This is a genomic window from Micromonospora sp. NPDC047793 (genome assembly GCF_040642635.1).
Lineage (GTDB): Bacteria > Actinomycetota > Actinomycetes > Mycobacteriales > Micromonosporaceae > Micromonospora.
Genome location: NZ_JBEYSG010000025.1, coordinates 1 through 57,671 on the forward strand (window position 1 = coordinate 1; position 57,671 = coordinate 57,671).

Annotated in this window: 47 protein-coding genes and 1 pseudogene (1 of these 48 running past the window's edge); 28 read left to right on the plus strand and 20 right to left on the minus strand. The window is 68.3% G+C overall.

Annotated elements, in window-relative coordinates; translation table 11 throughout:
• Positions 1–60 precede the first annotated feature (60 nt).
• Positions 61–471, minus strand: coding sequence for a hypothetical protein (locus tag ABZ738_RS30075; RefSeq protein WP_357218719.1), 411 nt, complete (start codon positions 469–471; stop codon positions 61–63).
• A 270-nt stretch (positions 472–741) separates the two neighbouring features.
• Here ABZ738_RS30075 and ABZ738_RS30080 point away from each other — a divergent pair, with 270 nt between their 5' ends.
• From ABZ738_RS30080 to ABZ738_RS30110, 7 genes are all read left to right on the plus strand, one after another.
• Positions 742–1,101, plus strand: coding sequence for a hypothetical protein (locus ABZ738_RS30080; RefSeq protein ID WP_357218722.1), 360 nt, complete (start codon positions 742–744; stop codon positions 1,099–1,101).
• Between the two features lie 3 nt (positions 1,102–1,104).
• A complete protein-coding gene (locus tag ABZ738_RS30085; protein WP_357218725.1) occupies positions 1,105–1,860 on the plus strand; it encodes a hypothetical protein in 756 nt (251 codons plus the stop codon).
• Positions 1,857–3,284 carry a hypothetical protein gene (locus ABZ738_RS30090; protein ID WP_357218728.1) on the plus strand — a complete coding sequence of 476 codons (1,428 nt, stop codon included), beginning with the start codon at positions 1,857–1,859 and terminating at the stop codon, positions 3,282–3,284. Before ABZ738_RS30085 ends, ABZ738_RS30090 begins: the two co-directional genes overlap by 4 nt.
• A 17-nt stretch (positions 3,285–3,301) precedes the next feature.
• A complete protein-coding gene (locus tag ABZ738_RS30095; RefSeq protein WP_357218731.1) occupies positions 3,302–4,771 on the plus strand; it encodes an SCO6880 family protein in 1,470 nt (489 codons plus the stop codon).
• 100 nt (positions 4,772–4,871) lie between these two features.
• Entirely contained in the window at positions 4,872–6,221 is a 1,350-nt protein-coding gene (locus ABZ738_RS30100; protein WP_357218734.1) for a hypothetical protein, read from the plus strand.
• Positions 6,218–8,053 (plus strand): TraM recognition domain-containing protein, encoded by a 1,836-nt coding sequence (locus ABZ738_RS30105; protein ID WP_357218737.1) that lies wholly within the window; start codon positions 6,218–6,220, stop codon positions 8,051–8,053. The genes ABZ738_RS30100 and ABZ738_RS30105 overlap by 4 nt, the downstream gene beginning before the upstream one ends.
• A gap of 117 nt (positions 8,054–8,170) precedes the next feature.
• Complete coding sequence (locus ABZ738_RS30110) at positions 8,171–9,229, plus strand: toprim domain-containing protein (RefSeq protein ID WP_357218740.1); 1,059 nt, start codon at positions 8,171–8,173, stop codon at positions 9,227–9,229.
• On the opposite strand, the gene ABZ738_RS30115 is transcribed toward ABZ738_RS30110, so the two are convergent.
• Positions 9,177–9,440: a hypothetical protein gene (locus tag ABZ738_RS30115; RefSeq protein WP_357218743.1), complete on the minus strand. Its 264-nt coding sequence runs from the start codon at positions 9,438–9,440 to the stop codon at positions 9,177–9,179. The two genes, ABZ738_RS30110 and ABZ738_RS30115, sit on opposite strands and share 53 nt — an antisense overlap.
• Positions 9,441–9,629: 189 nt before the next feature.
• Here ABZ738_RS30115 and ABZ738_RS30120 point away from each other — a divergent pair, with 189 nt between their 5' ends.
• On the plus strand, positions 9,630–10,298 hold the full coding sequence (locus ABZ738_RS30120; RefSeq protein WP_357218746.1) for a DNA-binding response regulator: 669 nt from the start codon (positions 9,630–9,632) through the stop codon (positions 10,296–10,298).
• On the opposite strand, the gene ABZ738_RS30125 is transcribed toward ABZ738_RS30120, so the two are convergent.
• Together ABZ738_RS30125 and ABZ738_RS30130 are read right to left on the minus strand one after the other, a co-directional pair.
• Entirely contained in the window at positions 10,204–13,695 is a 3,492-nt protein-coding gene (locus tag ABZ738_RS30125; protein WP_357218749.1) for an AAA family ATPase, read from the minus strand. The genes ABZ738_RS30120 and ABZ738_RS30125 overlap by 95 nt on opposite strands.
• A 205-nt stretch (positions 13,696–13,900) precedes the next feature.
• Complete coding sequence (locus tag ABZ738_RS30130; RefSeq protein ID WP_357218752.1) at positions 13,901–14,548, minus strand: hypothetical protein; 648 nt, start codon at positions 14,546–14,548, stop codon at positions 13,901–13,903.
• Between ABZ738_RS30130 and ABZ738_RS30135 the strand changes: the two genes are divergently transcribed.
• Positions 14,531–14,839, plus strand: coding sequence for a hypothetical protein (locus ABZ738_RS30135; RefSeq protein WP_357218755.1), 309 nt, complete (start codon positions 14,531–14,533; stop codon positions 14,837–14,839). The two genes, ABZ738_RS30130 and ABZ738_RS30135, sit on opposite strands and share 18 nt — an antisense overlap.
• 69 nt (positions 14,840–14,908) lie before the next feature.
• On the opposite strand, the gene ABZ738_RS30140 is transcribed toward ABZ738_RS30135, so the two are convergent.
• The 4 genes from ABZ738_RS30140 to ABZ738_RS30155 are packed head-to-tail and all read right to left on the minus strand — an operon-like array spanning position 14,909 to position 18,430.
• Positions 14,909–15,418 carry a DUF4913 domain-containing protein gene (locus ABZ738_RS30140; protein WP_357218758.1) on the minus strand — a complete coding sequence of 170 codons (510 nt, stop codon included), beginning with the start codon at positions 15,416–15,418 and terminating at the stop codon, positions 14,909–14,911.
• Entirely contained in the window at positions 15,415–16,527 is a 1,113-nt protein-coding gene (locus tag ABZ738_RS30145) for a hypothetical protein (RefSeq protein WP_357218760.1), read from the minus strand. Before ABZ738_RS30145 ends, ABZ738_RS30140 begins: the two co-directional genes overlap by 4 nt.
• A gap of 50 nt (positions 16,528–16,577) precedes the next feature.
• Positions 16,578–18,017, minus strand: a complete 1,440-nt coding sequence (locus tag ABZ738_RS30150) for a relaxase (protein ID WP_357218763.1) — start codon at positions 18,015–18,017, stop codon at positions 16,578–16,580.
• A complete protein-coding gene (locus tag ABZ738_RS30155; protein WP_357218766.1) occupies positions 18,014–18,430 on the minus strand; it encodes a hypothetical protein in 417 nt (138 codons plus the stop codon). The genes ABZ738_RS30150 and ABZ738_RS30155 overlap by 4 nt, the downstream gene beginning before the upstream one ends.
• A 441-nt stretch (positions 18,431–18,871) precedes the next feature.
• On the opposite strand from ABZ738_RS30155, the gene ABZ738_RS30160 reads away from it, so the two are divergent.
• The 4 genes and pseudogenes from ABZ738_RS30160 to ABZ738_RS30175 all read left to right on the plus strand — a co-directional run bounded on the left by ABZ738_RS30160 (position 18,872) and on the right by ABZ738_RS30175 (position 22,819).
• A complete protein-coding gene (locus tag ABZ738_RS30160; protein ID WP_357218769.1) occupies positions 18,872–19,432 on the plus strand; it encodes an AAA family ATPase in 561 nt (186 codons plus the stop codon).
• A 267-nt stretch (positions 19,433–19,699) separates the two neighbouring features.
• Positions 19,700–20,476, plus strand: a pseudogene (locus tag ABZ738_RS30165) (Tn3 family transposase).
• Positions 20,477–20,639: 163 nt separating this feature from the next.
• The gene (locus tag ABZ738_RS30170) at positions 20,640–22,220 is read left to right on the plus strand and encodes an RNA-directed DNA polymerase (protein ID WP_357218772.1); all 1,581 of its coding nucleotides are present in this window, start codon (positions 20,640–20,642) and stop codon (positions 22,218–22,220) included.
• Between the two features lie 146 nt (positions 22,221–22,366).
• Entirely contained in the window at positions 22,367–22,819 is a 453-nt protein-coding gene (locus ABZ738_RS30175) for a hypothetical protein (protein WP_357218775.1), read from the plus strand.
• Between the two features lie 466 nt (positions 22,820–23,285).
• On the opposite strand, the gene ABZ738_RS30180 is transcribed toward ABZ738_RS30175, so the two are convergent.
• A complete protein-coding gene (locus ABZ738_RS30180; RefSeq protein ID WP_357218778.1) occupies positions 23,286–23,741 on the minus strand; it encodes a GIY-YIG nuclease family protein in 456 nt (151 codons plus the stop codon).
• A 246-nt stretch (positions 23,742–23,987) separates the two neighbouring features.
• On the opposite strand from ABZ738_RS30180, the gene ABZ738_RS30185 reads away from it, so the two are divergent.
• From ABZ738_RS30185 to ABZ738_RS30200, 4 genes are all read left to right on the plus strand, one after another.
• Positions 23,988–24,221: a GNAT family N-acetyltransferase gene (locus tag ABZ738_RS30185; protein WP_357218924.1), complete on the plus strand. Its 234-nt coding sequence runs from the start codon at positions 23,988–23,990 to the stop codon at positions 24,219–24,221.
• 188 nt (positions 24,222–24,409) lie between these two features.
• Positions 24,410–24,556, plus strand: coding sequence for a hypothetical protein (locus ABZ738_RS30190; protein WP_357218781.1), 147 nt, complete (start codon positions 24,410–24,412; stop codon positions 24,554–24,556).
• A gap of 11 nt (positions 24,557–24,567) precedes the next feature.
• Complete coding sequence (locus ABZ738_RS30195; protein ID WP_357218784.1) at positions 24,568–24,777, plus strand: hypothetical protein; 210 nt, start codon at positions 24,568–24,570, stop codon at positions 24,775–24,777.
• An 18-nt stretch (positions 24,778–24,795) separates the two neighbouring features.
• Entirely contained in the window at positions 24,796–25,308 is a 513-nt protein-coding gene (locus ABZ738_RS30200; RefSeq protein ID WP_357218787.1) for a hypothetical protein, read from the plus strand.
• A 210-nt stretch (positions 25,309–25,518) separates the two neighbouring features.
• Here the strand turns inward: ABZ738_RS30200 and ABZ738_RS30205 are convergent, their stop codons facing one another.
• Together ABZ738_RS30205 and ABZ738_RS30210 are read right to left on the minus strand one after the other, a co-directional pair.
• Complete coding sequence (locus ABZ738_RS30205) at positions 25,519–26,538, minus strand: site-specific integrase (protein WP_357218790.1); 1,020 nt, start codon at positions 26,536–26,538, stop codon at positions 25,519–25,521.
• Positions 26,535–26,861 carry an AbrB/MazE/SpoVT family DNA-binding domain-containing protein gene (locus tag ABZ738_RS30210; protein WP_357218793.1) on the minus strand — a complete coding sequence of 109 codons (327 nt, stop codon included), beginning with the start codon at positions 26,859–26,861 and terminating at the stop codon, positions 26,535–26,537. Before ABZ738_RS30210 ends, ABZ738_RS30205 begins: the two co-directional genes overlap by 4 nt.
• Before the next feature lie 486 nt (positions 26,862–27,347).
• Here ABZ738_RS30210 and ABZ738_RS30215 point away from each other — a divergent pair, with 486 nt between their 5' ends.
• On the plus strand, positions 27,348–30,080 hold the full coding sequence (locus tag ABZ738_RS30215; RefSeq protein WP_357218927.1) for a tetratricopeptide repeat protein: 2,733 nt from the start codon (positions 27,348–27,350) through the stop codon (positions 30,078–30,080).
• A 160-nt stretch (positions 30,081–30,240) separates the two neighbouring features.
• On the opposite strand, the gene ABZ738_RS30220 is transcribed toward ABZ738_RS30215, so the two are convergent.
• Positions 30,241–31,347 carry a nitric oxide synthase oxygenase gene (locus tag ABZ738_RS30220; RefSeq protein ID WP_357218796.1) on the minus strand — a complete coding sequence of 369 codons (1,107 nt, stop codon included), beginning with the start codon at positions 31,345–31,347 and terminating at the stop codon, positions 30,241–30,243.
• A 98-nt stretch (positions 31,348–31,445) separates the two neighbouring features.
• Here ABZ738_RS30220 and ABZ738_RS30225 point away from each other — a divergent pair, with 98 nt between their 5' ends.
• Positions 31,446–32,240 (plus strand): alpha/beta hydrolase, encoded by a 795-nt coding sequence (locus ABZ738_RS30225; protein ID WP_357218799.1) that lies wholly within the window; start codon positions 31,446–31,448, stop codon positions 32,238–32,240.
• On the opposite strand, the gene ABZ738_RS30230 is transcribed toward ABZ738_RS30225, so the two are convergent.
• The 6 genes from ABZ738_RS30230 to ABZ738_RS30255 are packed head-to-tail and all read right to left on the minus strand — an operon-like array spanning position 32,206 to position 38,751.
• Positions 32,206–34,011, minus strand: coding sequence for a hypothetical protein (locus ABZ738_RS30230; RefSeq protein WP_357218802.1), 1,806 nt, complete (start codon positions 34,009–34,011; stop codon positions 32,206–32,208). The two genes, ABZ738_RS30225 and ABZ738_RS30230, sit on opposite strands and share 35 nt — an antisense overlap.
• Positions 34,001–34,564, minus strand: coding sequence for an SET domain-containing protein-lysine N-methyltransferase (locus tag ABZ738_RS30235; RefSeq protein WP_357218804.1), 564 nt, complete (start codon positions 34,562–34,564; stop codon positions 34,001–34,003). Before ABZ738_RS30235 ends, ABZ738_RS30230 begins: the two co-directional genes overlap by 11 nt.
• Entirely contained in the window at positions 34,564–35,763 is a 1,200-nt protein-coding gene (locus tag ABZ738_RS30240) for a hypothetical protein (RefSeq protein WP_357218806.1), read from the minus strand. The genes ABZ738_RS30235 and ABZ738_RS30240 overlap by 1 nt, the downstream gene beginning before the upstream one ends.
• Before the next feature lie 50 nt (positions 35,764–35,813).
• Complete coding sequence (locus tag ABZ738_RS30245) at positions 35,814–36,551, minus strand: class I SAM-dependent methyltransferase (protein WP_357218808.1); 738 nt, start codon at positions 36,549–36,551, stop codon at positions 35,814–35,816.
• On the minus strand, positions 36,548–37,690 hold the full coding sequence (locus tag ABZ738_RS30250; protein ID WP_357218811.1) for a hypothetical protein: 1,143 nt from the start codon (positions 37,688–37,690) through the stop codon (positions 36,548–36,550). Before ABZ738_RS30250 ends, ABZ738_RS30245 begins: the two co-directional genes overlap by 4 nt.
• Positions 37,687–38,751: a lysine-2,3-aminomutase-like protein gene (locus ABZ738_RS30255; protein WP_357218814.1), complete on the minus strand. Its 1,065-nt coding sequence runs from the start codon at positions 38,749–38,751 to the stop codon at positions 37,687–37,689. Before ABZ738_RS30255 ends, ABZ738_RS30250 begins: the two co-directional genes overlap by 4 nt.
• Before the next feature lie 155 nt (positions 38,752–38,906).
• On the opposite strand from ABZ738_RS30255, the gene ABZ738_RS30260 reads away from it, so the two are divergent.
• The 3 genes from ABZ738_RS30260 to ABZ738_RS30270 all read left to right on the plus strand — a co-directional run bounded on the left by ABZ738_RS30260 (position 38,907) and on the right by ABZ738_RS30270 (position 44,448).
• Positions 38,907–41,966, plus strand: a complete 3,060-nt coding sequence (locus tag ABZ738_RS30260; RefSeq protein ID WP_357218817.1) for a CHAT domain-containing protein — start codon at positions 38,907–38,909, stop codon at positions 41,964–41,966.
• Positions 41,967–42,059: 93 nt separating this feature from the next.
• The gene (locus ABZ738_RS30265; RefSeq protein ID WP_357218820.1) at positions 42,060–43,670 is read left to right on the plus strand and encodes a hypothetical protein; all 1,611 of its coding nucleotides are present in this window, start codon (positions 42,060–42,062) and stop codon (positions 43,668–43,670) included.
• Between the two features lie 46 nt (positions 43,671–43,716).
• Complete coding sequence (locus ABZ738_RS30270) at positions 43,717–44,448, plus strand: hypothetical protein (protein ID WP_357218823.1); 732 nt, start codon at positions 43,717–43,719, stop codon at positions 44,446–44,448.
• Here the strand turns inward: ABZ738_RS30270 and ABZ738_RS30275 are convergent.
• Positions 44,445–45,359, minus strand: coding sequence for a macrolide 2'-phosphotransferase (locus ABZ738_RS30275; RefSeq protein WP_357218826.1), 915 nt, complete (start codon positions 45,357–45,359; stop codon positions 44,445–44,447). The genes ABZ738_RS30270 and ABZ738_RS30275 overlap by 4 nt on opposite strands.
• Before the next feature lie 292 nt (positions 45,360–45,651).
• Here ABZ738_RS30275 and ABZ738_RS30280 point away from each other — a divergent pair, with 292 nt between their 5' ends.
• The 6 genes from ABZ738_RS30280 to ABZ738_RS30305 all read left to right on the plus strand — a co-directional run bounded on the left by ABZ738_RS30280 (position 45,652) and on the right by ABZ738_RS30305 (position 56,769).
• The gene (locus tag ABZ738_RS30280) at positions 45,652–45,996 is read left to right on the plus strand and encodes a hypothetical protein (RefSeq protein WP_357218829.1); all 345 of its coding nucleotides are present in this window, start codon (positions 45,652–45,654) and stop codon (positions 45,994–45,996) included.
• A 337-nt stretch (positions 45,997–46,333) separates the two neighbouring features.
• A complete protein-coding gene (locus ABZ738_RS30285; RefSeq protein ID WP_357218832.1) occupies positions 46,334–49,273 on the plus strand; it encodes a CHAT domain-containing protein in 2,940 nt (979 codons plus the stop codon).
• Positions 49,274–49,290: 17 nt separating this feature from the next.
• On the plus strand, positions 49,291–50,289 hold the full coding sequence (locus tag ABZ738_RS30290; protein ID WP_357218835.1) for an NUDIX hydrolase: 999 nt from the start codon (positions 49,291–49,293) through the stop codon (positions 50,287–50,289).
• 83 nt (positions 50,290–50,372) lie between these two features.
• Positions 50,373–50,753: a transposase gene (locus tag ABZ738_RS30295; RefSeq protein ID WP_357218838.1), complete on the plus strand. Its 381-nt coding sequence runs from the start codon at positions 50,373–50,375 to the stop codon at positions 50,751–50,753.
• Positions 50,750–51,424: a DDE-type integrase/transposase/recombinase gene (locus tag ABZ738_RS30300; protein ID WP_357218841.1), complete on the plus strand. Its 675-nt coding sequence runs from the start codon at positions 50,750–50,752 to the stop codon at positions 51,422–51,424. Before ABZ738_RS30295 ends, ABZ738_RS30300 begins: the two co-directional genes overlap by 4 nt.
• A complete protein-coding gene (locus ABZ738_RS30305; protein WP_357218844.1) occupies positions 51,340–56,769 on the plus strand; it encodes an N-6 DNA methylase in 5,430 nt (1,809 codons plus the stop codon). Before ABZ738_RS30300 ends, ABZ738_RS30305 begins: the two co-directional genes overlap by 85 nt.
• A 562-nt stretch (positions 56,770–57,331) precedes the next feature.
• Here ABZ738_RS30305 and ABZ738_RS30310 read toward each other — a convergent pair.
• Positions 57,332–57,671: the 3' portion of a DUF6527 family protein gene (locus ABZ738_RS30310; protein WP_357218847.1), read on the minus strand. Its footprint extends 98 nt past the window's final position; only the last 340 of its 438 coding nucleotides appear in the window; its start codon lies beyond the right edge, outside the window; it ends in the stop codon at positions 57,332–57,334.

The window sequence follows — 57,671 nt, forward strand, 5'->3', positions numbered from 1 at the left end:
TCGGGGTACTTCTTCGGTGCTGCCACGGACGACTTCCTCCCCACGGCCATCAGACCATGATCAAGAAGCTCCATGAAAGCGGGGGTGGCTCAGGGCGCAGTCGATGATGCTGTGCTCGGTCCAGCCACGCCAGCCGCCCTCGCCCAAAGGAGTGACCGTCACCCGGATCGCACGCCGGGCGGTGATTCCGTTGTCTGCTGGTTGCGGTAGGTCGGCGAAGGGCTCCACTTCCGCCGTCAGGTGGACGCGGTGGTGAGCCCAGGTCGCCCAGCGGCCGTCGCGGTCGGCGGCGGCGCTCTGCCCGGTCAGGGTACTGCTGGCGAAGCGCATGGCTCGCTGGTAGGCGTCGGCCGGGCCGGCGTCGCGGCGGGTGTCGGCACTGTAGAGGGCCGTCACGAACCGTCGACACACCTGCCCCGGATCGGCGTACGAGAAGCCGGGTTGCGTCGGCGGCGGCACCGGGGCGGCCACCCAGGTAGGGCCGGTGCCGGTCGCAGGTCGGTTGATGCTCGGCGTGGGTGGCGTTGGCGGTGGGCTGGTGGCGCAGCTGGTAACGGCCAACGTGATCGCCACTGCCGTGGTTACTCGGATTCGCGCGTCCATGGCCACGACGGTGTCGGGTCGCTGGGGACGTTACCGCTGCCGGCTGTCGCTGGTAGCGGCGGTAGCGGTGGCAGCCACGCCAGCGTCAACTCTGCCGTCAGCGATGCCTGGTCAAGGTCCCTGGCAGATGCCCCGACCGTGGGCGTCCTGACCTTCGGGAGACCTGCCGTGCTTGTTCACTACCTGACCATCGCCGCCGTCCTCGCGGATGCGCCGATCGCTGCCGTGACGGGCGTTCTGGCCGCCGCACCGAACCCGAGCCCTGCTGCGCCGCCCGGGTTGGAGGCGACCGGGAACCTGTTCATCGGTTGGATGAAGTGGATCCTGATCGTCGCCGGTGTCGGCGGCCTGCTGGTATGCGGGATCATGATGGCCGTCGGTCGTCGCAACCGTTCGGCGTTCGCCGCCGATGGGGCGGCCGGCATCCCCTGGGTGTTGGCCGGGTTGACGTGCGGGGCGGTCGCGGCCGTCGTTGTCGGCGCGATTCTGCCGAGCTGAGCCATGACCTACGACGTTATCGCTCGTGCTCGCCGCACCACCCGCCGCCGCATGCTCACCGCCGTGTGTGCGGCCACCGCAATGCTGGCCGGCGCGGTTGCTATCGCGGTGTTCGGCGTGTCCCCTGATCGCTCTGCCACCTCACCGGCAGATCCGGCACTGACAATCCGCCCTGACGCCAGCCCGACTGCCGGTGACCGGATGGCCCTGCCCAGCGATCTGGACTGGGTCGACCTGGCGGGCGTGTCGGTGCCTGCGTCGGGCCGGTCGGGTCCCTACTTCAGCAGAGGCGGGCTGGCTTACGGCTTCGCGCACGACCGCGCCGGCGCGGTACTCGCCGCGGTCCACATCGTCGTGAGAGTCAATCCCCAGGTCGGCCCGGCTGTGTTCGAACCCACCCTGCGCGACCAGGTGGTCGGGCCCGATGCGGCCTCGATGCGGGTCCAGGTCGCGCAGGCGTACGACGAACTGCGCGGACAAGCGGGCGTCGCGCCCGGGCGACCCCTCGGGCGGTTGTACGCCACCCTGCGGGGTTACCGGATCCTCAGCTACACCGACGACGAGGCGGTCCTGTGGCTGCTGACTGAGGCGCCAGGCGCCACCGGCAGCCCGCTCACGGTCAGCACCGAGGTACGCGTGCGCTGGACCGGGTCGGACTGGGTTCTGGTGGCGCCCGCCGGCGGGACGTTCGACCAGGCGGTGACCACCGCGTCGGATCCCGACATCGCCACGTTCCTTCCCTTCACCACAGGCGGGTGATTCTCGTGCCGTTCTGTAATCCATTCCTTCCTGCCACCTGCGCCGGAGTCGTCGTCGATGGCGCCAACGCCCCTGCAGCCGTACGCGATTCGATGGTCAACTCGATCCTCGACGGGTTGGCCAGTGCGGTCAGGGAAGCGATCCAGTGGGTCGCCGGTCTGCTGACCAGTTGGACGCTCATCCCGTCGAACAGCCTGTGCCCCACCGATGGCTCGGATCCAAGTCAGTGGGCCGCTGACTGGGTGGTCCAGTGCCAGGAGACTGCCGGTCCGGCGCAGCAGCTGCGCGGGTTCATGCTGCCGATCACGATCCTGGTGCTGGTCGGTGGACTGGTCTGGCAGGGCATCACCATCGTCGTCAGTCGAAAGGGCGAGCCGCTGCTGCGGGCCGTACGCGGCGTGTGGAACACCGCGCTGTGGGGCAGCATCGGCGTCGCTGGCACCCACCTGGTCCTCAAGGCCGGGGACAGCTACTCGATGTGGCTGCTCGATGAGGCGATCTTCAAGGATTCCGACAAGCCACCGAACGAGGCGATGAGCGCGGCGCTCGGCGGGTTGTTGCTTCCCGGCACTGCGGTGGCACCGTTCGTGATGATCCTGGTCGGTGTCGTGGTCATCCTCGCCGCCGTGGCGCAGACCATCCTGATGGTGTTCCGCGAGGGCTCGGTGGTCGTCCTGGCCGGAATTCTGCAATTGGCGGCGGCCGGCTCCGTCACCCGAGGCACCAGCCAGTGGCTGCACAAGACTCTCGGCTGGTCGCTGGCGCTCGCGCTGTACAAGCCGGCAGCCGTCTCGGTGTACGCCACCTCGTTCGTGATGATGCGCGGTAACGGTCGGGACTGGCTGATGGGTCTCGGCATGCTGGCCCTGTCGGTGATCGCCCTGCCGGCGCTGATGAAGTTCTTCACCACCTTCACCGGCGGCGTCGCCTCCGCCGGCGCAGGCCTCGGCATGGCCGGCGCCGGAGCAGCGGCCGGCCTGCACGCCGCGTCGTCGCTGCGCGGAGCGGTCGGTGGTCACAGCGCCAGCGACCACGCCCGCTACCTCGACTCGCGGGGACCCGGTAGCGGCGGCGGCAACGGTCCCACCGGAGCCATGCCGACCACCTCGGCCTCCTCTCCTGCGACCGGTAGCGCGCCGAACGTGATGAACGGTAACGCTGGTAGCGGCCCGCCCGGTCCGGTAACGCCCACGCCCACCGTTCCGCCCGGGACCGGCGTTACCGCATCCACCGCCACGGCTGCCGGTGGTAGCGCAGCGACCGGCGGCAGCATGGCCGGAGCCGGGGCGGCGGGAGCTGCGACCGGACCGGCAGCACCCATCGTCATCGGTGGCGCGGTGGTCGCTCAGGCCGGGGTCAGTGCCGCGAGGGCGGGCGCGAACACCGCCAGCTCGGCGATGCGGGACGGGAGTTCGTCGTCGTGAGCAGCGAGCAGGCACAAGTGCGCACCTACGGGGGCTGGCGGCGGGCCCGGGGCATGGGCCTGTTCGGCCTCGGACCGGCGCAGACCTTCACCGTGTTGTTGGCGATCACCGCGCTGATCGTTTCCGGCTCGCTGGGGCTGCGGGCGCTGGCTTTTGCCGCTGGGCCGTGTGTGCTGCTCGTGGCGCTGCTGGTGCTGCGCTGGGACGGCGTGCCGCTGTCGGCCGGGATCACGCAGCGGGTGCGATGGCTGATCGGCACCAGCCGCGGCTACACCTCGTACCGATCCGGGGTGATGGTGACCGGCGAGCATGCCTGGCAGCTGCCGGGTGTGCTCGCCCCCACCACCCTGCTGACCGTCACCGACGACAGCGGCGGCGCGTACGGGGTGGTCTACAACCAGCGGCTCGGCACCATGACGGTCACCTTGCGCTGCGCGGCCACCTCCACCTGGCTGGCCGACCCGGACGCCAGCGCGGCGTGGGTGGCCAACTGGGGCGGCTGGCTGGCCAACCTCGGCTACCTGCCGATCGTCGACCACGTCGCCATCACCGTGGACACCGCGCCGGACCCCGGTTCCCGGCTGGCCGATCACGTCAGCCGGCGGATCGTGCCGCACGGGCCGGCGTCAGCCCGACGGGTACTGCAACGCCTGGTGGAAGTCTCCCCGGCAGCCGCCGCGGACGTGGAAACCCGGGTGTCGGTGACCTTCAGACCTGGCGCTTCACCCGGCAAACTGAAGAACCTCGACGAAGCGCTGGAGGAGATCAGCCGCACCCTGCCGGGCCTGCAGGACTCGTTGAGCAGCTGCGGCCTGACCGTCCTCGGCCGGGCCAGCGCCGACCACATCTCGGCGATCGTCCGTACGGCCTTCGACCCGGCCAGCCGCGGCGACGTGGCCCGGCTCGCCGCGGCTCCCGGGCTCGACCTGAGCCGGTGGGTGGACTGGGACAGCGCCGGGCCCGTGATGGCCGAGGAGCAAATCGACCGGTACGCCCACGACTCCGGCACGTCCGTGTCGTGGGCGTGGCACGAGGCACCGCGTCAGCACGTGCACGCCGACGTCCTCGCACGGCTGCTCGCCCCGGGCCCGTACCCGAAACGGGTGTCCCTGCTATACCGGCCCTTCCCCGCCGGTGAGGCCGCGCGGATCGTGGAGAGCGAGGTCAACGCGGCGGCGTTCCGCGCGGCATACCACCGCGCGCAGAAGCGCGACGAGTCCGCCCGCGACCACGCCGACCGGGAACGAGCCCTACAGACCGCGCGGGAAGAAGCCACCGGCTCCGGGGTGGGCCTGATGTCGCTGTTCGTCACCACCACCGTCATCTGCGCCGACGACCTGGGCCGGGCCATCGCCGACGTCGAGTCCCGCGCCGACGTGGCCAAGATCCGACTACGGCAGCTGCGCACCAGCCAAGCCGCCGGCTTCGCCACCACCCTGCCCTGCGGCGTCTGCCCGCCGCAGCTCGCCCGCCACTGGCCCCACTGACCTGATCGCGAGGAGAAACTCGTTGAAGAGCACCGTTGCTGCCCCTGCCTGGGGAGTGCGAGCGCCCGGCACCGGCCGAGCGAGCCACGTCTCCCCCGGCATGGAGTACCAGGGCACCACCGTCCAACTGTGTGGGCTGTTCCCCTTCGTCGCCGGCTCCGGGGCACCCACCATCGGGGTTCCGATCGGACGGCACATGCTGTGGGGCGAAGTCGTCTGCCTCGACCCCCTCGAATGGCTCCGCGAAGGCCTGATCACCAACCCCGGCGTGTTCGTCCTCGGCCAACCCGGCGTCGGCAAGTCCACCGTGGTCAAACGACTCATCACCGGCATGACCGGCTTCGGCACCAGCGCCCTCATCCTCGGCGACACGAAACCCGACTACACCAGACTCGTCGAACACCTCGGCGGACAGGTCATCCGCATCGGACGCGGGCTAGACCGCCTCAACCCCCTCGACTCCGGCCCTCTCGGCACCGCCCTCGCTCGCATGGGCACCGCCGACGCCCGACAACTACGCCTGGAAATCCGCGGCCGCCGCATGTCCCTGCTACTGGCACTCTGCGCCCTCGTACGCGGACACGCACTCAACAACACCGAAGAGATCATCCTCGGCCGCGCCATCGACGTACTCACCGAACGCCTCGACCACGACCCGACGGTGCCCGACGTGCTCAGCCTCATCGAAACCGGCACCGGCGAGTTGCAGGCCGCGGCCCGGGCACGCACAGACGGCGAGTACCGCCGCCGCGTCGACCAGTTGGTGCCCACCCTCGCGCTGCTGTGCGAAGGCAGCCTGCGCGGGGTCTTCGACGGCCCGACCACCAGACCGCTGGACCTCGACGCCCCCGCCGTCAGCGTCGACATCTCCCAGGTCGCCGCCGCCGGCGACCAACTCGTCGCCGCCGCCATGCTGTGCACCTGGGCGTACGGCTTCGGCATGGTCGATGCCGCGTCCGTGCTAGCCGACCAGGGCCTCGCACCACGCCGCCAATACCTCGGCGTTATGGACGAACTATGGCGAGCCCTACGCGGCGCATCCGGACTGGTTGAACACGCCGACGCGCTCACCCGACTCAACCGGCAGCGAGGCATGGCCAGCATCATGGTCACCCACTCCCTCGCCGACCTCGACGCCCTGCCCACGGCCGAAGACCGGGCCAAAGCACAAGGCTTCATCGAACGCTCCGCCATCAAAATCCTCGCCGGCCTGCCACCTCGCGAGCTGAACCGTGTCAACGAAGTCATCAAGCTCTCCGGCCCCGAGCGGGAGCTGGTGGCGTCCTGGGCCGCCCCGGAAGCTTGGTTCGCCGGCTCCGTGCATCCCGGCCGAGGCAAGTACCTGATCAAGACCGGCGAGCGTAACGGGCTGCCGGTGTCGCTGACCCTGGTCGGCGACGAATGGGACCTCTACGACACCGATTCAGCGATTCGTGAGGTGCGCCCATGAGCACCCGCCCCGTCGAACCGCGCGGCACTGCTGGCGGACCCCTCACCCCGTACCTGGTGCTCGGGCTGGTGTGGGCGGTGTTCGCCCTGATCTGGCTGTCCTGGCTGGCCGGACGAATCGCCGCCGCCGTGACTTCTTCTTCTGCTGCTGGTCCCCGCTTCGGTTCCTTGTACGTGCAACACCTGCTGCGGGCTGACTGGGCCGTGCTGTGGCCCGGGGTCTCCCCCGCCGTGGTCGGCGTCGTCTACGCGGTGCTGCTGCTGGTGCTGGTCGGCCTGGTCACCTTCGCGACTCTGTGGTGGCAGGGCCGCAAGCCGGACGCCGAGGACCCACTACCCTCGCTGGCCAGCCCTTCTCAGGTACGGGCCATGACGTTGCCTGCGGTGGCTACGAAAGCTCGCCGTCTGCGATCAGGTTCGGCGGACGTGCCGGTGAAGGAGATCCCGGCCGAGGCAGCCGGCGTTGTGCTCGGCGCGCACCGGCTGCGGCGCGGCTCCGGCCCCCGCGTCTATGCCTCCTGGGAGGATGTCATCATCGCGGTGATGGCACCCCGTGCGGGAAAGACAACCGCACTGGCCGTCCAGTCCATCCTCAACGCTCCGGGGCCGGCCCTCGCCACCAGCAACAAACCCGACCTGTGGGCCACCACGGCGGCCGCCCGCGCTGCCCACGGCACGGTCTGGGTGTTCGACCCGCAGTCCATCGCCCATGTGCCGCAGGGCTGGTGGTGGAACCCCCTGGCCACCGTGGAGGACGTCGAGGACGCACACCGGCTGGCCAACCACTTCGTCCAACAGGTCCGCAACACCCACAGCAGCGACGACTTCTGGATCCAAGGAGCGTTGGACCTACTCACCTCGCTGATCCTCGCCGCCGCTCTGGAAAACCGCACCCTGACCTCAGTCCAGACGTGGCTGTCGGACTCCACCTCCCGCGAGCCAGCAACCATCCTCAAGAGCCACGGCTTCGGAGCCTCCGCCCGAGCGATGTCCGGCCGCCAAGCCGGCGCCCCCGAAACCCGCGAAGGGCTCTACGAAACCGCCCGCACCGCAGCAGCGTGCCTGGCGAATCCGACGATCATGGCCTGGGTCACCCCACCAGATCAGCCGCTACCAGCGCTGGACGTCGAGACCTTCGCCGAAAGCACCGACACGCTCTACCTGCTGTCCAAGGACGGCGCGGGTGCCGCCGCACCACTCGTCGCCGGCCTCACCGACCAGGTGCTGCGCGCCGCAGTCACCGTCGCAGAAGCGCACGGTGGAAGGCTCGACCCGCCGCTGGTCGCCTGCCTCGACGAGGCCGCGAACGTCTGCAAGATCGCAGACCTACCGGAGCTGTACAGCCACTTCGGCAGCCGCGGAATCATCCCGCTGACCATCCTGCAGTCCTACCGCCAAGGCACCCGGGTCTGGGGCGAGCAGGGCATGGACGCCCTCTGGTCGGCCGCCACGATCAAACTGGTCGGCGCCGGCATCGACGACGCACGCTTCGCCGAAGACCTGTCCCGACTCATCGGCGAACACGACGTCACCGTTGCCTCCCGCACCCGCGACGCCCGAGGCCGCACGTCGTACCAGACCTCCGTGCGCCGACAGCGCATCCTCGACCCCGCGCGGATCCGAGCGCTGCCGAAGGGCTCGGCGCTGCTGTTCGCCACCGGCATCAAGGTCGCCATGCTCAACCTCCTGCCCTGGTACGACGAACCAAACGCCGAGTACCTGACCACAGCCGTCGCCACCTCCACCGCCGAAATGACCCGCCACGCGCGGGGCACCCGCACCGCACGGCGGGATCGCATGCGACAGCGCTCCTGGCGGGGACAGGCCAGCTGAAGCTAGCTTGGATATCGGAGGTCGACTATGGGCGTACCTCGAATCAGTCAACCTGGGCTGCCGATCGGCGGTACCGGGCCTGAGCCCGGGCGGCTGCTGGCGGCCGCCGAGGCCGCAGTGACCTACTACCGCACCCAGCTCACGCGCGCCGACGGCCCCCGCGCCTACCTCACCGAACGCGGCCTCGGTGTCGTCGTGCAGCGCGAGTGGCCGTGGCGGGTCGGGTATGCCCCACCCGGATGGAGTGCGCTCACCGATCACCTGCGTGCGGCTGGCTTCACCACCGAGGACCTGGTTGGCGCTGGCCTATCGACCCGCACCCGGACGGATCCAGACCGACTCATCGACGTATTCAGGGACCGGGTCATGTTCCCGGTGCGCGACGCGGCCGGGCATGCCGTGGCGTTCCTCGGCCGGTCAGGCCCTGGCTCGGGTGAGGGCATACCCAAGTACATCAACAGCCCGGGGACTGCGATCTACGACAAAGGGCAGCTGCTCTTCGGCGTCGCCGAACAGCAGGAACGCATCAACGCACGGTGGACGCCGGTCCTGGTCGAAGGACCTGCCGACGTCCTTGCGGTGTGGCTGTCGTACTCCCGGTCGGGCAAGACCGGAGCGGTGGCACTCGCACCGTGCGGCACCATGCTGACCGGCCGCCAGGCCGCGAGCCTGCGAGAGCTGCCCGGGGCCACGCAGGGCATCGTCGCTGCATTCGATGCCGATCCCGCCGGGCGTGACGCAGTGGACCGAGCCTGGCAACTGCTCCGACAACCGCGCCCACCCGGCCCGCTGCTGACGGCTGAGTTCGTGGCCGGCGCCGACCCAGCAGACCTACTGCGCCGGCCGAACGGCACAGCCCAGCTGCGGACCGCCTTGCAGCAGCGGGCACGACCCATGCTCGGCGCGGTCGTCGACCATCGCCTCACCCAGCTCGTCCGACGTCATCCCCGGCTGCTCGAGGACATCGACGGCAGGTGCACAGCGGTGCGCCTGCTGGTGCCGCTGTTGTTCGAAGCGATGAGTCCAGATGAGGCGGTCCTCGTGGCCCGGCAGGTGGCCACTCAGACCGGGGCTGCGGTCGACACTGTCGCGATGGCCGCACTCGCGCACCTTGAAGAGGCGCTCACAGTTCTGGATGCAGGGAACGTTGGACGTACAAGACCATCCCTTTGGTGATCCCGTACTCGAGTTGGAATTGGCGGACACGTTGACGGCGTTGTGCCTCCGAGCACAGACGCGCCAGCGGTTCGCCCGGAAGATCCTTCACTACCCCGGCGATGAGATCATAGAGTTCGGGGGTGCGCGGACACTCCGGGGCGGGCAAGGGGCGGTCCTTGCTGGAGAACTCGTGGTGGGGCGGATCGCTGGGATCGTCGTCGTAGACCACGGCCACTCCTCGGGAGGCGTCGTGCACTGAGAGTAATGGAATTGCGCCTGCCGGTTACTGCCTGATGTCGAGCGCGAGCCTGCCAGAAGTCAGCAGGAACCTGACTGGCGGGCGTGGGAACGAAAGGCGAGCGAAACAAATGCCTACGCTGTAGCCCCCGCGCAGGTCGAGAAGGGACATCCATAACCGGTGACCGGTCATGTCGCCGTCATTGATCCGCTGCCCATGTACCAGCAGGGGGTTGCCGCAACCTTGTCCGCGCTGGGCCACGTCGTCGAGACACCCGCGGACCCATTGACATGGATACGCCACTCTCCGTGCGCGGTCGTGCTGTTGACGCTGATCTCGCAGACGGACTGGGAGTTGCTCGGTCGACTCCGCGACGCCGATGCACGCCCGCCAGTGATCGCGCTGATTGAGGAGGAGTTTGCGGCGTTGGGCGTCCGCGCGGTCCGGGCCGGAGCTCAATCGATTCTCCCGCGCCAAGCAACGCAGGCAGCGCTGCAGCGTACGGTCGAAGCGACACTTGACGGGCAGGCTGTGCTACCGGCCGAGGTCGCCGCCGCACTCGCGCTCGGTGCGGAGTTGCTCGGTCCAGGGCGACCAACTCCCTCCAAACGTCAACTGGAGTGGCTGCGACAGCTCGCCGCCGGTTCCACGGTGGCGCAGCTCGCTCAACGCACCGGATACTCGGAGCGTGCGATGTTCCGCCTGCTTCAGGCCCTCTACCAGGAGATGGACGTGCGAACACGCATCGAGGCGATCATTCTGGCTCGTGACCTGGGCTGGCTTCCTGGAGCACCGCGATCACGGCCAACAACTGACCCCGAGGGCGACCGCAAAGGTCGAGCTGGTTGACCAAGAATTTGAGGTGCTCGCGCAGACCGGTGCTGTCCGGAGCCATGAGCCGGGCCTCACGGAAGGCGTTCAAGGCATCCTCGATCGGCAACTTGTGATCCAGCACATCAGCACACATCGCGAGCGCCGCGAAGTCCCGCGCGGCGAAGTCGTCGGGGTCGCGAAAGCGCTCCTCCGCCTCGTGGCGCAGCTGGTTGAAGCGCGTCCGAGCAATGGCGATGCGCCGTTGTTTACGAGCCACCACCGCCGCCAAAGCAAGCACGATGAGTGAGCGCCCGGAACGCCGGTACCGGACGATCGTCTGTATCTCCCGAGCCGCGTCGTTGGGCCGGTCGGCGGCAAGATGCGCCATGCAGAGGGTGGTTCGAGCCTGGGTCAGGACCATCGGATCATGCACCTTGATGGCCAAGGCCGCTGCCTTGGTCCCCAAATCGAGCGCAGCGGCCATGTCGCCGTCGCGCAGCAGCAGGTCTGCTCGTCCGTTCAACAACGCGGCTTGGTGCGACCAGTCGGCGTTCTCGTCCACCTCCTGCTGCGCCTTGGCGAGCCATTGGTGAGCCTCGAACAGGCGGCCGGTCTCGGCGTGCCAGCGCGAAAGCTTCAGTGCGAGATTGACCCTGCGGGACGCAGACCGCCGGGCGGCGGACGTTGCGGGGTATCCGGCCTCCTCAGGTACGGCGTACGCCTGCTTACCGCGCTTGATCGCTGCGCCGAACTGCCCCCGGCGCCGGTAGCAATCGGCTAGCCCTTCGAGCGCGCCCATCCGTACCACTGGATCGCCGAGCCGTTCCGCGCCGGCCAGCGCCTCCTCGTACTTCTTGTGCGCCTCGCCGGGGTCGTTGTCCAGCCACGACATCGCCGCCAGGTTGGCGCTCACCTTCAGTCTCGCTACGTCGTTGCCTAGTGTCTCTGCGTGCTCCAACGCCCGCCGGTACGCGGCCCTGGCCATATGGAAGCGCCCTCGTGAACGGTGAATCCAGGCGAGCGCGTTGTCGTTTGCCATCTCGAGGTACTTGTCCTCCATGCGGCCGCACAGCGCCTCGCGGTATTCCAGCAGGAGGTAGCGGCTGTTCCACTCACGCAGACGCTCATCAAGTGCCTCGATCATTTCGTAGGCCGCCTCGAATCGGCGCGCGCCTATCATCGCGTGGACCTCGGCAAAATGAATGTGAAGGTCCCCGACGGTGCGTGGATTCTGTTCACGAAGGACATGCAGGCAGGTCGCAGCATTCTCCTGCAAATCAAACCGGCCCTCGTAGCCGTGTCGGGTCTCCTCGGGCATGCGGTCGAGAACCCATGCGGCGTCGGCCTCGGTCAACTCGTAGCGATCGCCAACCCGCCGCACCAGCATGCTGTCGACCAGCCGCTCGAGTCCATGCAGGGTATCCTCCTCTGGCTGATGCTCCTCGAGCAGGGCCATGATGCTCTCCTCGGGAACCGGAACGCGGAAGGCGGCGAGGCCCTCCAGGACTCGTCGAGTCGGCTCGTCGAGATCGTCGATGAGTCGGCACAGCAAGGCGTCCGGCACTTCTTTCGGCTCCAGGCAGGACAGCTCGTCGACAAGCGCCTGGAGCCGGACGCGATGCGCGGCCAACACGCAGACCGCGTGGAACAGGTTGGTCAGACGCGGATTGCCCTGAAGAGCCCGGTACAGCACGCCGAATGCATCGTCGTCTAGGCGTCGCAGGCGGGAAAATCCGCCGGGACGATCCCTGAGCATCTTCACGAAGTGGTCATATCGTAGCCGGCTGATCGTGATCGGCGGCTCGGCTGCAGGCCAGGTACCGCCAGTGGGCGACTTCGGGACTACGCCGCTGACTAGGATCACCGACACCCGGTGATCGACGCGCGTCGTCAAAGATTCGAACGTCTCGTCTAGCTCCGCGTCTGCCAGCGCCCCGTCGGGCGCCAACAGCCGCTCCGCGTCTTCCACCACTATGATGACCTGTTGGTTAACTGCGGCGTCGAGTGCCGCCTGTAGCCGGGCCGGCGACGACGCCTCGCGCCGCAGGTGAACGGTCGGGACCGCGCCGTCCGCGAGCGCAGGGGCGGCGCCCTCGATGCAGTCGATGAGGGTCTTCGCGTCCAGGCGCAGCCCTTCGACGGTCGGCGTCCAATACACCTGAGGTCGGCCGACGCCCATGTCCGACAAGGACGCCGTTACCAGCGTAGTCTTACCCACTCCGCGCGGTCCGGTTACGACGACCACGCCGGACGGGCCTTCCGTCAGGCGCTTGCGCAGCGCTTCACACGCCGCGTCGTGATAAATCGGTCCGGTGCCCGATCCCTGTCCGGCGGCTAACCTGTCTTCCCTAGCGCCTGGCCTGCCTCCCGTCGCAGTATTCGAGTCGAGGGCGGGATGTCGGATGAGCTCCACACGGAGCGGCAGCGGCTTCTCAACATCGATTCTCAAGGGTCGGAGCATTTCGGTGGCGGCGTGTGCGGCTAGCCAGAAAAACCATTGTCTTTCAGGAGGCTCAAGTAGAGTACGGCCTGAAAGAATCAGGGCGATAGCGGTGAGGCAGACGAGCCGCTGCTGCGGCCATTCCTCGAGCAGGCCCTTCCGCTCAGCGTAGTCCCGCTCGCCCTGAGCGATGCCTGAGATCGTATGGCGGAGGTCCCGGGGAATGGAACCATCAATCTTGTCCGGGTTCGGCGTCAGTAGCACCTCTCGCAATCTTGCCCGGTTGATGCTGTCGCCCTTCTGCAAGCGCATTGCGACGGTGGTGCACATCAGGTAGCAGGGGTCCCATGCCAGCAACCCATCAGTCCGGTAACGAGACAGGTCGATCAGCGCGTAATCGACGGGTTCGGTTGCCGTTTCGGCGACCAGCAGGTTGCCGGGATGGAGATCGCCGTGGGAGTGCCCGCGAAAGGGGGTTAGGAGGAGCGCTCCTCCGATGCGATCATTCTTTGCCAGCGCGAAGGGATTGATCAGCGGGCCATCGCTGCCGTATAGCCAGGGGTGTGGCTCGTCCAGGAGACCGTTGTGCCTGCTGGCCCACTCGTGGAGGGTACCGCCGGGCTCTATGCGGTCGTCGAGCAGCTCTCGCAATAGCTGCCCTGCGGAGGCAGGGCCGGGTTTGACCGTCTTGGCGTTCCACTCGGAGAGCAGCGACGAAACGATCTTCTGGCACGTTGCCGCAGGGTCGTCGTGCCGGCGGAGCATCTCGTCAAAGCTGACGAGCGTGCCGAAGCCGCCACCAGCGACGCTTTGAAACGTGATCCATCCACCGTCCGACATCGGCTGGGCTGAGTAGGCGACTTGGGCCAAGTGCTTCTTCCCAAAATCACCGGACTTCCTCAGAACCTTCTCGTGGGCTTTGGACTCTCTTAGCCCGCGGTGGCCGGAGGTGTCCACCTTGATAATGATTCCTTTGGAATCGTCCTCGTGCACGTATACACCGAAAACCTGCGCGGAGGTGAATCCCGACGCTGACCAGTTCGAGGGAAAGAGCGAAACTTCGTTGTCCTCTGCCCACTGCCTTAGGTCTCGCCGCGCCGATCGCAGTCCGACCCGCGCTAGAACTCGCTCTAGGCCGTCATCATGGTTCATCGGGTCCTCCTAAACGTCTGGGGATAAGAGGGGCGCCGGGCAAAGGTCACGGTGCAGGCGCTGTGATGAGACGCTCGATTGCCGCCATCGCGGCCTGGACGGGACGAATGAATCGAACGCGGAACGCGGAGCCCTCGTACGACCCGATAAAGTCTGCAAGTTGCGGAGGCGTAGGGATTTCCGTAGCACCCTGCGTCACCTCGGGCATAACCGTCTCGTACTCGCTGATCAAATCGCGGACGTATTCCTCGGTCTCCCTTAACGAGGGAAGAAGGTCGGGCTCGGCGTCGAACAGGGTGCCCTCGGCGCGCACGTTGCGTACCACCATCTCAAGGCTCAGCTGAGCGTCCACGAGAAGTTGAAGGTGCTCGTCATACATCGCCACACGCAGGTGACTGTCGCCTGATGCCGTGTAGACCTGGGCGCGGGCGCGTAAAAGCCGCCGTGTCCGCTTCACGGAGTTGTAGAGGCCGATGAGCTCGCCGAGGTACCGCTGCCGCGTCTCCCGTACGACCGTGGCGCGTTCCTCCGCCAGCCTCGCGCGTTCGGCGCGCTGCTCGGCCTGGCGGTTGAACGCTTGGTAGACGAGGGACACACCGCCGCCGAGCACCGCGACCAGAAGGAACTGCAGCAGCGTCTTGTACCCCTCAACGCCCACAGCTTTGGTAGCAGATTCATGTTTGGTGATCAGCACTACGGCACCAGCCATGGCTATCACAGCGCCGGTCGCTATGGCGACAGTCAGCCGGCGATTCGAGTTGTTACCGAGGCCATCAATATGGCCGAGCATAGCTTGGCTGCGGCGCCCGCCACAGACACCAACGCAACGGCGCGCGTTGTTAGCCGGTGGCGCGTGAACAGCCGATCTGCGGCCATCTACTGCACCCAGCGCCCCAAGGATGCCGAGCCCGAGGCCGCAAGTGGTCGCGAAAGCGGCACCGGCGGACAGTGCGGCGTCGGCAGCCGAGGCACGGTGCTTGTCTAAATTTAACATCGCTGCCACGTGCGCTACGGCAAGCGATGAGAGGCCACAAGCTGCCGGCCCGAAGCGGTGTCAGTCCCACCACAGCCACCAGTCCTCTGGCGCGGGCTCGGCTGGCATCTCCGCCAACAACTGGTGTCGTGTCTCTCCGAGGTCGCCGCCTGCAGCGCAGTTGCGGAATGGTCCGTCGTCGCCGTACAGGATGGGTAGTTGGTGGTCGAGTTCTCGCAGCCAGGGCAGCATGCCGGTCATCTGTAGGCGGGCTTGTTCCCAGCCGTACCACAAGGCTGTAAGCCGGGTTACCGTTTCGTCGTGGCGCCACCACTGCTCGCACCAGCGCCACCTTGTCATGCCGACTTCACCGACGGGCCGCGGGAAGGTCGGCAGCAGGTACATAGTCACCCACTCCTCGACCGTCGAGTACAGCGGCGGCTGATCATCCCCATCGCCGGCCTGGGTGCGTTCGGCGTGGGTCTGCTGCAGGTCGGCGACCTGCGCCGCTAGTCTCGCTACCTCAGCGGCGAGCTCATCGAGTCGAGTAGCTGCGTCAGTGCCGGGCTGCTGTGACGCGGTGGCCGTCATCGGGCCCTGCCCCGCATCGGCACCGCAGTAACCGTTACCGCAGGCTGCTTCCCGGCGACCACCGGGGTGACCTGGGCTACGCGAAGCTTTGGGAAGGCCTGTGCCCAGGCCGGCGTCGTGACTGTCTCGGCGTGATGGACGGCAGCCGCCGTTGCGGCGGTGTGATCGGCGCTGTTGTCGTGGAACACGCTCGCCGACTGCCCGGCAGCGTGCTCATCGACCGGGGTACGGGGATCGTCCACCGTTCCGCCGGCACGGACTCCTTCGCCGCGCTCTGCGGCCGCCCGGCTGTACAGATCGCGGGCCAGGGCTTCTTCCACGTGGTTCTGTGCGAGGCGGATCGCCTCGACCGGCTGCCCGTCGGCTTCGCCGGCCCTGATGGCCTGGTTCATCTGCGCGGCGAGGTCGCGAAGGAGTTGCACGGGTTCGCCTGCGGGGAGTCTGCCGGTGGCGCGCCACTGGCGTTGGAGTTCGTCGAGGGCTTCGGGCCGTACGTGCTCCGCCAGTTTCATGGCCTCATGGCGGACAGCGGCGTCGAAGTCGTCGACCACCCCACAACCACCCGGCGGCAACGCGACCGGCCCCTCCGGGGTGATTCCCGGCCGGTCGGGGGTGCCGCCGTGCGGACGCGCGCCGTGCTGGCGGTAGCCGGACCGGGCGTCGTGTTCCCATATTTCGCGGGCGGCGGCGCGCATGGCCTCGGAGATCGGGGTTCCGGTTTGCCGGTGGCGTTGGTAGGCGGCCATCAAATCCGGGCGGAACTGACGGAGTCGCTGCTCGGCGAACTCGGCGGCCCGACGGGCTACCGGGTCGGTGCCGGCGTGGATCGTTGCGGTCCGCCACACGCCGGCGGCTTCGGCGAAGGTGGCCCTGGTGACCAGCCAGTCCCCGTCGAGCGCGGCGGCCATCCGTTCGCGGTCTGCGCGTACCTTGGCGGCCAAGCGGTCGGCTTCACGGCGGGCCGTCGTGGCGGCCTGGTCGCGTTGGGCCTGGCGTTCTCGTTCGGCGGCCTTGTTCTGGATACCGACGGCGGCCCAGCGGGCGCCGGCCTCGCCGACAGTCGCCATCGTCGCCAGCCCTTGCAGGAACTGCTGGCGGGTCTCGGCCACCGGGTCGTCGTGGTGCTGCGGGTGCGGCACGTGTACCTCCAGTGCGTGCGTCAGCGGCCACGCGCGGCACGCCGGCCGCCTCCCACTGTCGGTACTGGTGTTGCCGTGACCGTTAGCGGCGGCGTTACCACCGGTCGCCGGCCACCCGCTACCAGCCGCAGCGCGTCGGCAGCGGTCCGAGCCGCCTCGGCCTGGTGGAGACGCCGCTGGGCCTTCCGCAGCTGCTCGACAGTGTCCGCGAGGCGGGAGAGGTCCATCACCAACGCGAGCGCGGCAACCAGGTCGTCGTCGCCGGAGATGCGGCCCATCAGCGCTACCAGCCGCGACATCGCACGCATCTCCTGCGACCGGCCGGTGGTCTGACGGACCCGCCCGTACAGACCGCGGGCTGCTCGGTCGAACACCTCAGCTGCCCGGTGCAGCGGCCCGCGCCGGTCACCCTCCATCCCGTACGCCAGGCTCGTCAGCAGGTCCGCTGCGGCGACTGCAGTGGTTTGCGCCCGGCCGGGTGCGGTACGGGCGTCGCGGCGGATGTCGTCGGCGGCCGCAGTGACCGCCGTGGCGGCCTGGCGCAGCGCCTCAACACGCTCGGCCGTGCCGACCGTCGGCGGGGCCAGCGGCGGTATCGGGATGCCCCACCGCAGCCGCAGCTTGGGCAGGGTCAGGTCGGGTGCCAACCGGCCTCCGCCGAAGTACACCGGCTGCCCGGCTGCGGTACGGGCGCCGGGCAGCGCCACCGCGTACCCGGTGACCTGATCGGGGTCGGTGCTGCTGTTCCGGAATCGGACCAGCACGCCCGCGTCGCGTAGCCGGGCGAAGAACTCGTCCTCCGAGCCGGCGGCGGCCACCGCCCTGCGTACGCGCCGACGCAGCTCATCGCGGGGCGTTTGGGCGCGGCCGGTGCGCTGGGCCTTGCTGACCTCGACCGGGTGCGGGCGCCGATGGGCGGTGCGGTCAGCGGGCGCGACCCGGCGGTGCAGGTGGTAGCGGCGGGCGACCTCATAGGTGGCCTTCACGCAGCGCGGGTAGTCGTTGCGCATCCAGTTGGTGCGGCCGTCCTCGCGCACTAGCGTGGCGACGATGTGCACGTGATCGTCCGCGTGACGCATCGCGATCCACCGCAAGCCCGGATCGGTGGCGGTGGTGGCGACGCCGACCTCGGTGAGCATCTGCACCGCCATGTTCGCCCACGTCGAGTCGCTGATGGTGCGGTGGCGGTCCTCTGGGGCGAGTCGCATGCTGGCATGCCACACGAACTTGTTCGGCGGCCGGTAGCCGGCGCGGACAGGTTGCTCCAGCAACTCAGTCAGCGCACGAAGGTTCCGCTTGCCGCTGGCGGTGACCTTGGGCTCCAGGTCCGTCAGGGGGGCTGCGCCGTCCCAGGCGGCTACCAGGCGCGGGTTGACGTGTTCCTCTGCCTTGCCCGGGCCCCACAGGTAGCGCAGTAGTCCTCCAACCTGGGAACCTCGTCGGTGTACTCGCGTGATCACCGCAATCTCCGGTCAATCAGGGAGATCACCTCGTCGAGCCGGGCCACCGCGGCCGCGCACAAGCGGACAGCGTCGGCGGCCCAGTCCGGGAGCTGGCCGGTGGCGTTGAACGCCGCAGCAGCCTGGTTGACGTTGTTACCGAACATCACCACCGCGCGGCGCGCGGCGAACAACTCGTGCTGCAGCTCACGCAGGTCACCAGTCGCCTCACTCGATGCCTGGCCGGCGGAGGCGGCGGCGACAGCGGCCTTGGCGGCATAGCCGGTCGGGGTCAGCGCAACGGCCTCCGCCGCCACATCGATCGCGGTCTTCTCCTCATCGGACAGCCTCAGCAACACGGCGTGCGGGCGAGCCGGCCGATTGTGGGCACGGTGCCGCCCCTTGTGGGGCGGGGTGGGCTGTTCGCTGTCCATCGCCGCCACTGTGCGCCTTGGGCGTTACCGGCGACATCAACGGCAGCGGCTACCGGCGTCGGCCAGGACGACGCGGCGGGCAGGGCTCGTCCCCATTGCCGATCTGCGACCGCGCCCGGTCGCAGATTGATAAGCAATGGCCATATCTTGCTCCAACCTCCGAGGGCCTCTCCGAATGACGCCCTCGCCCGCCGTAGTCATCAGCAATCCGGCACCAGCAAGCGGTGACCTGGGATTGTTGATCTAGAAGCCGAGCCGCAGGCCCAGCCGTGCAAGCAAGCGAGTCGCGCGTACCACCGAACCGTCCGCCCTCGCGCCGCCGTCGGCGTAGCGCGCTACCCGCTTCCACCCGCTGGCAGTGACGATGCGGAAGCGGGTCACCCGGCCAATCTGGCTCACCCTCCGACTGACCGTGGCGCCGGCACGCCTTGAATGTGTCCCGTGATCGTATGGCTCAATGGCACCCACGGCGCGGGCAAGACGACGACCAGCGCGCTCGTGCAGCAACTGATCCCAGATTCGCGAGTGTTCGACGCCGAGAAGGTCGGCGAGACGCTCATGGACATCACGCCAGGGCTGCCCGAGACGGACAACTTCCAGCATTGGCCGCCGTGGCGGCACCTCGTCGTCGAGACCGCCCGCCGCGTGCTCGACTACACCGGCGGCACTCTGGTAATCCCCATGACCGTCCTGGTCGAGCAGTACTGGCGCGAGATCAGCACAGGCCTCGCCCAACATGCCATCCCGGTAAGGCACTTCGTCCTTCACGCCGACCAAGACACCCTCCGCAGGCGTATCGAGGGGGAACACCCCGTCCCCTCCCCGTTCCGCCTGAAGTACCTCCAGCCCTACGCCGAGGCGTCCCGCACGTGGCTACATGCCGAGGCCGATGTCATCGACACCACGCACCTCACGCCCGCCCAAGCCGCCCTGCAGATCGCCCTCCGAGCCACTGCGGGAAGCCCGGGCTCTGTACCGCCGAGACCCGAGGACGGTTACTGACGGCGGTTGTAGGGGCGACCGTCCATCGAACTCGCGTGACACGAATACTCAAGCCTGCCAGTCCGAAATCTTGCGGGCCCTCACCGCGGATGGACAGACCGCCGTGCGGTCAGCCGGAGCGTCGGACCTTACGCATGAGCATCGCCCAGACGCCGTACCCGGAACCGACATCACCGGTAATCGCCCCGGCGGCGGAGCCCATGAACAGAGCATTCGCGCAGTCCGGACACACCTCGCTTCCGGTGATCGTGGCTCTTCGAACACTTCGTGGATCTGGTGTTCAACCCCGACAGCGACCGCCGGCCGGAGGTGCTGATCACCGATCAGGGGTCGTACTCCGACATCGTGTTCGCTATCGTCACCCTGCTCGGGTTCGACTACCGGCCGGTGCTGGCCGACCTGCCCAACACCAAGCTGGGGCGCATCAGCCGGGGCGCCGACTACGCCGGGTTGAACAGGGCCGCTCGCGGGTAGATCGACCTGGAGAAGATCACCAGGCATTGGCCGGACATCCTGCGGGTGGTCTGCTCGATTCACACCCGCACCGTCTCGGCGCACGACGTGATCCGGATGCTGCAACGCGACGGCCGGCCCACCCAGCTCGGTGAGGCGTTCGGCATGTACGGGCGGATCTTCAAGGCTCGGCACGTGCTCACCCTCGTCGACGAACCCGCCTACCGGCGGGAGATGAAGGGGATGCGCAACCTCAACGAGGGCCGCCACGACCTGGCCCGGCGGCTGTTCCACGGCCGTAAGGGCGATCTGCACCGGGCTTATCGCGACGGGCAGGAGAACCAGCTCGGCGCGCTCGGCCTCGTCCTCAACTGCGTCACGCTGTGGAACACCGCCTACCTGAACCGGGCGCTGGCCGAGCTCCGCGCCCAGGGCTACCCGGTCCTGGATGACGATGTGGCCCGACTGTCGGCGTACACGCGCCGGCACATCAACGTCCACGGCCAATACTCATTCCGGCTGCCCGACCTGGGCGGCGCGTGGCGTCCACTGCGCGATCCCGACCAGAGCGACCCCGACGACCAGGACTGACTCCTGGTAGTGGGTTCGTTCGCTGCAGGTCGTCAACGGCTTCCAAGCAGGAGTGGAACGGCTTCTGTCGGCGGTGTTCCTATCTCGCGGTACCGTCTATGCCCAGCCGTGCCCGGCGTTACGGCACGGTCAACTCAGGGCGGGCTCGACAAGGAGAATGATCATGCCGATCGACCGCGACCTTTTGCGGCGTTTGGATCTACATGACGCCGTCGAGCGCGAACTGTCGTCACGCAATCGTCTTCTGCCCCGCCGCTGGGACTTCGCAGCTCTAGCCTCCGATCCCTCCGCCGTAGAGAGGTGGCTACGCCCACAGGTCCGCCGCGGGCCCTCCGGGCACGCTGCCAACGTGGTGCTCGCGGACAAGGGGTGGCGAGGCGCACGTCCGTTGCACATCATGACGCTCGAAGACAGAGTGCTGTTCCGGGCTCTCGTCAAGCTCCTCAGCGAAACGCTGCCGGAACGGCTCCGTAGCCGGGTGCCGATCGGGCAGTTCAAGCAAGCACCCCTCGACGTCCCAAACGTGCAGTACATCAGCAAAACAGACGTCACCGCATACTACGAGTTCGTCGATCATGACCTTCTGAGCGCAGAGCTGATCGCCCAGACCGGCGAAGAGCTCGCTGTCGATGCGCTGGTGGATCTACTGGGCTCGGTCCTCGGGCGGCGTATCGGTTTGCCGCAGGTGCACCCGTCGAGTGACGTCCTCGGCGATACCTATATCGACCCGGTTCGCCGGCGTCTGCTCCGTCGTGGCCACGTGGCGTTCTCGTACTCGGATGATTTCCGCATCGCGTCGCCCTCGCTCGGCGACGCCCGTGCTTCGCTGGAGGCGTGCGCGACCGAGGCGCGCACTCTCGGCCTGGTTCTCAACGAACGCAAGACCTATACCTACGGATCAGAGAACTACCGAGCCTCCCTGACCTCATTCGCTGAGGCGGAACAACGACTGTTCCAGGACGTAGGCGACCCTGATGATCCGTTCGCGACGGCGAGTTCACTGTTCGACCCTGACTACGACGACGCTGTCAACAGCGCAGGGAGCCTGGGCGCAACCCCGATAGGCAGCGATGTCGACGAGGAGGACGCGTTCACCGAGGACGGCGGCGATCCTTCCGAAGAAGTTGACGCGCGACGCCTTCAGGCCGCCTCACGGGCGTGGGAGATGTGGGTCCACGAGGACGAGTCTGAGGAAGCCCAGGCAGGGCAAGACGCCGCGATCACTCAGTCTCTTCTTGGCCGGGCGTTGTCGACCCTCGGCACGGCCGGTGACGAAGGGCCGCTCGACTATCTATCTGAGCTGCTTCGCTTCGAGCCCGCCCTTACCCCCCAAGTCGTCGCATACATCGAAGCTTTCGCGCGTACCGGGCGCAGCGCACGCACCAAGCTTCGTCGAGCGCTCGACGAGACCATCACCAGCGACATCCTCAGCCCATGGCAAGGAATGTGGATCGCACAGGCAGCTGGCGGCATCCGGCGTGCGGAAAGTACGCACGGCTACGAACTCTGGCTGGCCCGGTGTCTGGAAGGTGGCCATGACGGGCTTGCCGCCACAGCGGCGGCTGCGCTGGGACGTATCGGGCGCGGGAACGTCGATCTGGTGTCGGCAGCCGTCGAACGTGTCGGACCGGAGTGGCGGCGGCTGGCCTTCTGGGGCTTGATTCGCCTCGACCCGGTTCGCGCGGAAGCCACGGCGGAGGACGAACTTGATCGGCTCCTGCTCGGCGCCGAGACTGCGGAATGAAAGCGCCCGCTCCTCCTATCCCGTCCGCTGAGGCAGAGGCTGCCTCAGCGCTACTATTTCGCACGCTCGGAGCGCACCGCGCCGCCATCGCGGCCCTCAAACCGGCCCCTCGCCCTCGCCTTCGAACGCGGTCCGATGACGATCCGGTGCAAGACCGGTGCCAAGCAACCCTCATCAGGCTGCTCTCGATCACTGAAGCGTTCGCCGCCGACCTTCTGGCACGCGAAGCGGACAGAGCGGTTTCTCTGTCCCAGAGCACGGCGGCGAGCAGGATTGCCGAAGAAGCCGTCATCCGCGCGACCAGCGGCTGGCAAGACCAGAGGAAGGCATACAAGGACTGGCTCGGAGTCACTGAAGACTGGAACGCGGTTGACCGGCTTGCGGAGGCACGAAACGCTGTCGCTCATGGTTTGGGGAAGCTGACGAAGCGTCAGCTGCGCAACGAGCAGAGCGTCAGGGCCAAGTTGCGGGCTGCGGGCATCTCGCTGAACAACGGCAGGATCGTGCTCTCTGACGCCAATCTCGCGGCAGCGACCTCAGCCTGTCGCGACTTTATCGAACGAGTCGACCGGGCAGTGCAGGTTCGATCGACTCCGTGATGCTGGTGTGGCCCAACCATCCTCGGGCCGTGACTCCCATGTTTCTCGTCGCGCTCCAGGGTCAGTCCTCCGGTGCGGCGGTAAGCAGCTGGTCGTACTTGGCCAGCGACGGGGGCCCGGGTGTGCCGGTCCGGCGGCAACCGGGCCAGCGTGACGTTGAGTGCCGCCTGGTCGTCGTCGACCGGATCCTGAACCAGCAGGGCGGTCCAGTACGGATCGCCGACGCCGTCTTCGTCCTCTTCCCAAGCGTCGACGGCCCGGCCGGTCAGGTCGGTGATGACGGCCGCGGCCGCCGCTTGGGCGGCCAGGATGGTGCGGCGCAGTCGGGCCGATCCGGGCGGGTAGTCGTCGACGGGGATGACCTCGCCGGGGCCGGCCGGGTAGCGGCTAGCCCTGACCTGCGCCCCTAAAAACTGAAGCGGCCCGGCCGATGCCCTCCCTCGCCGCTTGCGCAATCAGCGAAACATCACCAACGGGACGGCGACGGGCCGCACTGTCTCTCGCAACTGGAGGCGATGAACTCCGTCAGCACGGGGTCGGCACGGAACCACTCGCGCTTGCCGGGCACACGCAGGCGCGCGAACTGCTGGTGAAGCTTCCTCTCCTGCCCCCTGCGCTCCGCTTCGTCCTCTATGGCGATGACGTGCAACAACTCCAGGAGGTAGGGGTTGCCGGTGTGAAAATCCTCCATCCGCTCGTACGGATGATTGCCGGTTTTACCGATCTTGATGTGAGGCCCGCAGGCAATGAAGTACACGCCGGCGTAGTAGTGGTCCAGGCCGGGGTCGCCGAGGTCGCCCCAGGCCTTCTGCTCGGCCTCGATCATGGCGTCTTTCGGGTCGCCGATGGTGAAGCGGGCCATCTCGCGTTCGTACTTGCTGGACCGCCGCCGCCAGTCCCGGAAATCGTCGTAGTTGGTCATCGGCGGCCATTTTCTCAACGGCGCGGGCCTTTGACCAGAGCGGCAGCTTCGCCCACCGGGGACGCACACCACCCATCACCCCATCGTGACTGGCTGATAACTCGCGGTCCAGCACCGCACACCCCGTAAGAGCAGGTCAAAGTATCCGATCAACACACCAACATCACGGTTAGCGTGACTTTCCCGAACGTCGGTCCCCAAGCGCCGGTCTCCGTCGCGGCCAACGGCTCGGTCGTCCCATGCTGAATCTGTACTACCCGCTTCGCCCCGCCACACTGGGGACACGGTTACGCCACCGAGGCGGCACGACACGCCGTCGAGTGGTCCGCCGCGCACACGCCGGACCTGCCCGTGCTGGCCCGCACCACCGCCGACAACCTTCCGTCCATCCGGACGGCGCAAGCGGCGGGTCTGGTACGGCGGCCCGACCTCGATGCGGCCGACGACGGGGTGTGGACGGTGGTGCTGGCCTCGCGCTGACGGGGTAACCCCCGCCCGACGCTCGGTCCTCTGGTCGGCCTAATGACGGGCCGCAGCGCCGCCCAGCGCAGCACGCGGTCGACTCCACAAATGCGGTGCCGACGCAAGTTTTCTGCATCTACGGTGTGTTACGCGCCCCTCCGGCAGCTGGCCCGTCCGGCGGAACTTGCATCGGACGAGTCCGGTCCATGCCGTCCAAGGCCGTGGCCGGCGGGATCTACAGCGACATTCTCGGCGAGGCAGGAATCGTGAAGAAGGCGACTTTTGTTCCGGTGACGACCGGCGCCCCTCCTGCTGGCGCCATTGGAGCGATGAGCGGCGCCGCAAAGCCGTAACCGGAGCCGGCATGGTCACCGCCGCATCATCCTTCGTGCTCCTCGCCGTTGCCACCGCCACGAGCATGTACGCCGAGGAGCAGCGTCGTAAGGCCATGGAAAGAGTCACCGAGCTTCTCGAGGAGCTGACCGCCGACAACCTCGACGCAGAACGCGATCGCCTCAACGGCGCGACGGCAGCGGTCGAGAGAGCGACCGCGCTTCTGATCGACAAGGGTTAGGCCGGACATTCGCTCGGCTTGGACGCCGCAGTACACACCGTCGATACCGCCATCGCCGCGGCCAAACGCAGGGCCGACGCGTGGCGGGCGAAACTTGCTGCCTTCTCGTCGGAAGGTGTGGAGATCGCCGACCTCATCAAGGCCTTCCCCGGGATCGACCAGCCCAACAGCGCCTTCCGCATCGAGCTCCGGCTCGCCTCGCTGGCGATCGCCACGAAGCGACCTGTCGCGGTTCTCCAAGCTGTGGAGCACGCCCAGAAGTCACCCGAGCTCGACTTCCGTCGCTTCACGGCGATGGTGCAGGACGAGCAGCGAAGCGTGGACGAACTCCAGGGCAAGCGGCACGCACTTTTGGTGCAACTGGCGGAGCTTCGGCTCCGCGCTCCCACAAGAAGCTTCACCGACCGCCTGCTGACGCAAGGCGAAGTGAACAAACTGCTCGCCTGGCCGGGGCGTCTGCGCCAGCTGGCGGCCGAGGAAACGGTGGCTGCCTCGGAGCTTCCCGATGTCGAGATCGGCCTCGTCCAGTAGGAGGACGGGAGGGTTCTGGTTCTGCCCGCGAATGCGTTGCCACCCGGTCTCGGCGCCTGAGGTCCTCCGCCGGCTGCGGTCGTGGCGAGACGACAAACGGCGAAACGGCCGGAACGAACCGCACCAGCCTCGTCCCGCTCATCGATCTTGTCGTAACCAGCTGCACGGGTGGACCAGACCAAGCGACCGGGCCCACCCGCCGTCAACACGTCAGACCAAAGGATGGGCTTCGTTGGTCAGAGCCGCCAGGGCGGCGGCGACCTCCTGGAGACTCGCCCGGACGTAGGTACTGGTGGTGCCGACATCGCTACCGCTGTCGGAGTGCCCGGCGTACGCGCGCGCCACGGCATAGCCGAAGTTCCGCTCGACCCACGTCAGCGTCGTGTGCCGCAGCCAGTGGGTGCTGATCTGCTGCACATACACCCACGGCAGATGCTGACCGATACGCGCCCACAGGTGGTCGTAGCGGCGGTAGGTGATCGGCTGCCCGTTGCGGTAACGCAGCAACTGGCCCGTTGCCGTCGCCTGGCGTTCCTCGGCGTGCTGCTGCAGATGCCTCATCAAAGTGGGTGACACCGGCTGCCACCGCACCGTGTCACCCTTCTCCCGCAACAAGATCAGACACTGGTCGGGATCCAGGTCGACCGGCCGCAACGCCAACGCGCCACCCCGACGGCACGCCGTCTCGGTGTGCAACCGCAGCAGCAGACTGTCCAATGCCGGATCGTCACCCGTGCTGGCAGCGACGGCGTTGATCTCCGCCAACCTGCTGTCCGCTACCGCCCGCCTAGTGCTCGGCAGCCGCCGCGGCTTGGCCACCTTCAGCGCCGGGTTGTCCGCCGCGTTGATGTACCCGTCGGCCACCGCCCGCTTGTACAGGCACCGCAACGCCGCGATGAGGTGCTCCGCCGCGCTGCGTCCACCTCGAGCGTTGCGCCGGGCCACCACGTGCGTCTTGGCGTACTCGGCGAGCTGCTCGATCTCCGACGGACTGGGCTCGTCGAGGCGCCGCTGTCCCCAGTGTTCCAGGACCCGCTTCCAGTACGAGCCGTACGCCCGCCGGGTACCGTCACTGACCGCCGCCGACACCACCGGCACGTACTCGGCGAACGTCGGCGCGGGCGGACGATCCGACGCCGCTTCGACAAGATCCGCCGGAGAGATCCCCATCCGCGACAACAGCAACCGCGCGGCGTCCAACTCGGCCCGGCCCACGGTGGTGTCACTCATGACCGGCCACCGCCCAGCACATCGGCGTGCACCGCCATGACCATCGCGTCCAGAGCCGCCGGCGGATGCACCACCAGCAGACCGTCAGCAGGGCTCGCGGCCAGCAGCACTCGGTCACCGGCGGTGAGCCCGCACCACTGCCGCACCGTTACCGGCAGATGCAGACGACCCTGACCGGTGACGGTGAAGACACCCTGCCGATCCAGCCGGATCACGATCACCCCGGAGCACTCGCGGATGTGCAGGCGGGTACCCGGTGCCCAGCCGAGGGTACGAATGATCGTCCGGTCCGCGATGCGACCACTGACATCGATGGCAGCCACGCCGTACACCATCGTCCCGGCACGCGGCGCCGGCAGCACCGGCAGCGGCAACGGCGGGCGACGACGCGCTCCCCCGGGCTGTTGACGGTGGCCCTTCTCCTGATCCGCCAACATCACCGGCGGAATCACAGGAGCCACAGAACGATCAACCACGACGACCGCCCCCGATCGAGACAAGGTCGGTCGAGGGCGTCGCTGCGCTGAGATTTGCGTGGTCAAGCGCGCTTGACCACCAGTACGCGATACACAGCATGGATGCTGCAAACTGGTGTCCGAGGGGCGATCGATACCGCAGCCCCACACGGAGCAGGACCCACAGCAGCAATATTCGTGGATCTCGGGTCAGCGGCATGACCCGTTAGACCCCCGTCGAGGTCAGGCCCTACCTCGACCGCGGGCGGTTGCTGTTTGGCCTATGAGCGTGAGAGGCATGACCAGCACGGCTATCTGGCGACCAGCCCGGCCGTTATGGTGGACCCAGGCGCGATGAGGAGTTGCCCAGTGACCGAGGAGAGACCTGTCGCTCCGGGTCGGGGCGGACGGCGGCAGCCGGCAGCAGCCGCGAGGCGGGAACCGGAACCTCCCGGTGCCGGATCCGCCGACCCGCTGCAGATCGTCACTCGTCGCGACTTCGGTCGAGCGCTCACCAGGATCCGGCACGGAGCACGGCAGAGCGTACGGATGTTGGCGCGAGCGGTGGATGTCCCGCCCAGCACGCTGGGAGGCTATTTTGCCGGCCAGCACCTTCCCTCGCTCCAGCCGCCGGACCTCCTGGAACGGATTCTTCGCCAGTGTGGCGTTGACGAGCCGGAAGCGCTCGATGCCTGGCACCAGGCCTACTGGCGGGTCCGCAACGGCTTAGACGAGCAACCTCACGGTGGAATCGCAGACGCTTCAGGCAACATGGCATTGTTGCCATACCCCGTCGACCGGATGCCGCCGGTGGCGGTGTCGATCCGCCCGCCGCTGGGTCTGCTGGACCGGGAACCGAGCGTACGTGGCCGGGATCGATTGCTGAATCTGCTCGACGGTCAGCTGGCCGAGTCGACCCACCTACATGGTCGTCCTCGACTGCATGTACTTCATGGCCTCGGTGGTTGCGGCAAGAGCACAACTGCGTTGGCTCTAGCACGACGTGCGGCGGCTGCGGGGATACGAAGTTGGTGGATCTCGGCCGACAGCGCGTCGAACGTCACGGCAAGCATGCATGCCCTGGCATTGGAGTTGGGCGCATCGCCGGACCGCCTCCGGCTGGGGAGCTTGGCGGACACCCTGTGGCAGTTACTGTCCGACCTCGACGAACCCTGGCTTCTTGTCTTTGACAATGCCGACGATCCGTCGGGCACGCTGGCCCTGCCGACTCATCACGTCACCGACGGTACCGGGTGGCTAAGGCCGATGGACGCGGTTACCGGCATTGTGGTGGTGACCACTCGGGACGGCAGCAAGGCGACGTGGGGCGAACCACGGCCGGCTTGGTTGCAGTTGCATCGGATCCGTGAACTCGGGCCGGAGCAGGGTGGACAGGTGTTGCTGGAGTTGACCGGCGACCGATGCGGCTCACTGACCGAGGCATCCACGCTGGCGGCCCGGCTAGGCGGCCTGCCACTGGCGTTGTCGCTGGCAGGCCGATATCTCGCGGAAGCGCTCGATATGCCCGTGGTTCTGTCTGCCCCGGGTAGGCCTCGTGACTTCGTGAGTTACGGGGACGCGGTTCAGCGCGGCCAGCACGACGATCTGTTCAGTGTCGGCCCCCGGACAGCGTACCGAGACCGGTTAGCGCGCCGGACTCTGGAATGGACCTGGGAGCTGTCCCTGGACCAGCTCAACGATCGTGGCTTGGCCCTGGCTCGGCCACTATTACAGATCTTGGCATGCCTCGGGCCTGCGCCGATTCCGTACGAGATGCTGCTGCGAGCCGATCTGCTCAGCGCGTCCCCGTTGTTCGGTGGCTCAAGGGAGGCGACCGGACGGGCAGTGTGGGAGGCGTTACAGGGCCTCGAGGGGCTCGGTTTGGTGGGATTGGCGCTCCACGACGGCGTGAGGCTGCTGACGTTGCACCCCCTGGTTCGGGATGTGGCCCGTCGGCATCCCGAGGTCCGCCAAGGAATTGGCGGGTATCTGGACCTGATGACGTCCCTTTTGGCGCCGGTAGTCGAGGACACCGACCCGAAGGCACCGGATGCCTGGGAGCGGTGGCATTTGCTGGTCGCGCACTGCGGTGCGCCTCTCGACCTGGTGAACGAGCACAAGGTGGTACCGACGGCCGTGCCGACGGCCGTCGTCGAGTTGGCCGGGCGGGCAGCGAGCTACCTGCGGGCGGCCGGGCATCTGGGCCAGGCACAGGCAGCGTACGAAAACGCCCTCCTAGCCTCGGCGCAGCGCATGTTTCCACTGTCGCATCCGCTGGTCCTGTGGCTACGGCACGATTTTGCCCGCGTGCGCCACGACCAGGGAGATCTCGCCGGGGCGGAACGGATGTTCGGCGCCGTGCTCGCGGCACGAATCGCCACCCTCGGCCCGGAGCATCCGGACACCCTCACGACCCAGCACTATCTCGCTCGCGCATGGCGTGACCAGGGGCGTCTCGACGAGGCGGACAGGCTGTTCACCGCCACGTTGAAGGCGAGGTTGTCCGTCCTCGGCGACGACGACCCGAACACCTTGACCAGCAGCAACGGCGTAGCCGACATGCTGCGGGTGCGCGGCCGGTTGGGCGAGGCGCGTGATGCCTACAAGCAGGTGTTGGCGCGGCGGACGGCGGTGCTGGGAGCACGGCACCCAGCGACCTTGGTCACCCGGCATTATCTGGCCGAGGTCTTGTGCGAGACCGACGGCCTGGACACCTCGCTGGCAGAGTTGAACTGGTTGATCGCGGCGAACTCGGAGGTTCGGGGTAAGGAGCACCCACGGACTCTCGCGGTGCACCAGTCATTGGTCCGGGTGCTGCACGATCTTGGCCAACTCCGGGAGGCCGAAGCCCGCTGCCGCCCACTTGTCGAGACTCGCGATCGACTGCTGGGCGCGACACATCCGGCAACTCTGGCGAGTCGGCACCGGCTCGGTCTGATTCTGCTGGACCTCGGCGAATTCAGCGAGGCCGAACACCACTTGCGCGCTGTCCTCGTTGGTCGGCTCCAGGTGTTCGGGGACCGACACCCGAACACGGTGCTATCGCGGGAAACCCTCGAAGCGGTGCGGCGCCGGGCGTACGAGTAACCGGTGGACCAGTCAGCCGGGCTCCAGCAGACGAGGTGGACAGAACATGTTCCTTTGCCTGGTTCGGGTGCGCGGATGCGATGCATGCGAAGGAGAGGTCGGCAGCCATCGCCCGGTGACCGCCGGCAATCGTAACCGGCGAGGTCGTCCAAGGCGTCGACTACCGGAAGAAGTTGGGACGTACGACCGTCGGGTCGTACGTCTGGAAGTAGACCGGGGTGGCCGAGGCGCCGATCGGCGGTACGATCCACGCCCATTCGGCGTGCACGCTCGCACCGGCTCGACGGCGCGCCTCGACGTACCGGTGGAACTGGGCGGTCATGGTGTGGTGGTCCAGGATGCGAATGCCGGCCGCCTCGTACGAGGCGAGAACTGCGGCTGTGAGTTCGATCTGTGCCCGGTCCTTCCACAGGGTTCGGTCATTGCTGGTGTCGATCCGAAGCCGGGCGGCTACCTTGGGCAGAAGGTCGTAGCGGTCGGTGTCGCCGAAATTTCGAGCGCCGATTTCCGTGGCGACGTACCACCCGCTAAACGGTGCCGTGGGATAGCTGATGCCGCCGATTTCCAGCCGCATGTCGGCGACGGTGGGGAAGGCATACCAGCGCAGGTCGGTGTCGACGAGCCGACCGTGTGTGGGGTGCGCGATCGGCACGTCGGGGCAGCTCCGCTCATCCACCTCGCGCCAGACGAGGTCGCTGTCCACCGAGCGCAGCAGCACGGGCAGTCGATCGAAGTCGCCCCATCGGGGGGCCCAGCCGAGCGCGATCATCTGTGTGGTCAGGGCCTGGTTGGCGGGATCGCCGCGGACGGTACCGTCGGGCATCCGGTAACCGGCGTAGCGGACGAGTTGGGGGCTGAGCAGTGTCGGGGTCGGACATGGGGCGCCCTGCGGGGCGAACACGGTGATCACCGGTCGGATCCGGCCCCCGTCGAACGCGTCAGCCAGGTGCTGGTTCAGCTGGTCGACCACGCCGTCTACGGTGTGTACGTGGCGGCGGTCCCGTACCTGAAGGGTGCGCCAGTAGAGCTGGCCAATGCACCGGGTGTGGTGGCGCCAGGCGAGGCGGGCACCGAAGGCGAGTTCGTCGGACCGGTGGACGTATGTGCCGGATCGGTCGATCTCGGCGAGTACCTGGGCCCGGCGCTCCGTCTGTTCGCTATCGGACCAGTGCAGCTCGTCGGCACATTGCCGAAGGAAGTTGACGGCCTCGGTGGGCAAGTCGCCGACCCGGTCCGGGACGGCCGTGTCAACGGTGCGGTCGCTCATGCCGTCGTCTCCTTGCCGTTCGGCGGCGTCGACACCGCGACCGGTACGGGCGCGAGGACGACCGTGGCGTACGGACGGATGCGGTTGGCGCGGGTCAGATGATGCCCAACGGCTATCTGGAGGACGCTGCCGGATCGCTCTATTACGAAGTGATGGGGACAGGTGATCCGGCGGTGCTCATCCATGGGTTCTCCCTTGATCACCGGACGTGGCGTAAGCAGGTTCGTGGTCTCCGCCCGGATTTCCGGGTGGTCACCTACGACTGCCGGGGTTTTGGTCGGTCGTCCTGCCCCACCGGTCCCTACAGCCACCACGAGGACCTTCGCCGCCTGCTCGCGCACCTCGGGATCGACTCCGCGCACCTTGTGGGAGTGTCGATGGGCGGCAGGATCGCGCTGAACTACGCGCTGCGGTGGCCGGGGTCGGTGCGGTCGCTCGCCCTGATCGGCACTGACGTCGGCGGGCACCGGCACCGGATCGACTGGGATGTCGATGTCGAGATGCTCGGGCTGGCGGGGGCGCGTGCCGCCTGGCTGGCCCACGAACTGTTCGACACCGTCCGTGCACATCGCGCCGGATGGGCGGCTGTCCGGGCGATGGTGAGGGATTACTCCGGCTGGCATTGGTCCCACGCCGACATTCGGGTGCCGTCGGACACCGGCGCGGTCGAGCGTCTGCACGAGGTCCGGGCCCGTACCTCGGTCATCGTCGGGGAGCTCGACCTGCCGGACTTCCACGAAATCGCCCGGGTCCTGCAGACGCGGATACGGCGGGCGCGGCCCGTTGTGGTGCCGGGTGTCGGGCACTTGGTCAACCTGGAGGCACCGGAGACCTGCACCGAGCTGCTGTGGCGGCATTTCATGGGGGTGAGCCGGTCGACGACGCGAGGGTGAACTGCTTCCAGGCCCCAGACGCGTACCAGTGGCGGTCGAACGCCTCGATCGTGGGCAGATCGCCCCGGGGACCGGTGTCGGAGGTGACAACGGCACGCCAGAAGGCATCGATCAAGCCGCTGTACCGGGTCGCCAGCCACAGGTCACGGCGGACGAACGGGTCGCCGTGCGTCCGCACGACCCTCAGGTCATAGCAGCCCCGGTAGGTGTTGCCGAACGCGGTGAACGGCGTCCGCCACAGTTGGGCCCCGGGCGCACGGATCGAGTAGCGCACCCGTGCGGCTACGTGCCCGCCGTGCCAGAACTGCGCCGACTCGGCGAGGTCGGGCATGGTCGGTGGGAAGAAGTAGTGCCGCTGGGTCGGGATCTCGGCGCGGTCGAAGTTGCCGGGCACAAAGTGCCACCGGTTGTATTGCATTCGTTGCGCGACCAGCCAGAGCATGTGCCCCACCTGCGACGGTGCGAGGTCGAGTCGGGTCGGATGCGGCAGCACGCAACAGAAGAAGTCCGGCTTGCGCAGCGTCAGGGCGGACGCGACCCGGCTCGGTCCGACGCTGGCCAGCCGCTGCGGGTCACGAACCGCGCTCGACATGCCGTAGTCGGCGTCGAGGTCCACGACCGCAGACAACACCATCGTGCCGAGCATTCGCTCCAGCAACGGCCCTGCCTGGCCGGGTGGCCGGGCGATGATCTCCGCCACGATCCGGGTGACCGCATCCTCACCGTCCAGTCGCCGGTCGACGTCCAGGCCGAGCGAGGCTTCGGCGAAGGCCCGCACCGGCTGAGGCAGGGCGCGGTGCCGGCGTTCGGCGTGCGGAAGGGGTACGAGCACCTCCTGCTTGGCGAAGGTCAGTCCGCAGATGCGGCGGAACCTGACAGAGCCAGAGTTGTCGACCAGCATGCCGAGTTCGGCGACCTCGCGGGCCAGTGCCTCGATGTCCTGGTCGGCCGTGCCGACGGGTCGGTCGACGCCGGCGGCGTGCGCGTAGCGGTTTCGGGTCGACGCCAGCCAGGCGAGCAGGGTGGTCGCGGTCAGCTGTCTTCCGTTGAACTCCTCGAACCGGATCGCGCGTCCGGCGGCGAAGAGCAGGTGCGCGGCGGCGATGAACAGACGTTCCTCGGTGCCCCACTGGTGCAGTGGTAGCTCGGCGAGGCGGCAGAGCAGCCCTTCGCGGAGCAGATTGCTGGTGCCGGCATCGGACCGGGAGAAGACAGTGCGCCCGCAGTAGACGAGCACGGTTTCCACCCGGTCGATCCAGTCGGCGACCTGACGTACCCGGTCGCCGAGCTCGCTGGCCCCTTCCCAGGACCGCAGCATCCGGTCGAGTCGCGCTTGCTCGTGCCGTTCGGTGAGGTGCCAGTCGGCGGCCTCCTCCTCGACCTGCTCGAGGATGGACTCGCCCACCCGCATCCGTCCGAGTAGATCCTCGGGCCGGGCGAGGTGCCGTTCCGCCGGCCCGAACAGCGACAGTTTGCCCTGCGGCGAGTACGCGACCAGCACGTCGTCCGGGGCGAGGGCGCGGTCACTGGCGGGTTCTTTGGCAGCGACGGATTCCACGCGTAGGTCCGGCATACCCATGACGAGATGCAGCAACGCCCGCTCGTCGACCGTCAGCCCGGCGACGGCATGTCGGTAGGGCACCCGGCCTCCGACGGTCAGCAGGAGGACGAGTGCCACGTACGCGGGCTGGTTGATGCGGGCGTCGGCGCGGACCTGCGCGAAGATGTCCCGGGCGGTCGGCTCGGGGGTATGGGGTTTGTCACCGCGCACGGTCCCCTCCTCTTGCGGCTCGTACGCCGTTGATGTCGCCGGCGCGCACCGTGGTCTCCTGGGCGACGGTCGCGGCGGCGGTGAGCGCGGTGTTGACCCGGTGTCGCCAGGCGGCGCTGACTGCCGCCGGGGGCCCGCCGGGCGCGGATGCGATCGTTCCGGCGCACTCAGGCGCGTTACACGAGCAGGTGAAGTGCCAGGCGTCGTCGTATCGGAACGTGCGGTAGTCGCAGGTGACCTCGTCGCCCTTGCGGATGTCGACCACGGCAATCCCGACGGACAGGCCGGCGTCGAGCACCGTCGCCGCGCACGAGTGGTTAAGCAGATGTGCGCCACGGCAGGGTGTGATGAGGCCGCCGTCGGCCCGCCGGTAGCCGAACTCGGTGAGCCAGCGCAAGACGCCCTCGGGTGTGCTGGGCTGCACACTCTCGGAGAACACGCTGCATTTCGGGCAGGGCCACCAAAGCGCGGTTCCCATTGGAATGTCACGCAGGGCGATGATGCCGACGCCGTGGATGCGGCTGTAGCCCGGGTGAAGTGCGGAGTGCAACATCAGTACAGCTCCAGGGTCCGGATGAGCTCGCGTTCAGCGGCGGCGACCGCAGAGGCGTCGGTGCCGGAGACGAGGTACCGCCACCTGCCGTCCACGTCGAGAGTGTCGACGGGCAGGATGACCCGGGCCGGGGCGGTCGGGTCGGCGAGGCCGGCGCGGGCCACGGTCGCGGTGGCTGCGTGGAAGTCCATCCGGGTCGCGCCGCGCCGTACATCTGCCCGCCAGTGCACCGGACTCGCCGTGCCGTGCAGTCGCTGGGCCAGCTCATGCAGATAGGTACCACCGGTACGACGTACGTTGGCTTCGGTGACCACATGGGCATCTGCCACGGTGCCACCGTCTAGGTCGAAAATGCCCCGGTAACCGCGATCGTGCAACCAGTCACCAATCCGCCGCGCGGCCAGCAGCAGGTCGTCGTATGGTGAGCGGGGGGCAGCAGGAGTGATCATTCCGGTCCACGCGTTGTCGACCGTGCGTTGGTCGCAGGTGTAGAACTCGCTCACCCCACTCTCCTCGACCAGCATTTCCATGCTGGGAGCGGCGTCGAACGGCAGGAACTCCTCGTAGACCCAACCGCAGGCCCGGTACGGTGGCTCCCCCGCCAGGTCGCGGACACGCCGGTCGAGCGGAATCGGGTCGTCGGCGCGGATGACGACGGTGCCGCTGCCGTTCGAGGAGCGGTCGACCTTGACGATCGCTGCCCCATGATCGACCAGGAACCGTTCCAGCAGCCTGGTCAACGCCGCTGGGGTGCGGGCGTGACCGCCGTCGGCGACCGGGAGACCGAGGAGGGAAGCGATCCGCCGGAATCCCGACTTGGTGTTGATCTCACGGATGGCGGCGAGGGTCTCCGTCGAGGGTCCGAATTGGTACGGGTACACCCGCAGGTCCCGGTCCGCGGCGAAGGCCGTGACGGCAGCATCGACGACGAACGGCGCGAGCGTCGGACGCGCCGCGACCCGGTCGGCCGCGTCGAGGTCCGCGACGACATTGAGGGCGTGGACTCCCCGAACCTGCTCGGGAGCGACGATGTCGACCTGGGTCAGGTCGAGCCCGAGTGTCTGCTCGACGTAGTCACGGAAACCGTGGTCGCATGGAGCGAGGAGGACCACGCAGTCGCCGGGGTTCGCCTGCCACAGCTTACGAGGCGTGACTGCCGCCATCACCCGCGCGTAACCGTGCGGCGCGGTGTCAATCATGACGTCGTTCACAAGATTCGCGATGACGGTCCGGGTGCTGTCGGCGGCCATCACACCGCCTCCGGCGGGGCAGCCCGGGTGGCGGTCAGGAGTACGTGTCCGGCGAGCATCCAGCACACGTCGACGTCGACGAATCCCGCTGCCCGCAGCCAGTCCACGTGCTCCACCAGCGTCGCCGGCCGGTCCACCGGATCGGGGTGGATGAACGTGTTCCACCGGGTGTCACGAAACGCGTCGGAGGCGGCCGGGCCTCCGTGGATGGCCACCGACTGACGAGCGACCTCGGCATCCCAGCGGCGGGCCGCAAGCGCCGCCGTGGCCCGGGTGGCCGGGCGCACGAGGTCCGCCATTACGAAGACCGCCCCGGGTACGAGCATCGCATTCAGGTCCCGGTAGAGCTGCCGTTTGTCGGGATCGGCGAGATGGTGCACGGCAAGCGAGGTCACCACCGCGCCATATGCGCCACTGCGCCAACCGCGGTCCTCCACCGCCGCCCGCCGCGGACGGACCCTGGTGCCGAACGGGGCAAGCCTGCGACCGGCCAGTTCCAGCATCCGTGCGGACCCGTCCAGAGCGGTGACCCGCGCCGCCGGGAACCGCTGGAGCAATTCGGCGGTCAGCTTGCCGTCACCACAGCCGAGGTCGAGAATCTCCGGCGTTGGAAGCGGGGTGACCAGGTCGCAGATGCTCTCGATCTGTCCACGTCGCTGGGGCACGAACGCGTCGCCGTACCGCACGAACACGTCGGTGTCGCTGGCCTGCCAGGTCTCCGGTCCGGTGCCGTTCATGACGCCTCCACCTGGTCGAGGATTCCCTGTCGGTACAGCCAGACGGCAGTGGCCCGGCAGGAGTGCGGCACCGCTGTCGGCGCGGCCCCGAGGACGGTGATCAGCCAGGCCCGGACTTCGGCCGTGTCAACTGTGCGGATGACCGCACCCATTCCGGCTACGAGCAGCGCGCCGGTGTCCGGCTCCGCGGTCCACAGCAGGGGTGCCGCGCCGCGCCGCACCACCGTCCGGACCATCCTCGTCGGCCGGACGGGGGGCGCTGGACGCATGGCCAGCCCGGAGAGGTGGGCGAGGAGCCGACCGGTGTCCCCCGTGAAGCCGGTATGGGCTCGATACCGGGCCAGCCACTCCTGCGGCACCGCGCCCGCGAGATCGCCGTTCCACAGGTGCAGGCCGACGATCGGGTCGAGGCCCTGCTCGTACATCGCGATGTTCAGGGCCATCGCCAGGCCGTTGGTCTGCGCGACGTGCCAGGTGCCAACCGACCATCGGAAGCCCTCACCCGCCCTGGCGGTCAGTGTGCGGGCCCGGTCGAGCAGCCCGGCCGGGTCCAGCGTCGGGAGGTACTCCTCCCGGGTGCCGGTGTCCGGCGCGATGTCGACGCGCATCGGCGCATCCGCCGGTGGCCAGGTATCGGCGAGGAAGAAGTGCATGCTCTTGGCGCCCTCGACGACGAGGTGCAGGTTGGCACACGACTCACGGTGGATGCCGCCCGGCGTGCAGCGGTAGTCGCCGAAGAAGACCTCCGCCTCGACCGGACCGCCGGGCACACCCTGCTGGGCCAGGTAGGGCGCCAGCGTCTGCACCAACGCCTCGAACAGCCCCCGATGATGCTGCTGGACGGCCCGTGCCCAGAGGAAGAACGGGCCGCCGCCGGTCAGCGTCGCCAGCGTCGCGAGCCACCGCTGTGGGCCGTCGCCCGCCGGATCAGCGCGGTGCGGCCACCAACTCGCGTCGGTCACGAAGTCGCCGTCGACCACGAGTTTGACGTGCTGCGGCAACCGGCCGTCGGCCTCGGCGGCGAACGCGCTGCGCGCCGCGCGCCACACGGTGGCGACGGTCAGCTCGGGGATGGCCCACCGGACCGGCGCGCAACGTCCGCCGGGATCGGCCACGACGAGGGCGGATGAGGCGTTCACGCGGCCTCCATCCCGGCCGGTGCCGATCCCGGCGGGTACCGGTGATGGCGACCGTTCGGATCCGTGACGAGATATTCGTCGCCGTCGGGCTCGATGTAGGTGGTGCCGATCGGCACCTTGCCGTGCCCGCCCGGGATGTCCAGTACGTAGGTGGGCTGACAAAGTCCGGACACCGCACCACGCAGCGTCCGGACGATCTCCTGACCGCTCGCGATGCTCGTCCGGAAGTGGCTCGTACCCGGAGCAAGGTCGCTCTGATGCAGGTAGTAGGGCTTGACCCGGTTGCGCACCAGTGTCCGGAACAGGTCCTCTAGTGCGTCGGCGGTGTCGTTGACACCCTTGAGCAACACCGTCTGGCTCAGTAGCGGCACTCCGCTGTCGGCGAGGCTACGCAGTGCGGTCAGGGCGGCCTCACCGAGTTCCTGGCGGTGGTTGCAGTGCACCACCACCCAGACCGGGGTGTCGCCCGTGAGTACCCGGACCATCGCGTCGGTGATCCGCTCCGGTGACACCACCGGTACCCGGGTGTGGACCCGGACCACACCGATGTGCGCGATGGCGTCGAGTTCGTCGACGATGCGCCGCAGCCGGGCCGGTGGCAGCATCAGCGGGTCACCGCCGGTCAGGATCACCTCCCAGATCTGCGGCCGTTCCCGGATGTAGTCCATGGCCCGGCAGAGGTCGTCGTCGCCGAGCACACCGTGCTCGGGACCGACCATTTCCCGACGGAAGCAGAACCGGCAGTAGACCGGACACATCTGCAGCGGCTTGAGCAGGACCCGGTCCGGGTAGCGGTGGGTGATACCGGGCACCGGAGTGAAGGGCAAATCACCGATTGGGTCCGCCAGTTCCTCCGGCGTACCGAGCAGCTCCCGGCGGTCGGGCACGAACTGTCGCCCCACCGGGTCGTCAACGGCCCCGATCCGGCCACGCATCGTCGTAGTGACGCTGATCGCGTACCGCTCGGCGATCCGGCCGAGCTCGGACCGGTCGCCGTCTGCCACCAAGCCGGCGTCGACCAGCCCGTCCACCGTTCTGATCGTCCGTCGTGAGTCGCCCATTGGCCAGCACCCTTCCCACCAGTCGTGTCGTCCCGTAACCAGGGAAGCGGCCATCCGGCGGCGGGGGAAGCGGGTCGGCCAAGCCCGTACTTGTTCGGACAACCGCGGTCTACGTCGGACGACTAGGGTGACCGCAGGTGATTGGAGTGACACCCGTGACCGAACAAGACCCGTTCGACGCCGCTGACCGTTGCCGACGGCAGGCGATCGAGCTGATCAGCGCCGCGGCGGACACCGGGCGGCTGGCGCCACTCACCGAAGCGGTGGGGCTACTGCTGCGGGCGGCCCGCCTCGATCCGGGCCGAGGCGGCCTGTACGCCTCCGACCTCGGAGCCGCGTTCACCTACCAGTTCGAGTTCACCGGGGACGTCGACGCCCTGCGACGGGCTGTCACCGCCCATCGGGCCGCCTTGCGGGACGAGCCGGACAATCCCCGCCGCCGGTCAAACCTCGGGCTCTGTCTCACCCGCTGGTTCGAGCAGACTGACGATCTCGACCACCTCGCCGAGGCGGTCGACCTGCTTCGGACGAGCGCGGCCGCGACGAGCCCGGACCATCCAAAGCACGCCTCCTACCAGTCCAACCTGGGTCTGGCGCTGACCCGCTGGTGCGAGCGGACCGGGGAGCGTGCCAGCGCGGAGGAGTCATTAGCCGCACACACTGCGGCGGTACATACGGTCCGCGGCACACCGGCGACGGCTGCGGCGATGCTCGCCAACCTCGGCACCGCCCGGATGGTGGCATTCCGCTGCACCGGTGAAAAACAGCTGCTCGGGGAGGCGGTCGAGGCGTTCCGGGACGCAGTGCGTCTGGTGCCGGACGAGCACCCCCACGCGGCTGGCTGTGCCGCCGGACTCGGTTACGCGCTCTCCGCCGCCGCCGTCGCGGCCGGTGACACCGCGCTGCTGGTGGAGGCGATCAGAGTGCTGCGGACCGTGGTGGGAGACGTGCCGGCCGAGGAACCGGACGGGCCGCTCTATCGCAGCCAGTTGGCGGAGGCACTGCGGGTCAGCTATGCCTGGACCGGTGACACCGTGGCACTGGAGGAGTCGATAGCGCGACGACGGGAGGCGATCATGTTCCTGCCCGCCGCCCACCCGGACCGGCTGCGGTTCCGGGCCGACCTGGCCCTGGCCCTGCGCAACAGGTTCGAGCACCAGCCGGAGCCGGCCGCACTGCACGAGGCCCGGGACCTTCTGCACGAGGTAGTCCGGGACGCTCCGGGCGATCATCCGGAACGGGTGAAGTGGCTGGCGGATCTCGCCAACGTACTGCATCGGCTGGGAACCCACGAACGGGACGCAGAGGTCCTAGCCGAGGCCGCCGACCTACTCAGGCAGGCGGCGGCAACGGTCGACCCGGCGCATCCCGACCGGTTCATGCACCTGGCCAACCTCGGCGCCGTGCTGGTGAGCGCACTGGACCTCGAGTGGTCCCCGGCCACCTACACGGATGCCGTCGCGGCCTTGTCCCAGGCTGCGAGGCACCCGGCGGTTGCTGCAGACGCGTCGCTGAACCTCGGTCTGGCCCACCTCGCCCGTATTGGGCACGGCGATCCGGAGCAGCCACGGCTGGCCGCGATCGACGCGTTCACGGTGGCCGCCGAGGCACCGACCGCGTCGGCCAGAATGGGCACCACGGCCGCTGTACATCTCGGCCGTTTGCACCTGCTGGCGAACGATCCGGCCGCGGCACTGACCGCCTTCACGACCGCGCTAGAGCGGTTGGACCTCGTGGCCTGGCGCGGGCTGCATCGTGACGACCAGGAACGCCAGCTCGTCGAATTCAGCGGCCTGGGACGGGACGCGGCGGCCTGCGCCATCGCCGTCGGCGACCCCGACCGCGCCCTGGCCGTCTCCGAGCAGGGGCGCGGGGTCCTCCTCGGTCAGATCCTCGACGTACGCGGCGACGACGAGACGCTCCGGCGGGAGTCGCCGGACCTGGCGGACGAACTCCGCGACCTCCACGACGCGATCGACTCGGCCACCGGCTCGCTCACCGACCGGTCCCCCGCCACCGGGGCGGTTCTCGACCGACAGCCGCTGGTGGTACGGCGAGACGAGGTCCTCGCCCGGATCCGGTCCCGTCCCGGGTTGAAGCGGTTCCTGCTCGCACCGGACGTTGCGGCGCTGCGCCCGGCGGCGTCGGCCGGGCCGATCGTCACGGTCAACGTCACCGATCAACGGTGCGACGCCCTGTCGACCACGACCGCGTCGACCCTGGTGGTGCCGTTACCGGACCTCACGGCCGAGGCCGCCACCAGGTACGCGAACACGTTCGTCGCGGCGGTCAACGCCAACACGTGGGGAACCAACGAAACCATCCGCGACACCCTGGCCTGGCTCTGGGACACGATCACCGCACCGGTCCTCGATCATCTCGATCTGCTCGGCGCGGCGCGTGCACCGCTGCCGTACCTGTGGTGGGTGCCGACCGGTCCGCTCAGCGTCCTGCCGCTGCACGCCGCCGGCCACCACGGCAGCCGCGACGGCGACGACCAATCTGCCCTGCACCGGGTGGCCAGCTCGTACGCACCGTCGCTGCGGCTGCTCGCCCACGTCCAGCACCAGCGACCTTCCGACGGCCCGCCTGCCCTGGTCGTCGCCGTCGACTCGCCATCGGACCGGCTCGCCAGCGTGCGGACGGAGGCGGAGGCGGTCGCGGCGGCACTCACCGCCCCGGTCGTCCGGCTATCCGATGGCGACGCGACCCGCGCCCGAGTCGTCCACTCACTCACCGGTTCCGGCCGGGCGCACTTCGCCTGCCACGCTCGGACCGATCCGGCCAGCCCTTCCGACAGCCGGCTCGATCTCGCCGACGGACCGCTGCGGATCCGGGACATCGCCGCGTTACGCGTCCCCCGGGGCAACCTCGCCTACCTTTCCGCGTGTACCACGGCGCTGGGCAGCGGCCGGCTGCCCGACGAGACCATCCACCTCTCCTCCGCCTTCCAGGTCGCCGGGTTCCCCACCGTGATCGGTACGCTCTGGCGGGTGCCGGACAAGCCGACTGCGGAAATGGCCACGGCGATCTACGCGGCTCTCGCGACCCACACCCCGGCGCGAGCGGTGAATCTCGCCGCGCGGCAGGCCCGGGACCGCTACCGCGACAATCCATACGAGTGGGCGGCTTTCGTCCACAGCGGCCCCGAGAAGGAACCGGCCGGCGATCGGCCCCGCCCCCCCGCCACCGGCCGAAAAAGCACTGACCGATAACCCTCATCTCCCCACCGGGATGCTCGTCGCGGCGGCGCACCATCGCGCCCGACAGGCGACCGCCGACACCCGCCGCCAGGGAAGGACGCACCGATGACCGACCACGTCGACCCGAACCTCGCCGAGGGACTCGGCCCGGAAGTGGCCGACGTCCTCGGCGCCTGGGCAGAACTGCACGATCGCTACTACCAGCTTGACTACTGGCTGGTCAACGGCCGCAGTCGGGCACCAGTGGCCGTGGTGACCGAGACCGATCTCCGCCGCATGGCCACGGCCCAGCTCGTGCTCAAGGTGCTCACCGTGAGCAGCGGCGGCATCCGCGACCTCGAGTACGGCCGGCACCTGCGGGCCGTAAAGCAGGCCGGGAGCTTCGCCCGGCATTTGAGCCGGTTCGTCCACGAGGCGATCCCGGCAGGCGCCAAACGCTGGATCACTTTCCAGAGCGTGGCCGGCGAGACGCTTGGTAACAGCGAGGTTCTGACCGTCCTGCTGCGGCGGATGCTGGGCATCTCGGCCGACCCGGAGCCGACCAAGGCCGCCCTGCTCGCCTGCGATCCACCCACGTTCGCCGCCGCCTGCGCCCGGGTGGTACGTGGGGTGCTGAACGAGTGGGCCGGGCCACCGTTCAGCCCACCGGGGGAGACCTGGGACCTGCCGCACTTCTTCCGTCAGCACATCTTCGACCAACTAGACGAGGGTGGGCGCCTGCACGGGTGGGCCGACCGGCACCAGGGGTCGTACCTTTGGCTCCCCGGGGAGCCGGCGCGGCTGCCGAACCCGTTCGCGGTCGCGCGGGGCGAGTTCTTCGACCCGGCCGTCGTCGTGCGTCCGCTGATCGGCCGCACCCATGGCGACCTGCACACGGACAACGCGTTGATCCAGGTCCGGCCTACCATCGAACCGTCGGCGTTCTATCTGATCGACACCGCCCTGTACGAGAATTCCGGCCCGCTTACCCGCGACCCGGTCCACTTCGTCCTGTACGTCATCGCCCGGTCCATGGAGGCGGTCGCCTCGGCCCAGCACGGGCCGCTGATCGACCTGCTCCTCAACCCGCCAAGCGGCCCGGCCCACCTCGTGCCGGGATGGCTCGCCATGCTGGTGCAGCAGACCGACGCGGAGACCATCGCCTGGGTCCGCCCAAGTGGGCTGGAGGACAGATGGCGCTCACAGACCCTGCTGTCCATCGCGGCGTGCGCCCTGCTGTTCCTCGGCCGCTCCTCGACGCCGGAGAAGGACAAGCCGTTCTTCCTACGGCTGGCGGCGCGGGCCGTGGCACGGTTCGCCGACACCGAGCCCCGTCCGGCCCGCTCCACCGGCACGGGAAGAGACTCGAGCCCCGGTCGGCCCTCGGACGACACCCGACGCGTTGCTTGGATCGGCTGGCTGTGTCGCGAGTACCCGCACGTCCGTACCGCAGCCGAGTTGAGGGGCTGGGAGGACGAGGCCGAACAGTTCCGCGATGACGCCCTCGGCGGGCTGGACCGCACCGACGACCTCACCGACTTCGTCCGGCGACTCGGCGGGCCCACGCCCGACCCACGCTTCGGCACCTCCGGTAGCGAGGGGCAGCCGGTGGACGAGGCGTACCTGTGCCCGATCAAGCTATGTCCGCGCCAGGAGCAGCGCCCGCCAGGTGGTCCCGTGCCGGTCTGCCACCTTACCCGCGACCAACCACGGCGCATGCGATCGAGCCTCGGATAGCCGGGTGCTGTCCGACGAGCCAACCAGGACGCCATGGTGGCGGACCGTGCCCGCCGCACTGTTGTGGGCCGTGGCTACGGTCACCGCCGTACGTTTCGGGCAGCCGGACCGGTGGCGGACCGCACTCCAGGCGGCCGGCGAGGACTGGCCGGCGGCGGTCGGCATGGTCGCCGCCGCCGTCGCTGCCACCCTCACCGCCGCACTGCTCGCCGAAGTGCTCACCGAGCCGATGCGCCGGCTGTGGCTGGGCAGCGGCCTGCCGGGGCCGATATCCCGACTGCTGCGCCAGTGGCGGACCACGCGCTGGCAGGCTGCAAGCCCACGTCACCGGGTACGGATCGCCCTAGCCGAACCCCGGTCACCGACCTGGATCGGCGACCGGAGGTCGGCCTTGGAGTCGCGGATCCGTCACGAGTACGGACTGGACCTCGCGTCGGTGTGGCCGCGACTGTGGCTGGTGCTACCCGAGTCGACACGAGCCGAACTGCGCGGCGCGGAACAGACCTTCCACGATGCCACCCGCTGGGCCGCATGGTCGCTGGTGTACGCGGTCACCGCGGTGGCGTGGTGGCCGGTCGCCGGTCTGGCCGTGCTGACCCTGGTACGGGCGGTGCGGTCCGGGCGGGCAGCGGCGGCGACCGTCACCGATCTCGGTGAGGCTGCCACCGACCTCTACGCGGCGCACCTCGCCCGGCGGCTCGGCCTGCGGGTCGACGGACAGACCCTGGAACCCGACATCGGCGCGCGGATCAACGCCCGGTGTCGCAAGGGTGCCTAGGTGGTCGGTACGCCGAAGTAGTCCCTGGCCCGGTCGACGTAGCGCTGCTTACCGGCCTCCACCCCCAGCGTGCCCAGTGCCAGCGGGGCGAAGGCGATCGCCTCGACCACATGGCCGCGTAGACCCGGCCAGCCCGGCCCGTCGTGCCGCAGGTACGCGTCGATTAGGTCGTCGAGCACGGTCGGCGGGAACTTCCGCGCGGCCTCCACGAACTCCTGGCCCGGGTCGCCGATCTCGGCATCGGTCCAGTCCAAAATGCCGATGAGCGCTCCCGCACCATCGACCAGGATATGCCCGGGGTGGAGGTCTCCATGGATCAGCACACTGCGGTCGGCCCACAGGTCGTCGCGGTCGAGCCAGCGTGTCGCGCGGTCCCGCCAGCTCGGATGCATACCGAACTCCTGCGCCCCCCGGTCGATCTGGCGGGCGAAGCGGGTCCGTACCCCGTCGGCGTCGCGCACCGGGATACCGGTCGCCTCCGCCTCGGCGGGCGGGGTGGCGTGCAGCCGGGCCATGAACGCACCGAGCCGCCGCACGTAGGCGGCGGGCGGACTAACCGGGTCAATCCGCCAGTGCAACTCGTAGGTGGTGGTGTCCTCGCTTGCCGCCGGCTCACCGGCGAGCCTGGGATAGGCGATCAGGTCCGGTTCGGCGACACGCCAGTCGGGTATTGCCACCGAGAAGCGACCACGCAGCAGAGCCAACAGACGACGCTCGGCCTGTGCCGCGTCGGCGACCTCGGCGCGGCGCGGCACCCGCAGAATCCACTCGCCGCCGTCCTCCGCATCGACGTGCACCACCTGGAAGTCCCAGCCGGTGTCGTCCAGTACCGCAGTGTCCGGTCGCAGCACAAGTCCCCGCGTCGCGGCCAGCCGAAGTATCCCCTTGATGCGATCAGGAGCATCGTGCATGAACGGATGCTAGGGCCACCGGGCCGCGGAAACCCACACCTCGGGTGTACGAGGTACAGGTCGTACAGGTCCGTCCAGGCGATCGCGTTGCCAGGCCCAGCCCGCCACCCGGAACATGAGAATATGTTGCCAGCCGACAGTCGCGTACATTCGCAGTGGTCGTGGGACGCGCTCTCCGGCTCCAAGGGGGACAGCTGCCGGAGGGCCGGCGTGCTCGGCGTGCCGGCGATCGCGTTCACCGAGCACGTGAACCTCCCCCGCGGACGATCTCCCCCCGGAGGGGATCACGGCGATGCCGGCCAGGTATCGCGCGATGATCGGCGACGACGGGCGCTTCCACGCCCCTGCGTTCGACGTTGCCGGGTACGCCGAGGCGATCGACCGGTGCCGGTCGCGATATCCACAGTTGCGGATCATGTTTGAGGCGGAGCTGGGTGAGCCGCACTGGCATCCGACCCAGGTACGGTCGCTGCTCGACGGGTACCCGTTCGACCGGATCATCGGATCGCTGCACAGCCTGGTGGAGGGTAGCGCCTTCCTGGTGGTCGATCGCGCGTTCGGCATCCACGACGCCGACCACGTGGTGCGGCTACCTGAACGAGGCGCTGCGCATGGTCGAGTCGACGGATGTCTTTGAGGTGCTAGGCACCTGGACTATCCGCTGCGGGCATGGCCCGCATCGGCCGGACCGGTCGCGCCGGATCGGTTCGAGGAACACTTCCGGGCGGTGCTGAAGGCCCTGGCCGCCACCGATCGCGTACTGGAGGTCAAACGCCCGGGCCCGCCGCCTACACGCTGCTCACCTGGTGGCGTGACTGCGGCGGCCAGAGCGTGTCGTTCGGTAGCGATGCGACGACCCGTGGACCTTGCCCGCGATTTCGTGATCGCCGCGCAGTGTGCCGAGGCGACGGGGTTCCGTCCGGGGCACAGCGACGACCTGTGGAGACGTCCGTAGCGTGAGTGAGGAGCGCCCCTTGGGCCCAAATCCAACCGTCGACCACCGCGCCCGCCTGCTCGCCATGCTGGACGACCGGCTGGAACGTTTCGTCGGTGGCGACCGCGCCGCCCTCGACGGTCCGGACGCGTTCGCCCTCGCTCGTGCCCTGGCCGCGGAATTGGCCGCCGACCTCGCGGTCACCTACTCGATGGGCCTGTTCCACCACTACCGGCTGATCGCGAACCTGCCGGCGCTCGACGGGGTGGACGACGCGGTGGCCGCGCTCAGATATTTCGGCACGTTGTTCCGCCAGGCGCCCGACCTGGTACCGGAGCCCGTACGCGAGATCGTCGCCAGGGGTTGGACCGCATCGGCCGAGGACGTCGAGACCTGGCGGGTCCGGGCGACAGATCTGCAGCAGAACCCTCGACGATTCGCACTGCCCGACCTGTGCGCCGACGCCGTGTACCTGCTCAACCTCGTGGTCGGTAGCGGACAGTTGGCACCCGGGGACATCTCGCCGACACTCAGCCAGCTCACCATGGCATACGTCGGCGGCTACGAGGCGACCGGCGACACCGCCCTGCTCGACGGCGCGGTGGACGCCGCAACCCGCTGCGTGGCGGCGACGGGTCCCGATGACGCCCACCTGGCTGGTCGCCGATCCAACCTCGCCGCGACGCTGGCCACCAGGTTCAACCACAGGCGTGCGACCGGCGACCTCGATCGCGCCATCGGGGAGTTCTGGGCCGCGGTCGAGGGCGCCACCGACAAGGAGCGGCCGGGATACCTGAGCAACCTGGGCGGCGCCCTCATGTTGAGGTTCACCATGAACGGTGACACGGTGAGACTCGACCAGGCCTTCCACTGTGGCCAGCAGGCAGTCGAGGAGTCAGCTCCGGACGATCGGAACCGCCCCCGGATGCTCGTCGCCCTCGCCCTCGCGGCGCGTACCCGGTTCCAGCGCGTCGGCCAGCCGGCCGACATCGACCATGCTGTACGGCTATTACGGGAGGCGGTCGACGCCACCGCACCGAGGCACCCGGACCGGGCCGGGCAACTGTCCGCCCTGAGTAGCGCCCTGCGCGTACGGTTCGCCGCAACCGGCAACCGGGACGACATCGACGCAGCCGTCGCCGCTGGCCACGCCGCGACCGATGCCGCGACCGACCCGCCCGGTGTCCGACCACGTTGCCTGTCCAACCTGGGCGCCGCACTGTCCGCCCGCTACCGAGCTACCGGCGACCCAGCCGAACTCGATGCGGCGGTCGACGCCCAGCGGGCCGCCGCCGATCTCGCGCAACCCGGCGACCCAGTACGCGCCACCGTTCTTGCCAATCTCGGCCTGGCGCTGCGGCGCCGCGCCGAGCAGGAGCCCTCCGGAACCTCCTCCCGGCAGGAGGCGGACACCCGAGCGGCGGCCCGTGCCTACGCCGACTCCGCCGCGGTCGAAACTGCGCCGTCCCTGGTCCGCGCGACGAGCAGCTACGAAGCGGCCGTGCTGACCGTCGAAACCGGCGACTGGGCCGCGGCGACCGTGCACTTCGAACTCGCCATCGGGTTGCTCAGCGCAACCGTCGACCACCAGCTCCAGCATGACGACCGGCAACACAGGCTGTCCCGCCTCACCGGTCTCGGGCCGGAAGCGGCCGCTGCCGCGCTACGCGCCGGCGCGTCCCCGGAGACGGCGCTCCGGCTGCTGGAACGTACCAGGGGCGTACTGCTCGCACAGGCGTTCGCTCAGCAGACCGACCTCGCGGACCTGCGCCGGCACCACCCGGACCTGGCCGATCGTTTCGACAACCTCGGTCGGACGCTGGCGGCAGCCGCCGAGGTGACCGGTGATCTCGCGAACGCACGGCTGCGCTGGCGCCGAGAGCAGGAGCGCGGCCAGCTGCTCGGCCAGATCCGGAGCATTTCGGGGTTCGACCGGTTCCTCGAGCCGGTCGACCAGTCGCTTCCCGCCGATCTGCCCGGCGTGACGGTCGCGGTGAACGTCGCCCGCGCCGGTTGCGACGCGCTTGTGGTGATCGATGGAAGGGTCACCCGGCTACCGCTGGAGGAGCTGAGTTACGACGAGGCCCGTACCCGGGCGAACGCGGTGCTGAGCGCGATCGGCGATGACGACTGGACCACCAACGACCGGGTACGGGTCGTGCTCGGCTGGGCCTGGGACACGATCATGCGACCGATCCTGGACCACCTCGACGAGCGCAAGGCTCTGGCCGGCTCACAGACCCGGGTGTGGTGGATACCGACCGGACCGCTGACCGTAATCCCGCTGCACGCCGCCATGAGCACGGACCCGTCGGGTGGCTCGGTGCTGGACCGGGTGGTGTCGTCGTACGCCGCGACGATCAACACCCTGGTCCGGGACGCCGTGCCGGCCCATCGGGCGACCTCGCTCGTGGTGGCGGTGCCCGAAGCGCCCGGGCACACCGCCCTGGCAGCGGCGGAGCGTGAGGCACGGTGGGTGGCGGCGCGACTGGCCGAGACCGGCTACCCGCCACACCCACCGATCATCGGGGTAGCGGCGACCCGGGCCGAGGTCCTCGCCCGGTCGTCCACCGCCGGCTGGGCACACTTCGCCTGTCACGCGGCCGCGGCCGACAACCCGGCCGACAGTCACCTGGTGCTCCACGACGGCCCGTTGCCCGTACGCGAGCTGTTCTCGTTGCGGGTGGAAGGCGCGTTCTTGGCGTACCTGTCAGCCTGCACGACCGCTTTCGGCGGCACCGACCTGGTGGACGAGGCGATCCACATCTCGTCGGCTTTCCAACTCGCCGGTTACCGGCACGTGATAGGCACGCTGTGGCAGGTCGGGGACGAGGCGGCCGATCTGGTCGCCCGAGCGGTGTACGGGGAAATCACCGCCAGATCGCCCGCCCTCGCGGTGCACCTCACCGTGCTTCGGTTGCGCGAGCGGTATCCGCACAACCCACGTGTCTGGACGGCCTATCTGCACGTGGGCGACTAGCCAACAAAGGGGACGGAATGTCGGCCGACCGGTTCACCCTACTGCTGGTGACGGCGATCCGCGCGATTCCCGGGGACGACGAGAGCCCTGCGCCAGTAGGCGACCTGTGCCGGCGGGCCGGGTTCCAGCCGGACGCGGCCGCTCTCGCCGGTTCTCTGCTGACCAGGCTACTCGAAAGCTTCGGCGTACTCCGGAAGATCGAGGACGACGAGGGCGCCGCGCTGGTTAAGGCGGACAGCCCCGCAGCGCTGATGTTCCTGCGCAGCTTCGCCGAGCATCTCGCCGACGGCAGGGTGCTGCTGGAAAACTGGTCGCGGCTGGGCACGGCCGATCCGCCGTACAGTGAGCACGAGGTGCTGTCCGGTCCACAATTTCTGTATCTGCTCGAACTACGGCGCCTCGGCGCCGGCCCGCACGCCAGAGCACTACGTCGCACCGAGGTCGCTCAAGTGCTGATCAGTACGCGTTCGCGTAGCGGCGGTAGGACCTACCTGGTGTTGTGGGACGCCGCCGCCCGCCAGTACCAACTGCCCGGCGGGCACCGGCGCCGCGGCGACGGCAACCTGCACGAAGTCGCCGTGCGCGAGCTACAGGAGGAGTTACCAAACTTCACCTTCGACCCCCTACGCGACCAGCTCGTCGAGCTGGACGCTATACGGACCACTCAGGTGTCCCGGACCTATGGTGTCGCCACCGCCTACACCATCACGTTCTTCCATCTCAGGTCGACACGTACGAGTCTCGAGGGCGGGCCACAGGCCCGGTGGATCAGCGAATCGACGCTGTTGACGCCCCAAGCCACCGTCGTCGGGCAGACGCTGAACCTGGTGGGGCTGCACCGGTTGCACCAGGGGCTACCTGGCGGCGTGCCCGGCCTCGGTGCCAGCTTCCACGCGAAGCAGCCGTGGAGGTGGTGGATCGCAACGGCACAGGCGAATCCGCTGGAGTTCTGGGGACTCGTGGTCGCTGTGCTCGGCCTCATCAGCTCGGTCGCGTTCTTCGCACTCGCCCCATAGTAGTGCTGGGTCTGACCGGTTTGACGGACATCCCAGCTCAGAGGGGCTGTGTGCTTCTCGGGAGGATGTTCATCATGGAAGGCATGGGTGAGAAACCACGCCGGTCGCGCAGGGCGTTCACGCCGGAGTTCAAGGCGGAGATCGTCGAGGTGTGCCGGCGGGGTGACCGCACGGTCGCGCAGGTCGCGAGGGATTTCGACCTGACCGAGACTGCGGTACGGGAGTGGGTCCGGCAGGCCGACCTCGACGCCGGCACCCGGTCGGATGGGTTGACCAGCAATGAGCGTGACGAGTTGGCGCGGCTGCGGCGGGAGAACCGTCGGTTGCGGGAGGACGTCGACATCCTGAAACGATCCACCCATCCACCGGCAGCGTTGCCTTGGCTCCCTGAATCTAAGACGGCTTTCTTCGCGTCAAGGAGACCCGGTGAACCCGTACCCGTTCACGGCCCGACGGGAACGTGAAACGTTCCCGCGAGCTGTTGAAGGTCTCCCGTTCCGCCTACTACCAACACCGCACCAGGCCGTCACGGCGGGACCGTGACGACGCCGACCTGACCGCGCGGATCGCCGACATTCACGCCGTGTCGGCCGGCACCTACGGCGCACCCCGGGTGCACGCCGAACTCGTCGCGCAAGGACGCCGGCACTCCCGCAAACGGGTAGCGAGCGGGGTCGACTCCCGCTGGTGCGGCGACATCATCTACATCCCCACCTGGGAAGGATGGCAGTACCTGGCCACCGTGATCGAAATCGCCTCACGTCGAGTCGTCGGCTGGGCCACCGCCGAGCACCTGCGCACCGACCTGCCCGCCCAGGCCCTGACCAACGCCGTCGCCACCGGCCGCCCGACCGGGCAGGTGATCTTTCAGAGCGACAGGGGATGCCCGCCAGACTGCCGATGGCCTGGACATGCGGAAACCCGACGGCTGCCAGATGCTCGTCCGGCTCCGCCGTGGCCGGTCCTGACGAGGCTGTCCCTGGCCTGTCGTACCGCCGCCGTATCTTGTCCTATGTGCCATTATTCGTGGGCGCCCAACGAGGCGCGGGCGTGGAGACGATCGTCGAGCAGGCCGAGATCGAGCTGGCGGACCAAGCGTCACCTGCCGCGAGCGACCGTGCCCCGCTCGTCCTGATCGCTCCTTCGTACGGCAACCGCGCGACGCGGAAGCGGTTCGCCGACACTCTCGCGGATCCTGTGAACTTTCTCGATGACGAGCTGCGCGCTGCGCTGAGCGAAGCGGAGGCCCGCGAACTCCTCGCCGAGCATCCGGGTGGTGCCGCCCGGTTCTGGGGCGCGCTGCCGAGCCACAACGGGATTATCGACCGGCTTCGATCCGGCGATCTGATCGTCTTTACCGGTCAGAACCGTGTACAGGCGATCGGCACCCTGGCTTGCAAGCTGCGCAATCAGGCGCTTGCCGAGCTGCTCTGGCCTCCGGATCCGGGTGCCCCGGGCTGGGTGAACGTCTACAGCGTCGTTGAATTCCGACGGCTCAGCGGGCCGGGATACTCTGAGTTGCGAAGGTGGGTCGGCTCGAATGAACGGGACGTTTTTCAGTCCGCCCGCGCCCTGACGCCCGCGAAGTCCGCCGCTGTGCTCGACGGGCTTGCCACCCTAGGTGTGCTTGACGGCGCGCTGGACGCTGCCGAGGAACCTGCTGTGCCAAGCAGCGGTCACGTGGCCGGGCCGACCCTGGCCGAGGTCGAGCGTCACCTGGGCAGAGCGGTGGAGATTCTCGGCAGTCGGAGGCATCTCGGCCCGGACGCGAGGTGGCATCTCCTCGGCGTCCTGCTGCTGAAGTACGTCTCCGACACCTCTGAATCCAGGCGTGCACGGCTCCTGAGCGACGGGATCGCCACAGGCCCGGGTCAAGTGCCGGCCCAACCGGACGCAAGCACAACGCGGTCGTATCCCGACATGCTCGTGGTACCGGAGGAGGCACAGTGGGCCTACCTCCTGGAGCGCACTTCCCTTGGCCTCGTCGGGCACCACCTGAACGAGGCGCTCCGTGCGCTCGAAGCAGCCAACCAGGCGGTGCTCGGCGGCGTTCTGGGGCACATCGACTTCACCCGGGAAGTCGGCGGTGACCGGCTCCCGGGCAGCACGTTGGTGGATCTTCTCCATCACTTCGCGGGGCTTTCGCTTGCCCCGGAGAACATGCCGCCCGACCTGCTGAGGTACGGGTTCGAATACCTAGTCACCAGGTTCCCGGAGACCACCTCGTCGATGGCTGGCGACTTCTACGCGCCGGCCGAGGTGACCCAGCTGATGATCCGGCTGTTGGATCCCACCCATAGGACGACGATCTACGATCCCTGCGCCGGAATCGGCAGCATGCTGATCGAGGCCGCTGAGCACGTCGCTGCCCAGAGCGGACGCCTGCCTCGGGCCGTCGCCGGCCAGGAGATCTCCGGCAGTACGTGGGCGTTGTCGAAGCTGAACCTGTTGATCCACAACATTCCCAGTACGGGTATCGAACGCGGCGACATCCTGGTGGACCCGAGGCATCTGCACGCCGGGGTCCTTGAGCGATTCGATCGCATCATCTCGAATCCGCCCTTCGGAGGTCGTGTCGCCGCAGACGAACCTCGCCATCTGGAGCGCTTCCGGTGGGGCTTCCCTGCGCATGCCCGACGGCCTGAACTGCTGTTCGTGCAGCACGCGGTGTCGGTGCTCAGCGCCGAGGGAGTAGCAGTGCTCGTGCTTCCCAAAGGCGTCCTGTTCCGTTCCGGTGCCGAACGACGGATCCGCAGCGCCCTGCTTGATGACGACGTGATCGAGGCGGTCATCGGGCTTCCCGAACGGCTCTTCTACAGCACCAGCCTCGCCACCTGCGTTTTGGTGCTGCGCCCACCCGGAGCCAAGCCCGCCCACCGGCAAGGCCGGATCTTGTTCGCCGACCTTCCGGCAGAGAAGTCCGGCCGCACCCGCCGCCTGGTCCCCGAGCGGGTCGAGCAACTGCTCGCGACCTACCGTGCCTTCGAGGACATCCCTGGTTTCGCCCGTGTGGTCGACCGGGCGAACGTGATGGACAACGACGATGATCTCACCGTCGAACGGTACGTTCGCGAGGATTCGTCAGGTCAGCAGGAGACCGGCCCAGCCGACAGCTGGGAGATGCAACTTCGAAACATGGTCCGCGACGGTCGGTACGACGAGGCGACGACCACGCTCGCCGAGCGCCTCGGTCCGGACGCTGTAACCGACGGCGACTGGGATTCCGAACGGATTGCCCGGCTCAGGTTGGAGTTCGGCTTCCTGCGCCTCCCGGATGACGATCGACGGGTTGTAGGGACCGTCTGGACACCGATCGCCCAGGCGAACCGCTTCGCCCCGGCTCTTCCGCGGGTGACGGCGCAGAGCGGTAACGATGGCGCCCTCGATTCCTCGGTCGAGGGGGCGCAGCTCAACGTTGATGACGCTGAGCCGGCCGACAACACGGCGGCGGGACGCACTCCGCAGCAGTCCGGCGCTGTGCTGGAACAGGCGACCGTCGACCTGTTCGCCCGGCTGTTCCACATCGATCCGAACAACCGGGACCTGTTGGTCACTCGCCTCCGCAACCAGCACGCCGGTACTCAGTACGGCCACGACATCGAAGTGGATTGCAGCGTTGCGGGCAGCCCGACCGTACGCTGCCATCTGGAGTGCAAGAACCTGCACCGACCTATCAAGGTCGCTGACATAGCCGAGAAGCTGACCCAGGAAAAGTTCTACCCGGGCGGGGCGAGGGTGGACCACTGGATCCTGATCTCGCCACACACCGGCCCCACCAACGAACTCCAACGGATGCTTGACGCCTGGGAGGAGAAGCAGGAGTACCCGTTCTCGGTGCAGGTCTGGAGTCCTGAGGACGGGATCGAGGGGCTCTTCGCCCTTGCTCCTGATGTCTACCACGCGTTGTACGGAAGGGACCCAGGCACTCGGGAACTCGCGATGGCGGAGGGCGCGGTCGCCAGTCTCCAGAGAAGTTTGGCGCCCAGGCTGCCGATCGACCGGATCTGGCACGCTTACCTGAACGACCCGCACCGCCTCTGTTTCGTGACGGAGGACTTCCGGCACTTCGACGAGCTCTACGGCAACCAGGTGCAGTTGAGGGTCACTGACGACAAGGGGGCCCTGCTGAAGGGCTCCCTTGTCGACGAAACCCTAACCTGGGCCCACGACGAGTCCACCGGGCCGATGCTGCTTCTCGCCGATTTCGGCGAGGGCAAGAGCCTCTTCACCTACAGCCTGGCCCGACGGCTCTGCGAGGAGTATCGCTGGTCACCGACCACGGGCGTGTTTCCGCTGCGCATCCCGTTGCGGGAATTCGCCCAGGCCGGCAGTGGTCGCGCCCTGTTGCAGCGGCGACTCGAAGAACTCGGCGCCACGCTGGACCAGTGGCGCGAACTGGCACGCCGGGGCCAGACGCTCGCGATCCTCGACGGTTTCGACGAAATGACGGCCGACCTCTCCCCAGCAGCGATCACCGAGAACCTCCGGAGCATCGACTCGTGCCTGACCGAGCTCACCGGGTCGAAGGTACTGGTGACCTCACGGCGCCGGACCCTCAGCGCTCGCGACTGGGATCGCGTGCTCGACAAGCTGCGCCAGCCGACGGTCCGGGAAATCGCCTCCGGATCGCGGGACCAACGGGTCCGCTACCTCGAAACGTTCGCCACCGACGACCGGTCCGCCCAAGTTCTGGACAACTTACGCAATCTATACGATCCCATCGGTCTAGCTGCCAAGCCACTGTTCCTACAGATGATCAAAGACACCCTCGCCGAGCTGCCGAACGGAGACTTCAGCGAACTGATCCTCTACACGACGTACGTGCAGAAAAGCCTCCAGCGGAAGCTCGAACTGCTTGAGGACGACGCCCTCTCGCTCACCAGGGGCCAGCTGGTCGAGAACCTCATGGTCATCCTCGAGGACATCGCGGTCGAACTACAAAGATCCAACAAATCGTGCGTTTACCTGCGCGACTACTCCAAGAAGGCACCCAACGGCATCGCGGCGATGCTGTGGCAGATGAGCGACGATGTCCCGGCCTCAGTGTCATCCTCTGCCCGGACTGAGAATGACGCGACCGCCAGGATCGGGGTGCGGTCGCTACTCAAAGCCGTGCGCGAGGGCGAGGACAATCTCGACAGGTGGCCGGTCGACTTCTTTCACCGCTCCATGCGGGAGTACTTCTTCGCCCGAGCCCTGGTCCGCCGGCTTCGGACCGATCCGCAGCGCGCCCGAGAGATCCTCAACGCCACTCCGCTACTGCCTGAAATCACTCATTTCGCCGCTGAACTGCTTCGAGAGCAGGCCGAACCGACAGCGTTGAGCCACTTGGAGAGCTTCACGCGCTCAGCCACGCTCGCCCTCTCTGAGACCTACCTCGGCGGTAACTCGATCACCCTGCTCTACGCCGTGCGTGGCGAACTGCCGAACTGCGACTGGTCCGGCCTGCGGCTAGATCACGCACAACTCAGCGGAGCGGATCTGGCGAACGCTCGGCTCGTCGGGACCTCGCTGCGCAACGCAAACCTCGACAACGCCGACCTGACCGGCGCCGATCTCACCAACGCGGACCTTGACGGGGTCCGGTTGGAGGAGACCGCTCGACTCACGGCGCTCACCGCCTTTGACGAGCGGATAGTCGCGGCCTACGAAGATGGTTCGCTCCGTGAGTGGCGACAGCACCCCGGCGGCAGCTATGAGAGTCAGGTCATCGTCAGGGCAGAGCACCCGGTCGAGCGGCTGTACCGGACGCGACGGGGACGTATCGCCACCATCGGTGGCGGCGTCTTCAGCCTCTACGAACTTCAAGGCCAGTCCCTAGTGCTCAGCTCGCGGTTCAAAACGAAGTCCCGATTCCGGCTCACCCTGCCCGGTGAGCGCTCCGCGCTGCTCCTAGAGGAGATCAACGGCGGTCGGACCAGGGCGTTCTGGTTGGACGCCATTGAGGCCAAGGTCCTCGACCAGTGGGAGGCCACGGGAGTGGTTACGTGTTCGGCCCAGCTCGACGGCCGCGCCTACGCGGTCGCCACGGACGAGCGGGTACGTGTCGTACTCCTCAACGAGCGAGGAGAGTGCGACGTCCGGACCCTCGACATCGGCCGCACCAGCTGCCTTGACCTCGCTCTCACCCGCGACGGCGTCGTGCTCCTGGGGTCCGGCAAGCACGACGGGCGGGTACAGGTCGATCGACTCGCCGCAACCGCACATGCCGGGTCTGGGATCTTGTGGCAGAGAGGCCTGCACGACGGAACGGTCACCACCATCGCGTTCGACGACCGTGGGCAGCTGATGACAGGCGGCGCCGACCGCAGAGTGCGCATCGTCCCGAGTGCCATCGACGGACCGGGACCGTCCGGACGGTCGGTACGACAACTCCACCTCACCCTGAGATGTCGGGGCGCGAAGGTCGACGGAGTACGCACGGAGCGTGAACAGCAGCGTCTGCGCCAGCACACGTCGGCTGCCTTGACCTTGGGATAGTTGCACTCCCGCCGATCGCTAGCCAACGCGGGCCAGCCAAACCGAGCGCTGAACATGCCATCGATCAGCACGGCTCGCGTCGGCGCCGGCCACGACAAGTGGAGCGCGGTGGTCGAGGGCGGCTGACTTCACCTGCCATGTTGCCCGCCCGGCTACGGCGGACGATCATTCACAAGTACCCGGACCAGGTTGCCCCACCGGGGCTGGTGTGAACCCGCCGGCAGGTGCGCCAGCTCGAGCGGGCGGGCTCGGCGAGCATCGACGCAAGCCGGCACCCTGCCGCGACGGCATCCCCAGGATTCGAACCCGCGACACACGGTTACCGAACGTCACGGTCCTGAGCTTGTCGTTAATCGCCAAAACCTGTCGCTGACCTGCTTAAATTCGCTCGCGAACTTATCAATGTTTACCACTGACAGTCGACGCTTGGCAGGGGTTTTCGGGGGGTAAGCGGGGGCACCGTTGACCGTTGCTGGACGTTCGCGCGACCCCGGCCAGGCCGCGTCGCCCATCAACGTGCGCGGACGTGACAAGCCACTGAGCCTGCGTGCCGGTTTCGCCGTCACGCCCGGCGGATGCGACGTAGTAGGCGCTTCAGCCGTCCGAGCGGCTGTCGTACTGGCTCTTCGGGGTCCTCAACAACCGGCGGAGGCGCGTCGTTCACAGCCTCCTGTAGGGCAACTCGATCCCTGCGCCGACCAGCCGCAATCTTGTCCTCACTCCACGCGCCGGCCCAGCGGACGCGGTTGCGGTTGATCCAGTAGTGGGATGAGCACGGCAGGTTCCAGTTGCCCACTGATGGATCGAGTGAGATCGACTCGCCGTCGAACGTCAGCTTCCACTGGGCCGGGTGAAGAGGTGTGACGACCTTGTGGCCGCACCCGCAGCAGCAGGAATGTACC

What these genes read in the sequence shown, in the direction of transcription:
- ABZ738_RS30180 (WP_357218778.1), bottom strand. Translation starts at nt 23,741, where the DNA reads ATGACCAACTACGACGATTTCCGGGACTGGCGGCGGCGGTCCAGCAAG.
- ABZ738_RS30275 (WP_357218826.1), bottom strand. Translation starts at nt 45,359, where the DNA reads ATGCACGATGCTCCTGATCGCATCAAGGGGATACTTCGGCTGGCCGCG.
- ABZ738_RS30295 (WP_357218838.1), top strand. Translation starts at nt 50,373, where the DNA reads ATGGGTGAGAAACCACGCCGGTCGCGCAGGGCGTTCACGCCGGAGTTC.
- ABZ738_RS30235 (WP_357218804.1), bottom strand. Translation starts at nt 34,564, where the DNA reads ATGTTGCACTCCGCACTTCACCCGGGCTACAGCCGCATCCACGGCGTC.
- ABZ738_RS30195 (WP_357218784.1), top strand. Translation starts at nt 24,568, where the DNA reads ATGGTCACCGCCGCATCATCCTTCGTGCTCCTCGCCGTTGCCACCGCC.
- ABZ738_RS30240 (WP_357218806.1), bottom strand. Translation starts at nt 35,763, where the DNA reads ATGATTGACACCGCGCCGCACGGTTACGCGCGGGTGATGGCGGCAGTC.
- ABZ738_RS30225 (WP_357218799.1), top strand. Translation starts at nt 31,446, where the DNA reads ATGATGCCCAACGGCTATCTGGAGGACGCTGCCGGATCGCTCTATTAC.
- ABZ738_RS30100 (WP_357218734.1), top strand. Translation starts at nt 4,872, where the DNA reads ATGGAGTACCAGGGCACCACCGTCCAACTGTGTGGGCTGTTCCCCTTC.
- ABZ738_RS30280 (WP_357218829.1), top strand. Translation starts at nt 45,652, where the DNA reads ATGCCGGCCAGGTATCGCGCGATGATCGGCGACGACGGGCGCTTCCAC.
- ABZ738_RS30255 (WP_357218814.1), bottom strand. Translation starts at nt 38,751, where the DNA reads ATGGGCGACTCACGACGGACGATCAGAACGGTGGACGGGCTGGTCGAC.
- ABZ738_RS30085 (WP_357218725.1), top strand. Translation starts at nt 1,105, where the DNA reads ATGACCTACGACGTTATCGCTCGTGCTCGCCGCACCACCCGCCGCCGC.
- ABZ738_RS30290 (WP_357218835.1), top strand. Translation starts at nt 49,291, where the DNA reads ATGTCGGCCGACCGGTTCACCCTACTGCTGGTGACGGCGATCCGCGCG.
- ABZ738_RS30170 (WP_357218772.1), top strand. Translation starts at nt 20,640, where the DNA reads ATGCCGATCGACCGCGACCTTTTGCGGCGTTTGGATCTACATGACGCC.
- ABZ738_RS30155 (WP_357218766.1), bottom strand. Translation starts at nt 18,430, where the DNA reads ATGGACAGCGAACAGCCCACCCCGCCCCACAAGGGGCGGCACCGTGCC.
- ABZ738_RS30190 (WP_357218781.1), top strand. Translation starts at nt 24,410, where the DNA reads ATGCCGTCCAAGGCCGTGGCCGGCGGGATCTACAGCGACATTCTCGGC.
- ABZ738_RS30215 (WP_357218927.1), top strand. Translation starts at nt 27,348, where the DNA reads ATGAGGAGTTGCCCAGTGACCGAGGAGAGACCTGTCGCTCCGGGTCGG.
- ABZ738_RS30265 (WP_357218820.1), top strand. Translation starts at nt 42,060, where the DNA reads ATGACCGACCACGTCGACCCGAACCTCGCCGAGGGACTCGGCCCGGAA.
- ABZ738_RS30140 (WP_357218758.1), bottom strand. Translation starts at nt 15,418, where the DNA reads ATGACGGCCACCGCGTCACAGCAGCCCGGCACTGACGCAGCTACTCGA.
- ABZ738_RS30135 (WP_357218755.1), top strand. Translation starts at nt 14,531, where the DNA reads ATGTTTGGTGATCAGCACTACGGCACCAGCCATGGCTATCACAGCGCC.
- ABZ738_RS30205 (WP_357218790.1), bottom strand. Translation starts at nt 26,538, where the DNA reads ATGAGTGACACCACCGTGGGCCGGGCCGAGTTGGACGCCGCGCGGTTG.
- ABZ738_RS30105 (WP_357218737.1), top strand. Translation starts at nt 6,218, where the DNA reads ATGAGCACCCGCCCCGTCGAACCGCGCGGCACTGCTGGCGGACCCCTC.
- ABZ738_RS30220 (WP_357218796.1), bottom strand. Translation starts at nt 31,347, where the DNA reads ATGAGCGACCGCACCGTTGACACGGCCGTCCCGGACCGGGTCGGCGAC.
- ABZ738_RS30245 (WP_357218808.1), bottom strand. Translation starts at nt 36,551, where the DNA reads ATGAACGGCACCGGACCGGAGACCTGGCAGGCCAGCGACACCGACGTG.